The following is a 57,671-nucleotide window of genomic DNA, read 5'->3' on the forward strand; positions in this document are numbered from 1 at the left end:
TAGGTAATTTATGAGGAACATTTCTAACTAAATTTTTATCTAAATATTTAGCTGTATAATCAAAAAGAGCTCTTTCTGTATAATAAGAACCTGGAAGAGATGCTTTTGGTGAATCATTTCCAATTACAGAAATCTCTAATTCAATACCGATTTTTTCTTCTTCAACAAGGACTTTATTATCATATTTAAATGCTTCTTCTATTGCTTCTATAATGTTATCTCTATTTGCTTTTGAAACCCCAATTGAAGAGCCGTTGCTTGCAGGTTTTACATATACATTTTCTCCACATGTATCAAAAATATTTGATATTAGGGAAGACTTGTCTTCATCTCTTTGATATCTATTTTTTGTAACTAAATAGTATTTTGCTTGAGGAATATTATTTAATTCAAAGATATCATTTGTAATAGATTTATCGAAACAAATAGCTGATGATGCAATTCCGTTTCCTACATAATTTAGTCCTAAAGTTTGTAAAAATCCTTGAATTTGACCGTCTTCACCAGTTGTGCCGTGAATACAAGGAATAATCATAGGATTATCCAATTTATTTATAAAGTTCAAAAACTCTATAATTGATTCTTTTTTGTTTAATGTTGTATTAGTTTTTATATCTTCTGAATCTATAATATCTTCAGTATATGCACCAATAGGTACAAATTTTCCTTCTTTAGTAATATAAGTATAACTTACGTTATATTTTTCTTTATCTAGATGGTTAATAATAGATCTTGCAGATCTAAGAGAAATGTCGTGTTCGCTACTTTCGCCACCGCATAGAATATGAATATCCACTTTTCCCCCCTAAAAATTTTCATAATATATAAATATACTATAAAAGAGGTAATTAGGCAACTATGCCCAATTTCCATCTTTAAATACTTGTACTTCTGTACCGTCTTTTTTCTTTCCTATTATATTTAAATCTTTTGTTCCTACCATGAAATCAACGTGAATGATTGATTGGTTTACGCTATTTTTTTCTAATTCTTCAGCAGTCATATCATTTCCGCCTTTAATAGTTGTAGGATATGCAGCACCTAAGGCTAAGTGACATGAAGCATTTTCGTCAAATAAGGTATTAAAGAATAATATATTTGAATTTGAGATAGGGCTATCAAAAGGAACTAAAGCAACTTCACCTAATCTTCTAGATCTATCTTCATCTTGGTTTAATAATTCTTCTAAAGCTTGTTTTCCAACTTTAGCATCAAAATCAACAACTACACCATCTTTGAATTCTACCCAGAATTCATCAATAATATTTCCATTATTTGCTAATGGTTTTGATGAAAATATTTTACCATCAACTTTATCTCTCATTGGCATAGTATAAACTTCTTCGGTTGGCATGTTTGGTAAAAATGCTTCGCCTTTTGCATTTTGAGTTGAGGCAGCTCTCCAAATATGACCATTTGGTAATCCAATTGTTAAGTTAGTTCCATTAGATGATGTATAATGTAGTGATTTAAAATCCATTTCATTTAGCCAATTTGCTTTTTCTGTCAAAGTAGCAATGTTGTCTTTCCATGATTGCACAGGATTTTCTTTATTAACTCTTGTTGTTTCAAATATTGCTTCCCATAAATCATCAATCGGGTTTTCGCTATTTGGGAAAACTTTTTTTGCCCATCCTTCTGTTGGAGCTGAAATAATAGTCCAAGATGTGATGTCATTCATTCTATATTTTTTTAAATTACTCATTTTTTTACTTAATGAATTTGCTACAGCATGAATTTTTTTAGGATCTATATCTTTTAATAATTCAGGATTTACTCCACTAATAAATAATTGTTTTACACCATTTTTTAATAAAGTTTCAGCTTTTTTATAATCATAATCGGCGACTTCTTGTAGATCCTCAGTTGTTTTGTATGTATAATCCATTAATTTTTTAGCATCATCTTCCCATTCAACAATAACATTTTTAGCACCTGCCATATAGGCTTCTTTTACAACTTCTCTAGCTAGATCTGCTCTATCAACAGGTACATAAATTTGTACTGTATCTCCGGGTAAAACATTTAATCCAACTTTTATGGATAATTCTGCTAATTTCGCTATTTTTTTTTGTAAAGTCATAATCCCTCCAACTTTGTAATATTAGTCCTATTATATCACTATTTCAAACATTTTTCGAATATTGATAATATAAATACTGTGTGATAAAATTATAGATAATAATGCCTAAAAAGGTAGATTTTTACAGCTAATAAATATGTGGTTTGCTGATTAAAAATGATTGGAGATAATATGAATAAAATAAAAAATAAAATTCAACATTGGCAATTTATCAATTTAGGATTGCTTTTATTTGATATAGCAGCGATTCAAATAGGTTTTTTATTTGCCTTATTGTTGAGATTTGATTTTAGCTATACTACTATACCAAGCATATATATAAAAAATTACATGCAAATAACACCTTTTTATACAGTGATTACTATAATAGTTTTTTATTTTTTAAAAATGTATAAAAGTTTATGGAGATTTGCTAGTGTACCTGAGTTATTTAATGGAATTTATTCCTTTTTTATAACAACGGCAATTCACTATATAATTGCAATGATTTTTAAGATAAAAATGCCGGCATCGTATTTTATTGTAGGTGGATTGGTTCAATTTTTAATGGTAACAGGAGTAAGATTTGCCTATAAAATATATTTGATATTTATTACAAATAGAGTTGATTCATACTCAAATAAATTAATAAATAATGTTTTAATAGTAGGAGCAGGAGAAGCAGGTAGACTGATAGCTCATGATATAAGAAATTATGAGAAAGAAAAGTATATTGTAAAGGGATTTATTGATGATAATCCAAATAAATGGGGAAGATATATTTCCAGCATTCCAATTTTGGGAAATAGAGATACAATTTTATCTAATTCAGTTAAATATAAAATAGATACAATTATTATTGCTATCCCTTCAGCTAGTGTTGAAAGAAGACAAAATATAATTAATATTGCAAAGGAAACAGGAGCAAAACTAAAAATTATACCCTCTATTCCTGATTTGTTAGATAGTAATAATGTGACAATGAAACAACTTAAAGATGTTCAAATAGAGGATTTATTAGAAAGGGATTCTATAAATATTAATACTGCATCTACTATGAAAAATATTTCAGGTAAGGTTGTTTTAGTAACCGGTGGTGGTGGAACTATAGGTAGTGAACTTTCAAGACAAATTGCTAAAAATAATCCTAAACAATTAATATTATTTGATATTTATGAAAATAATCTTTATGAAATCGAACAAGAATTAAGAAGAAAGTATAAAAATTTAGATTTAGTAGCTGTTATAGGGTCAGTTAGAGAACAAAGAAGATTAGATGATGTATTTAATAAATATAGACCAAATATTGTATATCATGCGGCTGCACATAAACATGTTCCATTGATGGAAGTAAGTCCAAATGAAGCTATAAAAAATAATATTTATGGGACATATAATACTGCTTTTGCGGCTTTAAGATACAATGTAGAGAAATTTATTTTGATAAGTACAGATAAAGCTGTAAATCCTACAAGTGTAATGGGTACTACAAAAAGAGTATGCGAAATGATAATTCAAAGTATGGACTATGTAGTTAGAAATAGAGATTTATCAAAACTTCCAAAGCTTGATGTGATTAATCATGGAAATGTAAGAAATTTTGATTGTAAGTTTGTGACAAATTTTGTAGCGGTAAGATTTGGTAATGTTTTAGGAAGTAATGGTTCTGTAATACCTTTATTTAAAAAGCAAATAGCGGAAGGTGGACCTGTTACTGTAACGCACAAAGATATAATTAGATATTTTATGACAATTTCTGAAGCAGTGGGGTTAGTTATTGAAGCTGGATTTTATGCTGCTGGAGGAGAAATATTTGTTTTAGATATGGGTGAACCTGTAAAGATTGATACTTTAGCAAGAAACTTAATAAAACTTTCAGGTTATATACCAGATCAAGATATTAGAATAGAATATACAGGATTACGTCCGGGAGAAAAATTATATGAAGAAAAATTAATGTCAGAAGAAGGATTGAGAAAAACAGATAATCAATTAATTCATATAGCTCAACCTATTGATTTTAACAATGAGGAATTTTTTAATAATTTATCTGCTATGCAAAATCCATCTGAAAAAAATGATGTTGATTCAGTTTTGATTTATTTAGGTAAAATTGTGCCAACATATCATTCATCAGAATCAGATTTAATAAAAAATAAAGATAAATTTGAAGAATTATATAAAACATCTAAATAATTAGAAAGGTAAAAAATATGGCGGTATTATTAACTGGGGGAGCCGGATATATCGGCTCTCATATTGTGGTAGAGTTATTATCACAAGGTGAGGAAGTAGTTATCTTTGATAACTTTTCAAATTCATCAAAAAATGTTGTTGGAAGAATTAAAGACATCACAAATAAAGATGTAAAATTATATGAAGGGGATATTAGATCTAAAGAAGATTTAGAAGAAGTGTTTGAAAAAGAAAAAATAGAATCAGTTATTCATTTAGCTGGTCTGAAAGCTGTAGGAGAATCAGTAGCAAAACCTTTAGAATATTATGATAATAATATTTCCGGTACATTAGTCCTTTTAGAAGTGATGAAAAAATTTGATGTTAAAAATATAATATTTTCATCTTCAGCAACAGTATATGCTTCAAATAATGGTAAACCGTTTAGTGAAGATGATGAAAAGGGAAAACCTACAAATCCATACGGGTGGTCAAAATGGTTTATCGAACAAATTTTAGAAGATTTATATACTTGCGATAATTCATGGAATGTAGTAATATTTAGATACTTTAATCCAATAGGAGCACATATCTCTGGAATGATAGGAGAAGATCCTAAAGGCATTCCAAATAATTTACTTCCATATGTAAATAAAGTTGCAGTAGGATTGCTTCCTAAATTGATGGTTTTTGGAGATGATTATAATACTAAAGATGGTACAGGCGTAAGAGATTATATCCACGTTGTTGATTTAGCTAAAGGTCATGTTTTAGGACTAGATGTATTAAAACAAAAGCAAGGTATTAAAATATATAATCTTGGTACTGGGAATGGTAATTCTGTTTTAGATATTATAAATACCTTTGAAAAAGTTACAGGTGTAAAGATAAATTATGAAGTTGGACCTAGAAGAGATGGTGATATTGATACATCAGTTTGTGATGCAAGTAGAGCTAATAAAGAACTTGGTTGGACAGCACAGTTTGATTTAGCTAAGGCAATAGAAGATGGCTGGAATTGGCAATCAAATAATCCTAATGGATATGATCAAAATTAATTAAGATAAGAGGAAAAATGAAAAAGTTAAATGTACAGTTTTCGCCGCCGGATATTTCTGAAAAAGAAATAGAACAAGTGGTAGAAGCTTTAAAATCAGGATGGATTACAACAGGTCCAAAGACAAAAGAATTTGAAAGAAAAATAGCATCATATTGCGGTACAAGTAAATCTGTTGCATTAAATTCTCAAACTGCTGCAGCGGAACTTACACTAAGAGTTTTAGGAGTTGGGCCGGGAGACGAAGTAATTACATCAGCGTATACTTATACTGCAACTGCTTCCGTAATTGATCATGTTGGTGCAAAAATTGTTATGATTGATACACAAAAAGACTCTTTAGAAATGGATTATGATGCATTAGAAAAAGCGATTACAGAAAAAACTAAAGTTGTTATACCAATTGATATAGCAGGAATACCATGTGATTATGATAAGATTTTTGAAGTTTTAGAACGTAAGAAAGATTTATATAGTCCATCAAATGATATTCAATCAAAATTTGATAGAGTTATTGTTGTAGCGGATTCAGCCCATGGATTTGGAGCAGAATATAAAGGTAAAAAATCTGGTGCGGTTGCTGATTTTACAACATTTTCTTTTCATGCAGTAAAAAATTTAACTACCGCAGAGGGTGGAGCAGTTACATGGAAAGATGTTAAAGGTTTAGATAATGAGTTGTTATATAAACAATATCAATTATATTCATTACATGGGCAATCAAAAGATGCTCTTGCTAAAACTCAACTTGGTGCATGGGAATATGATGTAATGGGACCATGGTATAAATGTAATCTTACAGATTTAGCAGCTGGTATTGGTTTGGCTCAATTAGACAGATATGAAGATATGATTTCAAGAAGACATTTTATCATGTCAAAATATAAAGAAGTTTGTGATAAATTGGGTGTTAAGGTACTAAATCATAAAGATGATTTAAAAAAATCATCAGGACATTTGTATATAACAATCGTGCCAAATATTTCTCTAGAACAAAGAAGTGAAATAATTATAAAGATGGCTAAAGAAGGAGTTTCATGTAATGTGCACTATAAACCTCTTCCACTTCTAACAGCATATAAAAACTTAGGATTTGACATTAAAAAATATCCTAATGCATATAATCAGTTTGTTGGTGAAATAACATTACCTCTTCATACAAAACTTACAGATGAAGAAGTAGAGTATGTAGTCCGAAAGTATGCAGAAATTCTAAAAGAATATCTATAGTTAGAGGTAAACATGAAATTAAAAAAGTGGGATGATTTACCGGAATCTTATAAAAATGATAAAGTGAAATTTTATTATGATATATTGAAAAAAAGGAAATTAAGCTTGATATTTAAAAGAATATTTGATATAGTCCTTTCTTCGATATTATTGTTGTTATTATCTCCTGTCATACTAATTTTATCTATATGGATAAAATTAGATTCAAAGGGCGAAATATTTTTTAGACAGGAAAGAGTAACACAATACGGTAAAATATTTAGAATTTTTAAATTTAGAACGATGGTAAAAGATGCGAATAAATTAGGAAGTCAGGTTACGGTATCCAATGATTCGAGAATAACAAAAGTAGGAAAATTTATAAGAAAAGTTAGATTAGATGAAATACCTCAACTTATAAATGTTCTTTTAGGAGATATGACCTTTGTAGGGACAAGACCGGAAGTTAAAAAATATGTTGATAATTACACACCGGAAATGCTTGCTACATTATTGTTGCCGGCAGGAATTACATCTGAAGCAAGCATTAACTATAAAGATGAAGAAAAGATATTGACAAAAAATAAAAACGTTGATGAAACTTATATAAAAATTATATTACCTGAAAAGATGAAATATAATTTGGAAAGTATAAAAAAGCAATCTTTTTTGTATGATATATCGATAATGTTTAAGACGTTTATTGAGGTGTTGAGATAGAAAATTTAAAAATTATTGAAAAAAAATATATATGTTATAATATATATTAGGTTGAAATAATTTAATTTTATTAGGTGATTTATGAATAAAAATGTAACAAGAGAGTTATTACTTAAAATTTTATTTATAATAGTATCTATACTTAGTATGAGTTCTTTTTTGTACCAAAAAGTAGACGTTTTTTATAAAGTATTAACTGTTCTTAATATAATAAATTTAATTATAATTTTGGGAGTGAAGATAAAAAGTAATTATTGGGATAAATACTTTATTTATCTTGTTTCTGTTCTTTTAATAACAAATATAATAACCACGATTATTAATAGTTCATCCAATTTTATAGAAAATATTACTCATATATCTTTCATGACGGTATATTGTTTTATAATGGGAGTATACTCTCCAAAGACACAAGAATATTTATTTAAATTGATAACTTATGTTGTACAAATTATTGCCTTCTTATCTTCGATTTTTACTTTTATATTATTAACATTTAAGACTTCTTTTATGTTTTCAATGGGTAAAACCTTATCATTTTATGGGGTCATAAATCATAGAATTTGGGGGGCAATAAATCCAAATATAAGTGCTATTTTTTGTTACGTAAGTATTTTAACAGCTTTATTATTTATTTCAAAATATAAAGATAGTAAAGTAAATAGATATTTTAAGATTAATATTGTTTTTCAGCTTATACATTTTTCGTTGCAACAAAGCAGAGGGGCTATTTTAAGTGTTATTTTTATGATAGTTCTTTATTGTATATTTTTGATGAAAACAAAAGAAATATTAAAAAAATTTTTTAAATCTATTTTTATTATTTTGGGATTTATAGTTTTTGTATTTGGAATAAACTCATTAGCAAGTTTATATATAAATTCATCTGTTATAAAAAAAGTTTATGTTAATAAAAAATCTGTGCCTTTTATAGATAAAAAAATGAAAGAATTGGAAAAAGAAAATGATAATATCAGTTTAGATGTTAGATTAACTGATCCATCTTCAAATGGTAGAATAGATATATGGAAAAAAGCTATAGAAATGTGGAAAGAGAAACCGATTTTTGGTTATGGAATTAATAATATAAAATATAGCTATTTTAAATATTTTAGTGAAAATGTTATTTACAATTCGTTAAAAGGAGGAAGTTTCCATAATATTTTCTTAACCGTTTTGGTAGTAGGGGGTATTATAAATTTGATATCTTTTACTATTTTAATCATGTATATAAGTTATAGATTTTTAAAATATTTAATATGTGGTAAAAGTGAATATATAAAACTTTTATGTATTTTATTCTTCGGAATGATATTTGGAGAATTGTTTGAAAGTTTAATATTGTATTCAATAAATTTTATAAGTATATTTTTCTGGACTGTAGTAGGATATGGATTGTTTTTAATAAATAAAGAAAATATAAAAAATGATTAGGTATAGAGACTATAATAAATAGTCTCTTTAATGTTTTATTAATAATTGTATACATAAATAGGTAGGGAGGTAATATTTACGCTTTTATTAAATTATTATTCATTGATTATTCAAATACATTTGGAAATTTATGGTATATTCCTGTAATATTAGCGATTTATACTATTTTACTTATAATTTCAGTAGCTATAAAAACTTTCGTTAAATGTAGTTATTTTACCAACTTTAATTGTAATTCTGGTAGGATTTATTATACCGAATATTAATGAAATTTTTATGATTATCGGTGTTGATATTGATATTAATACTTCAATATATGAAACTAATATATTTTCAATATATATTCCATATTTTATTATTGGTTATTTTATTTTTGAAAGAAATTATGAAGTAAATAAATCTTATAAGGATGTTATAATTTTTATTTTAATTTTTATGATATCAATTTTTTATATAGCATTTTATTCAAAAAAAGAAAACCATTATGATATTATTTATTATCATTTTATTACTTTAATGAAATCTTATTATTTATTATCAAAAAATAAATTTTTTAAAAAATATCTGCTAATGATTAAGGATTAAACATAAATGACTAAAACCTAGAGGAAGTTATGAATTTTATAGAAATATTTATAAAAACAATAGAAACACAAAAAGTAAATACAGTTATTTTTTCCAGTTTATTTATTATTATGATTGGATATTATTGTAGAAAGAAGAAAATTTTTGGAGATAACTTAGCTAAAGTATTGACTAATATAATTTTATCTGTATCCTTGCCTGCTTTAGCATTTAAGTCTTTTATGGTGGATATAAATCATGAAATATTACATAAGGGAATAGGTATTTTAATTTGGAGTATTTTAGTATATGTAATTTTAATTTTATTATCTAAACTTATTTATATAAAATATGATGACAATGATTCCTTAAGAGTTTTAACTATTTTTGGAGCAACAACCACATTTGGTATTCCGATAGTAATAGCAATTTATGGCGAACAAGGAGCTTTGTATTCTTCTATTTTTAATATAGGATATAGAATTTTTTTATATTCCTATGCTTATGTAAAAATGAGTGATGTAAAAATGACGAAAAATAATTTTAAATCAATGCTCTTAAATCCTATAATTATAGCAACCTTTTTAGGGCTTTTTTTATGGGTATTTCAGGAGTATTTGCCACAAGTTAATATTTCATCAATTAATAGTATGGGAAAATCTGTAATAAAATCATTTTCTATATTAAGAGTAGATAATACTTTTCCTCAATTTTATAAAGTATTATCATATCTGTCAGGTTTAGCTTCTCCTATTGCATGGTTGGCTATAGGTGCTACCTTAGGTTCAGTAAATTTTAAGGAGGCAATATCAGATAAAAAAGTATGGTATTATACTTTTGTTAAGTTAATAATTGTTCCATTTACAAATATTATTTGTTTAATATTATTGAGATTAATAGGTATGCCTATTGACTTAGTTGGATTAGGAACTATAATAATAATGATGACTACTCCCCCGGGGACGGTTACTGTTGCATATGCAATTAGTAATGATAAGGATCCGATATTGGCTTCAAATACTGCTTTACTATCAACACTGTGGGCGGTATTAATGGTGCCGATTTGGATAATAATTGTTGAAATTCTATGGAGCACGGGAATTTTTATTTAATAAAAACTATTTTGGGGCTGTTGCAGAATAATCTATTCTGCAACAGCCCCTTTTTAATATTTTTTTAGAATTATTAAATATAAACATCAATATGGTTTCTGTATGTGCCACAGTCATATACTTTTCCTTTATATCTGAAAGGCATATCTATTATGGTGTCTTTTTACAGGTAAAAAACTTTTTTAAAAGTCATGTAAATTAAGAGTTTTGAATATTTACATGTAAAAAGCTTTTGGAAGTCATGTGTAAATGTCAATCGAAAAATGGTCCATTTAAATATAAATAATAGTAATATAATCAACTCATTCGGGGCTGTTGCAAAATAACTAAAACAGTACCTTTTTTATTTGCGTTTTTTGTAAAAATACTATACAATATATTCATTAAATAATAAAAAGGAGTATTCATGAATAATGTAAAGTTTGATATTTTGAAAATGTTATTCTTAAATGAAAAATTAAATCAAAAAGAATTGTCAGAAAAAGTTGGAATATCTGTAGGACTAGTAAATAAAAATTTACAAGAATTAAAGCAAGATAGGTATATTGACAAAGATAATATTTTATATCACAGGGCGGAAATGCTATTAGAGGATAACAAATCTGAAAATGCGATAATATTAGCGGCTGGATTTGGAATAAGAATGGTTCCAATTAATATGGAACAACCTAAAGGACTAATTGAAATTAATGGTGAAAAAATAATTGAAAGAATAATTAAGCAACTTCAAGAAGTTGGTATAAAGGATATTACAGTTGTAGTTGGATTTCAAAAAGAAAAATATGAATATTTGATAGATAAATTTGGAATAAGCTTAAAAGTAAATATGACTTATCATGAAAAGAACAATATGCATTCATTAAATTGTGTTAAAAATAAAATATCAAATACTTATATTGTTCCTTCTGATGTATATTTTTATGAAAATCCATTTTCAAAATATGAAGGATACTCTTGGTATATGATATCTGATGAAAAAAGTAGCTCTAGTTATATAAAAGAAAATAGAAAAAGAGAAATAGTAATAACTAAAGATAAAAAATCAGCAAATCAAATGGTAGGAGTAAGTTTTATATCTAAAAATGATTCAACAGAAGTAAAAAAATTATTAGATAAATATTCAAAAAAATCTGAATATGATAATTGTTTTTGGGAAGATGCTTTGATAAAATCTGGATTTAAGTTTTATTCTAAAAAAGTAAAATATAATGAATATATAGAGATAAACACTTATGAAAAACTTAGAGAAGTTGATGAGAATTCTAAAGATTTAGAATCGGATAAAATTGATGTTATATCTGAAGTTTTTAATGTTGATAAAAATGACATTGTTAATATTAAGACACTAAAAAAAGGGATGACTAACAGATCTTTCTTATTTACTGTAAAAAATCAGAAGTATATTATGAGAATACCTGGTGAAGGTACTGATAAATTTATAAATAGGAATGAAGAAGCAGAGGTGTATAATTTAATAAAAGAATATAATTTATGCGATGATATTATATATATAAATCCTGATAATGGATATAAAATTACTAAATATATTGAAAATTCAAGAGTTTGTAATTATGAAAATAATGAAGATTTAAATAAGGCTATGAAATTTTTAAGAGAATTTCATAATAAAAAATTGAAAGTAAACCATGAGTTTAATCTTTATGAAAAATTAGAATATTATCAAAGTTTATGGATTGTAGATAAGTCAATTTATATTGATTATGAAGAAACAAAAGAAAAGATATATAAATTAAAAAATTTTATTGATGAAAATAAAAATGAATTCATATTATGCCATATAGATGCAAATGTTGATAATTATTTGTTCTTTAAAAACTCGGATTCTAAAGAAGAAATAAGATTGATAGATTGGGAATATGCTTCAATGCAAGATCCGTTGCTTGATATTGCGATGTTTTGTATATATTCTTTACTAAATCAAAAGGATGTTGATAAAGTTATAGACACATATTTTAAAGGTGAAACTGTTGAAAAAGATAGAAATTTAATTTATGCATATATTGCTGTATCCGGATTAGTATGGAGTAATTGGTGTGAAATAAAAAGTCAACTTGGAATTGAATATGGAGAATACTCAATTGCACAATATAGATATGCTAAAGATTACTATAAAATATTAAAAAATAAAGGAATTGTAGACTAATGTACAAAGTAGATAATGCAATAATATTAGCGGCAGGAGCATCGAGCAGATTTGCACCACTTTCCTATGAAATGCCTAAGGGATTAGTTGTTGTTAGGGGAGAAGTACTAATTGAAAGACAAATAAAGCAAATAAAAGAGAAAGGTATTGATGAAATAATAGTTGTTACGGGATATCAATCTGAAAAATTTAATTATTTATCAGAAAAATTTGGAGTTAAAATAATTCAAAATACTCAATATGATAGACGTAACAATAATTCAAGTATTTATGTTGTTAGGGATTATTTGAAAAATTCATATATTTGTTCAGTAGATAACTATTTTAATGAAAATCCATTTGAAAAATATGTAGAGGATAGCTATTATTCAGTTTTATACAGCAAAGAATTTATTGATGAGTGGTGTGTAACGTATGATGATGAAGAATATATTACAGGAGTTAAAATAGGAGCGGAGGATTCATGGTATATGCTGGGACATACCTTTTGGAATGAAAATTTTTCAAAAAGATTTAAGGAAATTTTAGAATTAGTTTATGATGACGAAAATACTTATGATTTACTATGGGAAAGCATATATTTAAATCATCTTGACACATTGAAAATGAAGATAAGAAAATATCCTGATAATTTTATATTTGAGTTCGATTCATTAAATGAATTAAGAGAATTTGATATAAGTTATATTGGTGATACCAGATCTAAAATTATAAAATCAATAGCCTTAAAATTAAATTGTTTAGAATCTGAACTTAATAATTTTGTGGCTACAAAAGATTTTATAAAAGCAAATGGATTTGATTTTAATTTTAATAATAAAATTTTCCATTATGATTATGAAACAAAAAAATTAGTGCAAAAAGGAGAAAACAATGATTAGCGGTTTATTATCAGGTATATTATGGGCATTAGACACAGTTATTTTAAGTATAGTTTTGGCAAGTACAAATTATGTTTCTACACCGGAAGCTCTAATGTTCGCTCCATTTGTTAGTACTTTTTTACATGATTTGTTTTCATCTATATGGATGATAATAATCACTATCGTAAAAAAACAAACAAATGAGATAAAAAGAGCCTTAAGTACTAAAAGTGGTAAATTTATAATTTTGGGTGCGTTATTAGGTGGACCGATAGGAATGTCGGGATATGTAATAGCCATTAATAATATTGGTCCGGGATTGACATCTATTATATCCTCAATTTATCCGGCGGTTGGAGTAATATTTTCTATAATTTTTTTAAAAGAAAAAGTTAAACCGATTCAGATATTTGGATTAATATTGAGTATTTTAGGTGTAATATTTTTAAGTTATCAAGCTAATAAAGATTTTGCAGGGGGAAATTTAATTTTAGGATTTGTAGCGGGTATAGTTTGCTGTTTAGGTTGGGCTTCAGAAGCTGTAATAGTGGGATATGGGATGAAAGATGAAGGAATAAGTGATGAAAATGCATTATTCATTAGACAAATGTCATCAAGCATATTTTATGGAGTTGTTATTTTAACATTTTTAGGAGCATGGAAGTTCACATTTTCAAATATATATACAAGTTCAACATTATATGTATTAATAGCGGGCGTATTTGGAACAATGTCCTATTTAATGTATTATAGAGCAATTAATAAAATAGGAGCATCTAAAGCTATGCCTTTAAATATAACATATACTGCATGGTCTGTATTTTTTTCGTTTATAATATTAAAACAAAGTATAACATTATACAGCATAATACTAGGATTAATTATAATTTTAGGTTCTATAATTTCCAGTGTAGATTTGAAAGAATTGAAAAATTGAATAAATTTCTTACTGTCATAATATTAGGAGAAAAAATGCTTAAAAGAATTATTAAATTATTAGTTGTTTTGATGGTTATAATAATTTATCCGTCAAATGTATTTGCACAGGTAAAATATTATCAATCTGATTTTCAAAAAAAAGAATTAGAGGAAATTAAAAAGAAATTTGATAAACTTAAAACTAATTTTATAGGTTTAAGTGATGATGTCGAAGAAATAGAAGATTTAAATTTAGAAGATAATGGATTATTTATTTATTATCAACCATATTTTCTTCAAAAAGACAAAATTAATAAGGAATAAGTTAGAAAAGCTTTAGATGAATCTGAAGTATTTTTAGATATTGCATATGATATAAGTGTAGAAAAGAAAAATAAAATAAAAGACAAGTTAGAAAAAGAGTTATCTGATGTACCAAATATTAATACATTGATATATGGAATATATAGGAATGATAATGGAATAAATATTTTAGATTATACAAAAGGATATGAAGTAAAAAAAGCAAGGATGAAAAATGTTTATAATCGTGACTTGTGTTCATTTACAGATGGTATTAGAGGAAATTTTGGGTCAAATAATAGATTGATAGATAAATTTTTTAAAAAATATAATAAAAATCCAGAAGAAGTTTATGTTTTTTCCAGTCTAAATGGAACAAGGAGATTAATGTTTGCTTTTTTTGACAAAGATAACAAAATTAAGTTTGTTGACCTTCACGAGATAAGAAAAAGATTTGAAGAAAATAATTTTAATGAAACTGAAGAAAATAAGATATTTTACACAGTTGAAGATATGAGAAAGGAAATACCTGTAGATAAAGGAAATAATGAAATAATTTTATATGGTGATAAATCTTATAAAAATAAGGTAAAACAAAGTGTAGATACAGTAGTAGCAAAAAAGAATTCTGATTACAAAAATGATAATAAAAAAGAAAAAAATAGTTCATCTATAAATACAATAATTTACGCATCTTTAGGAATAATAGTAATTTCAGGAATTTTCTTTACAATATTTAAGATAAAAAAAGATAAAAAAAGATAAAAGATAGTTTCCACAAAAATCATTATAAAAATGAAAATTTGTCGGAAACTATTTAATTTTCTCAAAATATTGACAATTATCGTGCATATGATAAACTAAAAAAGCAAAATAATATTTAGGAGGAAATTATGAATTTTATAGATGTTTTAGTGAAGACACTTCAAACACAAAAAATTAATACAGCAATTTTTGCAAGTTTAGCAATCATTTTATTTGGTTACTATTTAAGAAAAAAAGAAGTTTTTAATGAAAATACAGGTAAAATACTTACAAAAGTAGTATTATCAGTATCTTTACCTGCATTGGCATTGAAATCATTTATGGCAGATATTAACCCGGAAACATTAAACAAAGGTATGGGTATTTTAATTTGGGGTATCGCAGTTTATATTGTACTTATTATATTAACAATACCAATGTATGCTCAATATAAGGGTGATGAAAATGATACTTTAAGAATTTTATCTATTTTCGGCTCAACAACATTCTTTGGTATTCCAATTGTTACAGCTATTTATGGGCCTCAAGGTGCGTTATATGCATCAATATTTAATATTGGATATAGAATTTTCTTATACTCATATGCGTATATAAAGATGAGTAACTTAAAGATGACATCTGATAATTTGAAGAAAATGTTTTTAAATCCAATCGTAATTGCAACATTTTTAGGACTATTTATTTGGATATTCCAAGCCTACTTACCACAAGTTGATGTAACATTTGCAGATAAAACAGGTAAAATGGTAGAAAAATCATTTGCATTCTTAAGATTGGACAAAACATTCCCACAATTTTTCCAAGTATTGACATATTTAGCAAGTTTAGCCTCACCATTAGCATGGTTGGCAATTGGTTCAACATTAGGTTCAGTAAGCTTCAAAACTGCTATTTCAGACAAGAAAACTTGGTATTATACAGTTATGAAATTAATAGCTGTGCCTGCAATTAACGTAATAGCTTTAATTGGTTTAAGATTAGTTGGATTCCCAATTGATTTAGTTGGATTAGGAACAGTTGTAATCATGATGGCTACACCACCAGCAACAGTTGCAGTAGCATATGCTATTAGTAATGATAAAGATGCCTTATTAGCTTCAAACGCATCATTATTAGCAACATTAGGAGCAGTTTTAATGGCTCCAATTTGGATAGTTGTTGTTCAAGTTTTAGGACATACAGGATTATTTTAATATAATTAGTTAAAAAGTTATTTAAATATAAAAGGGGAAATATATGACACTTAAAATTGCATGTTATGGAGTAAGACCAAATGAAGTGGAATCATTTAAGAAATATAATAAATATGGATATGATTTGGTGCTTATAGAAGAGTTATTATCACATGATAATATTGAAACAGCTAAGGGTTGTAATGCGGTTATGTTAAGGGGAAACTGTGTTGCAGATAGACAAAATTTAGAAAAATTAAAAGAATATGGAATAGATTTAGTTTTTACAAGAACGGTAGGATTTAATCATATTGATTTGAATGTTACTAAAGAATTAGGACAAAGAGTAGCTAGAGTACCAGCATATTCACCAAATTCAGTAGCAGAATTGTCGGTAACATTGGCAATGATGCTTTTAAGACATACAGCACATACTGTAAATAAAACAAGCAATTATGATTTTCGTGTAGATCCTGTTATGTTTAGTAAAGAAATTAGAAATTGTAAAGTTGGTATAATAGGAACTGGTAAAATCGGTCTTACTGAAGCTAAATTATTTAAGGGGCTAGGAGCTGACATTTTGGGATATGATATTTATCAAAGTGAAGATGCTAAAAAGGTATTAAAATTTGTTGAATTAGAAGAATTATTAAATGAATCAGATATCGTAAGTATTCATGTTCCATATATTAAAGGTCAAAATGACAAGATGATAAATGATGAGTTTATTTCAAAAATGAAAGATGGAGCAATACTTATAAATACAGCTCGTGGAGAAGTACAAGATAATGAGGCGATTTTAAGAGCGTTGAAGTCAAATAAATTAGATGGATTTGGTACTGATGTATTTGCAAATGAAACTGCATTTTTCTTCAAAAAATTTAATAGTGGAGATGAAATATCAGACAAGGTTGTTAGAGAATTAGTTGATATGTATCCAAAAGTGCTTGTTACACCCCATGTAGGCTCAAATACAGATGAAGCATTGAAAAACATGATTGAAATTACATTAGATAATTTCAATGACATATTAACAACTGGTAAAACTGTAAATGAAGTAGGAATTATATAATATATAAGTAGTTGTATTAAGTAATTAATTGTGTTATAATTACATGGTTAAGAACTAAATAAAAGTGAAAGAGGTGATATTATGAAAAAGAATTTACATCCTGAATACCATCCAGTAATATTTTTAGATACATCTACAGGATACAAGTTCCTATCCGGATCTACTAAAACATCAAATGAAACGATGAAATGGGAAGACGGAAATGAATATCAAGTTATTCGTGTTGAAGTATCTTCGGATTCACATCCATTTTATACTGGAGCACAAAGAGTTGTTGAACGTGGTGGTAGAGTAGAAAGATTTAAGAAAAAATACAATATTGGTTAATTTTAAATTAAATTTTATACATTATAGCAGATTAGCTGATGAGAAGTAATTTTTTAGTTATTTTTCATCAGCTTTTTTATATATATTTTTTTGATATAATAAAATATTTTGTAATTAATTTGTAACTTTTTTAATTTAGTGATAAAATAAATAATGTTAAATATAAACAATAGGAGTTATAATGAAGTATTTTAAAAATATAAAAAAAATTATATTATTAGCATATGTGTTAGTAATATTTCTTTTAAATAATACGGTTTATGCTACTGAGAGTATTGATGGTGAAAATTATGAGTGGCAGATTATTGATAATAAAAAATATTATATTGATAATATGAGTGGATCTATAAAAACAGGCTGGGAATATATAGACGGTAAATGGTATTATCTGGATGAAGAAAATGGAGCTATGAAAACAGGTTGGAAATATGTAGATAGTAAATGGTATTATCTGGATGAAGAAAATGGAGCTATGAGAACAGGTTGGGAATATGTAGACGGTAAATGGTATTATTTGGATGAAGAAAATGGAGCTATGAGAACAGGTTGGAAATATATAAATAGCAAATGGTATTACTTAAGTAAAAGTGGAGCTATGAAAACAGGCTGGGAATATATAAATAGCAAATGGTATTATTTAAGTAAAAGCGGAGCTATGAAAACAGGCTGGGAATATATAAATGGTAAATGGTATTATTTGGATAAACAAAGTGGACAGATGAGGGTTGGCTGGCTTAATATTGATGATAACTATTATTTTTTAAATAAAAATAATGGACATTTAGTTTATGGAAATTTTGAAATTGATAATAAACAATATTTTACAGATAAATTAGGACGAGCATTTTTAAAAAATGATGTTAAGGTTAATGACTCCAAAACTATTTATGCTAAAACATTATCAATAACTAATAGTGTAGAAGACTTACCTGCTATAAAGAGTTCTTCTCCTCAAAAATATAAAATTGATAGATTTGAGTGGTTGGGAGTTATATATTGGAATCGTAATAAGTTTACTTATTATTCTGAAAGAGTATTACCCGGAGGAGGTTTGGATATCCCTGGAAGAATTACAAGAAATGGATTTGTAACAGATAAAGACGGGTACATAGTTTTGGCCTCAAATATTTTGGTAAAAAAAGGAACAATAATAGATACTCCTTTTGGTGCTCAGGGCAAGGTTTATGATAGATGTGAAGCATGTTCTTTAGATTGGTTTGATGTTTATACTAGATAAAAAAGAACTATTTAATGTAGAAATATTAATCATAATATTTTAACTTTTTTGTAATTTAAAAATTGTATTTTAATATTATGTTTAGGTTAAGAATATGAAAAAATATAAAAGAAATATAGATGATTCATTTTTTTGGATTGAATTTTATAAAAATAATAATATACAATTTAAAAATTTAATAATTGAAGAGATTAAAGGAAGTAAGTTTACTGATAGTATATTTAATTCAAAAAATAATCAAGATATTATAAGCCTAAGATATGATATTGTTGATAGAGATGGTAAAACAATTTCTCATATTGAAACGAAAATATTAAAAAGGAGTTTTGATTGTTCGATATCAAATACTAAGAGCTTAATAAAAATTTTGAAATATGAAAAGTCTAAAATAGAAATTTCCAATTTATTTGAAAGAACACTTATGAGTGTTTATACAAGTGAACGTGAAATTGGAAGTTTTAATAATAATTTAGGTGATAAAATTTTATTAATCAGGACAAAATATTTATCAAATGCGGATGTTGTTATGTATAAAGAAGAATTTACGGATTTGTACACATTTATATTTGAGGATAAGTATGATGAAAGAGTTTCTATATAAAAAAGTACAGGACTATTTAATAAATAAAATCTCATCATTAGAATTTAAGCCTGGCTCAAAAATACCATCTGAGCGTAAAATAGCTGAAGAGCTTAATATAAGTAGAATGACTGTGAAAAATGCAATTTCTAAACTTGTAGATGATAGAATACTATATAGGCTTAAGGGGAGCGGTACATATGTAGCTAATATTAAAGATTCTAGAGGAAAGATGATTGTATCTAGCTTTACCCCGGATTCATTTAATATGAATATGTCTGTTTTAGGAAAATACACTCACAGTGTGGTAATTTCTTTTAAAGTGTTATATGATGATAAAAATTTAAGTCAAATATTTGAAGCTACTAAGGATTTTTATGAACTATGTAGATTAAGATATGTTGATGATAAACCATTAAGTTTGGAATATACTTATTTTCCTTTTTATAGATTTATAGATGCTATAAAATATGATTTTTCTAAGTTATCGCTTTATGAATATATGGATCATAAAAGTAATAGACCAATAAAATTTGATAAACAAACAGAAGTTGTAATTGATGAAAAGGTAAATAAAATTTTAGAGATAAAAAAATCTACACCAATATTTAAAACTACTTATATAGGTCGTACAAGAGAAAATATCATTGTAGAATACACAAATTCATATGTTAATCTACAAGATATTGAGTTTAAATATATTAGAACTATTTAAGTGGTTTATAAAGTGGTTTATAAAATAAGGCAAATGTTATGAATACATTTGCCTTATTTTTTTATGCGTGCTAATCTTTGATTACAAGAGAGGTGGTTATATGGAAATGAAAATAAGTGCTATGAATTGTCATTATAGGTATTTTACTCTTGAAAGTTTTTTTAAATATATTAGCAAAATTGGATTTAAATATGCTGAAATTTGGACATCACCGCAACATTTTTTTGTCGATTATATTCAAAATGATGATATAAATGTATTAAAAAATTTAAGTGAAAGATATGAAGTGAAAATTCATTGTATTTGTCCTGAACAGACTAATCCTAAGCCGCATAATATTGCTTCAAGAGATAAAAATATTATTGATAGAACGATAAAGTATTATAAAAGAATTATTGATATTGCAGAGAAAATAGGAGCTGAAAAGATAGTCACTACTTCTGGATGGGGATTTTTAGATGAAGATAAAGAAGAGGCATTAATAAGAAGTGTAGCAATGCAAAAGAAAATTTGTGATTATGCAGATAAAAAAAATATTAAAGTCTGTGTTGAAGCACTTCAACCAATAGAGTCAAATTTAGTAAATAACATTGAAGATTTATCATGTTATTTAGAAAAGGTTAATAGAGATAATTTGTTTATATGTTTGGATTTTGGAGCTATGGCAAAAGCTGGAGAAGATATAGAAGATTATTTTGAAAAATTTAAGGATAAAATATATCATATTCATTTTGTAGATGGAAAACCAACGGGGCATTTAGCGATAGGAGATGGCGAAAGAAATTATAAAGTAGATCTAGAAAAATTACAGAATTATGGCTATAAAAATTATTTATCTTTAGAAATTGCATCAGATAAATACTATGCTTGTCCATTTATGGCGGATAAAAAATCATTTGAAAATATAGGGGGGTTTTATGATAGTTTTAACAAGGGTAGATCATAGATTGTTACATGGTCAGGTAGCATTTTCGTGGACAAATTCACTAGGAGCTGATGCTATTTTAATTGCAAATGATGATGTGGTAAAAGATGAAATGTGGAAAACTACATTAAAATTAGCTAAACCAGTAGGTGTAAAATTAGTTATAAAGAATATAGAAGAAGCTATAAAATCAATAAATAGCGGAGTCACAGACAAATATAAATTACTTATAGTTGTAAGCTCTATAAAAGATGCAAAAAATTTAATTGATAATGTAGAAGAAATTAAATCATTAAACCTAGGGGGATCTAAACATTCTGAAAATTCAAGGGCTTTAGGAAAATCATTCTATATAACAGAAGATGAAGAAAAAATGTTGAGAGAATTGATTGATAAAGGCATTGAAGTTGAATTGAGACAAGTAGCAAATGAAAGCAAAAAAGATGTTAAAACTTTAATATAAAAAGGAGGAAAATATGAGTTTAACAGTACAAGCTTTAATTCTTGGTTTAATAGCTGCATTTGGAACATTTGATTATCAAATGGGAACTTTGTATATATTTAGACCGATAACATTGGGTCCACTTGTAGGATTATTATTTAATGATTTACATACGGGCCTTGTAGTAGGGGCGAATTTAGAATTGTTTTTTATGGGTGCAGTTTCTATTGGGGGATATTTACCGCCTGATGTAATTGTTGGAGGCGTATTAGGTACAGCTTTTGCAATTTCTACAAAGCAAGGAGCTGAAGTAGCATTAGCATTAGCAATGCCAATAGCGTTGTTATCATTAGCTATTGGAAATTTATTTGATATTATAGGTATATTTTCTTTAAGATGGGCTGATAAAGGAGCTAAAGAAGCAAATATTTCAAAGATAAAATGGACACATAGATTTATAGGATTTTTAACTATATTTAGAAGATTTATATTAGTATTTCTAGCATATAGACTGGGCGTTGACTCTATGAAAGTTGTACTCGAATCTGTACCGCAATTTGTAATAACAGGCTTAGGAGCAGCAGCAGGATTACTTCCGGCATTAGGTTTTGCGATGTTGATGAAAATGGTAATAAAAAAGGAATTAATTCCATTTTTCTTTATAGGATTTGTATTTAGTGCGTTTTTAAAAATGTCAACATTAGGAATTGCAATATTAGGGGTGTGTTATGTTTTAGTTACTTTTGGATTTTTAAGAAACAATACTAAACATGCAACTTCTCCAGATTTATTATCAAATGAAGTGTTAGAGGAGGTAGAGGATGATGATTTCTAATAAAGTTTTAACCAATAAGGATATTATAAAAATGTCAGTTAATGAGGGTTCTTTAGGTATGGAATTTTCATGGAATTATGAAAGACAAATGAATGTTGCATTTTGTATGATGATGGAACCGGCATTAAAGAAAATTTATCATGATGATCCTAAAGGGTATCAGGAAGCATTAGAAAGACATTTAGAATTTTTCAATATTACTCCACAATTTGCACCATTTGTTGGCGGGGTAGTTGCTTCAATGGAAGAGGCAGCTAAAGCCGGAGAGGTTGATTCTTCAGCAATCTCATCAATAAAAGCATCTTTAATGGGTCCGCTTTCGGGAATAGGTGATTCAGTATTTATTGGAGCAATAAGAATTATTGCTGTTAGTGTTGGATTGTCATTTGCGTTGCAGGGAAACCTTTTGGGACCGATATTATATTTCTTAATATATAACATTCCTGCATTCTTATTAAGAATAAAGGGTGCTCAAAAGGGATATAATTTAGGATTTTCATATTTGACAGAATTACAAAAATCTGGAGCGATGGATAAGTTAATGATGGCAGCTGGTATATTAGCTATGCTTTTAATAGGAGGTATGTCATCAGGGATGGTATATACTGAATTCGCAATAAAATTAGGACAAGGGGAAAGTGCAAAATCTCTTCAAGAGATATTGAATTCTATTATGCCGGGAATAGTCGGACTTTCAGTTACGTGGTTGTATTACTGGATGTTAAAAAAGAAAGTTAGTGTAATTTTGATGATAATTGTGACAGTTTTAGTTGGGATTGCAGGAGCTTATTTTGGAGTGTTTGCATAAAGTTATGGGGGTTAAAAAATGATAAAATTTGATGAAAAAAAACTATTTGAAAGCACAGTCGGAGCCTTGAAGTTAAGAAGTAAAATAAATGAAGTTGTTGATGAAGTTTGGAAAAAAGGATTTAAAAACATTTGTTGGCTTGGCGTTGGTGGCACATATGCATCATCTCTTCAAGTAGAGATTCATATGAGAGAGAAATCAAGCCTAGATTTCTTTGTTGAAAATGCTTGTGAATATTATGTAACAGGAAATAAAAAAATTGTAGATGATACATTAGTTATTTTATCATCAGTTTCAGGAACAACTGACGATATGATTAAGGCTTTAGAAATTTTAAGAAAAAAAACAAAAGCTACAGTATTAGCATTTATTGATAAAGAAAATACACCAATTGAAAAATACGCTGATTATGTAATCTCATATCCTGAAAATGAACAACTTAAATTTTTTATGGTAGCTGATAGATTTATGAATTTAGAAGGTGTTTTTGAAGACTATGAAGAATACTACAAAGAACTAGAGGTAAATTTACCAAATGCTTTAGTAAAAACTGCGTATGAAGCAGAAGAATTTGGTAAAAATTTTGCTGAGCTTCATCACGAAGATTCAATTCATTATTTTGTAGGAGCAGGAAATATGTATGGAGCTACATATTCATATGCTATGTGTTATTGGGAAGAACAACATTGGCTAAGAACGAAATCTATTCATAGTGGTGAATTTTTCCATGGAATGTTAGAAATTATCGAAAAAGATACAAACGTTACAGTATATGTTGGAGAAGATTCACAAAGGCCTTTAAGTGATAGAGTTGCAAAATTCCTACCTAGAGTGACTTCGAGATATACTATAATAGATACTAAAGATTATTCACTACCGGGAATAAGTGAAAAATATAGAGGGGCAATTTCTCATTTAGTAATGAAAGTAATAAATTCTAGAATTGATGCCTATATAGAAAAAATTAACTGTCATCCAACTGAAATTAGAAGGTATTACAGACAATTAAATTATTAGTGGGGTATTAAAAATATCTGCTCTGGGTTATTTCCGGCAGATATTTTTTATGAAATATATAATATTAACTTTTTTGTAATAATTTAACTTATTTTTTTACCTTTTTGTAATTTTTGTAATCTTTTTGTGATATAATTAATTTTAAAGAGTCGTATATTATGGAGAGAAAATTATGTCAGGTAGAAATAAATATATAAGATTAGCAGCGTATGTATTATCTGCGATTTTATTATTTGGTAATACAGCTATTAAATACGCATCTGAATTAAATCAAAAACTTGAAAGAGCAAAAAGTTCATTAAATAGTATTGATTCAGATATGAATAGTAGAGATGATAAAATAAATATCTATAGAAATGATATAAGCATTAATAAAAATAAAAAAAATTTGATTAACCAAGATTTAAATAAATTAAAAATTGAAAAAGAATCTTTGGAAAGTCAAGTTAATAATATAAATAGTAATATACGTAAAATATTGAATAAAATTTACGAAAATGAAATTCAGCTTATGGAAATAAAGCAACAAAAAGCTGAAAATGAAAAAGAGTTAAATAAAGTTAGATTTAAAATTGAGAAAAATACACAATTACTAAAAAAGAGATTAGAAATTATGTATAAAATGGGTGATGCTCAAAAAGTTGAAGTTTTACTTTCATCTGAAAATTTTAATGATTTTTTGTCAAGAAATAAGATGATGGCTGCTATTACTAAAAATGATAAGGAATTGATAGAATCGCTAAAAGGTGCTAAATTAAAATTGGATAAATTGACTACGGAATTAAATGGTCAAAAAAAGGTTTTAGAGATAACTAAAAAAAATTTAGAAAAAGAAAAAACTGAATTACATAAACAAAAAACTGAAAAAGGTAAATTATTAGATAAAATCAAGAAACAAGAAGGGCAGCATTTAGAAAAGATAAGTCAATTAGATTATTTTATAAATGATTATGAATCAAAAATAAACGAAAGGATATCTGAAAAGAAAACTCTTCAAAATAAAAAAGCTTCATTAGAATTAGAAATTTCAAATATTGAAAAACAAATTACTTTAGAAACAGAAGCTGCAAAACTTGCTGAATTAAGAGATAAAAAAGAAGAATTAGAAAATATTGAAACAAAATCAGACTCCAATAAAGTTGTAAAGAATGAAGTTAAATCATCTTTTATAAGTAGTTCTCCACTGGAATATACAATAAATGAATTTAAATGGCGTGGAGTAATTTATTGGGGTGGACATAAGTTTACTTATTACTCTGAAAGTGTTTTGCCGGGATATGGACTAAGTATACCTGGAAGACATATAAGTAAGTTGGGATATGTAACTGATAAAGATGGGTATATAGTTTTAGCATCAAATCCTAGTATAGCAATAGGTACAGTTATTGATACGCCTTTTGGAGCTAAAGGTAAAGTTTATGATAGATGTGAATCATGCACATTAGATTTGTTTGATGTATATATAAAATAATTTAGATTACTAAGTTATTTTCAAATATCCTTTAAGACGAAGTTAGTGCTTGTAAAGAATTAAAGTAATATATAGAGATTCTTTGTTAAGTACCCTAGGGGCACAAGTAGAGTTGGTGGAAATTAAAGTAATAAAATGAGAGAATTAGAGACTAAAATTTCTAATTCTTTTTTATTGTGTATTATTCTTTTAAATTTTTTGGTAACAATACTTATTGCATATATTTTTAATATCTTTCTAAGAAATAAAACTAAAATACTGAAAAAATAAAAAATAGTTTTATATTTTTCATTGTATTTTGGTAGAATAGAACCAAAAAATTGAAAAATGAATAAATAGTTTGAAATTTCGGAAAGATTTAGAGGTAATTTTGAGAAGATATAGAACCAAAAAATTGAAAAATGAATAAATGGTTTGAAATTTCGGAAAGATTTAGAGGTAATTTTGAGAAGATATAAAACCAAAAAATTGAAAAATGAATAAATGGTTTGAAATTTCGGGAAGATTTAGAGGTAATTTTGAGAAGATATAGAACCAAAAAATTGAAAAATAAATAAATGGTTTGATTCCGTTATCACCTCACCTTTATCAATTCACCTTTATCACCTCACCTTAAACATAAGCGGTAAGGGAAATACTTTATCATCAACACTACTTAGTGTAAAATATTTTAAGATTAAATAGATATATAGTAATTGGTATTTCCTAATTATACCTATTATAATATTAAATTTTTGAGTATATCTCATACTAAATTTTTATACTTCAAGATTATGTAAAATGAATGTTTTATGATATAATTAATTGTCATAGAATATGTATATCAGGGGTGTATATGAAAGATGTAACAATAAATGATTTATTAAATGGAAATTATAGATTTACAAAAACGGTTTTGCAATATATTTTAGATTATACATTAGCTGATATTTTTCAAAATAGATTTAACATTATAAGCGAAGAAAAATATCTGGAATTTATGAAAATACAGGAAAAATTGAATGATAAAATTCCGTTACAATATGCGATAGGAAAATGGAATTTTTACAGTAGAGATTTTATTGTAGATGAAAATGTTTTAATTCCTAGACCGGAGACAGAATTGTTGGTTGATGAAGTTTTAAAGGAAAATTTAGAAGGAAAATCAATTTTAGATATTGGTACGGGTAGTGGGGCGATAGCTATTTCAATTGATTTAGAGTCATCAAATTGTAATGTTTATGCATCTGATATTTCAGTTGATGCATTGGATGTTGCTAAGAAAAATGCGGCTAAGTTTAATTCAAATGTAAAATTTATAGAATCAGATTTATTTCAAAATATTGATGGTAAATTTGATATAATAGTTTCAAATCCACCATATTTGAGTGAAGAAGAATATGATAAAGTTGATGAAATAATATACTATGAGCCTAAAAATGCTTTTGTGGGCGGTGAAAAGGGATTTGAAATTTATGAAAAAATAATAAAGGATGCCTCAAAATATTTGAATGAAAATGGTAAAATATTTTTTGAAATTGGATATATGCAGGCTGAAATTGTAAGAGATTTGCTTTTGAATCATGGATATAATAATATTAAAATTAAGAAGGATTATGGGAATTTAGATAGGATAGTAATAGGTGAGTTATGTTTGAAAAATTAGAATTAACAAAAGAAAAATATTATCAGTTAGAGAAGAAATTGGCTACTCCGGAGCTATTAGCTAATATGGATGTATGGCAGAAAGTTAATAGAGAGTATGTTGACATCAAGCCTTTAGTTGAAGCATATGAAGAATATAGAAAAAATGAAAATCTTATTGAAGAAAATAAGGAAATGTTAAAAATGGCTGATGAGCAGGAAATGAAAGATTTACTAAATGAGGAAATTGTTGAAGCTAAAGAAAATTTAGTGAATTTAGAAGAAAAAATAACATTTTTACTTGTTCCAAAAGATCCAAATGACTATAAAAATGTATATGTAGAAATAAGATCTGGTGCAGGGGGAGATGAGGCTGGATTATTTGCTGGTGAATTGTATAGAATGTACCAAATGTATTCAAATAAACAAGGATATAAAATTGAAGTAGTTTCACTTTCAGAACAGGGAATTGGTGGAATTAAAGAAGTTATATTTATGGTTAAAGGAGAAGGAGCATATTCTAAATTAAAATATGAATCAGGAGTTCATAGAGTTCAAAGAGTACCTCAAACAGAAACGTCAGGACGTATTCATACTTCAACTGCGACAGTTGCTGTTTTACCTGAAGCTGAAAAAGTCGATGTTGAAATCAACGAAGCTACAGAATTAAGAATTGATTACTTTAGATCATCTGGTGCAGGCGGACAACATGTTAATACAACTGACTCTGCAGTACGTATAACTCACATTCCTTCAGGAATAGTAGTGTCTATGCAAGATGAAAAATCTCAACATAAAAATAGAGATAAAGCTATGAAGATTCTTTACCAAAAATTATACGAACACAAATTAGAGGAACAACAAAAAGAGCTTTCAGAAGATAGGAAATCTCAAGTAGGTACAGGAGATAGATCTGAAAAAATTAGAACATATAATTTCCCTCAAGGAAGAGTAACAGATCATAGAATAAATAAGACTATTTATCAACTTGATGCATTTTTAGATGGGAATATTGAAGAAATGATAGATGCTTTAATTTTAGAGGATCAAACAAAAAAATTAGCACTTTCTCAACAATAGGTAAAAATTAGATATGAAAAAAATATTTATTATATGCTTGTTAGTTTTTGTTCTTTTTGGGTGTTCTAGAAATTCAATTGTAAGTAAAAACGGAGATAGGTCAGCTGCCGAATATTTTAAGAAGTTTTATGTTCAAGATATCAATGGTGTAAAAGTTGACTTTATAAACTATGAAACATTTAATAAATTAAAAACTCAAACAAATAAATTTGTAATTGTATATTCTAGTTTGAAGTGTGAATATTGCAAAAAATTTGTGCAGGAATTATTTAAGCTTTTGAATGAACATAAGTTAGATCATATATATTTTATGAAATTTGACGAAATGTCGTATGATAATCAAAAAAAAGTTTCTAGTACATTTTCAGATAGTATAATTCCAACAGTTCAATTTTTTAATAGTGGAAATGTAACTGAATTTCAAGGTGAGTTCGATTTATTAAAACTTTCAAATATGGTTGATGAATTTAAGAAGGAGATTAAATAAAATGGATAATTCAAAAGATTTGTATCTTGATAATTCGTTAATTAGTTCATTTGTTGGTAATCCATTATTTAATGATATTTATTTAGAACATAATTCTTTACCGGAAATTGATTTTAACGAAATTAATACAGAGTCTGAAATATTTGGGAAAAAAATAGCATTTCCTTTAATAATTAATGCTATGGTAGGTGGATCCGAAAGAGGATTTGATGTAAATCAAACTTTATTTTCAATAGCTAAAGAATTTAATTTACCATTTTCTGTTGGTGCACAAGATGGCAATATTTATAATGAACAGTCAAAGCTATACATTGATGAAGTTGAACATGGACAAAGTTATCATGGAGTTGTTTTATCTAATTTAAGTGTAAAGTCTGATTTAGAAACTGTAAAAAAAGCAATGGAAGTAATTAATAGTGATGGCATATCATTATATTTAAATTCTGCTCAAGAAATAATAAGTTCTGAAGGTAAACCGGATTTTAAAAATATTTTAGATAATATTAGAAATCTTACTAAAGAGTATTCTTCAAAAATTATTATTAAAGAAAAGTGTCTGGGAATGTCAAAACAAACTGTTCAAAGTTTAGTTGATGCAGGAGTTAAATACATTGACATATCAGGCTATGGAGGTACTAATTTCATAGAAATGGAAAATCTTAGAAATTATCATGAGGATTTTTCTGATTTGTATGACTGGGGTATCCCTACTGCGAAATCAATTATAAATGCTAGAAGTTCAAGTGATACAGTAAAAATCATAGCTAGTGGTGGTATAAAAACAGGATTAGATGTAGTGAAATCATTGGTGATTGGTGCTGATTATGTTGGAATAAGTGGGGAATTATTAAAATATTTACTTCATGGCGGATATAATCAAGCTAAAAAATATTTAGAAGATTTAATATACAAGACAAAAGTTGTTATGTTTCTTTTAGGTGTCAAAAACATCAACGAATTAAAAAATGTAGAATATAAGATAACGGGAAGATTAAGAGAAATATTATGAAAGAATATAAACAAAAAATTGCTACTAAAGGACAATTAAAATTAATAATATTTACGGATTTATTGATCTTTATAGCTATAGGGGTTATTATCTATGAATCATATAAAAAAATAAATCATTTTACATCATATCTCTTATTGGGAAGTGTTTTTATTTTGATGGGAGTAAACCAGTACATTTATTATAAAAATAATGGTGGAATTAGATATGTAATTTTGACATCATTATATTCATTAATTGGATTAGCTATGATATTATTTAGACTTTTTATGTAGTGGTTTTAATTTTGGAATATAATAAATTTTATAATTTTTTGCTTGAAAAGTTAGAAATTTTTTTGTTGAAATATTAAATATATCTTTAAAAACATAAAAATTTTTGTAATTACCGTAAATATTAATAGCCAAATAAAAAAAGATTTAACTATTTTTATTAAATACAATTTTTAATAAAAATGTTAAATCTTTTAATGTTTGTTATTTACAAATTACATTAACACCTTTGACATTTAAGCCTAGCATTGTGTTAATTTGTTCTTTTAGTGCTTTTTGAACATTTTCTGATGTTTCATATATGTTTTTATTTTCTTTTACATGAATAGTTAATGCAATTTCAATGTTGTTATCACTTATAACTGCAACTATTCCTTCTTTTTTATTTTTTTCTAACTTTTTGTTTTTGTAGCCAGTTACATATTCTACATTTTCAACCTGTAATGCTGTTTCTGCAATAAGTTGATCAATAATGTCATTTGAAATCTTAACTGAGCCGTGTTTAAAATCGGTCATATTATCCTCCGTTTCTCTATAGGTATATTATAAATAATAAAAATGATTAATGCAAATATGTTTAATTGATTATTTTATGATATAATTTTTTATTATAGGTAGGAGTTAAAAAGATGAAAAGAAGATATATTTCAGGAATAGATTTCTTAAAAGCTATAGCGATAATATCAGTAGTTTTGTATCATATTAATAGTAAAATGTTTCCTGGTGGATTTATAGGAGTTGATCTGTTTTTTGTTATATCCGGATATTTACTTGCTAATTCATTAGTTAATAAAAATAAAGAAAAAAATGGAGTTCCATTTTTCTCAACTATTGCTTCAAGAGTTAGACAGCTTTGGCCTGGACTATTTATTATGGTATTTATAATTACCATTTTGATAACTATATTTAATAAGCCTGTTTTAAATGTATCTCATTTTGATCCGATAGCCGGCATGACTTTTACTAGTAATTGGTGGTTAATTATAAATAAAGTAGGATATTTCGATAATTTTGTTGCAAATCCATTTAAGCATCTATGGTATATAGGAGTTATGTTTCAATCGTTTTTACTTATCCTATTTTTATTTAAGGGATTTTATAATTTTAGAATGACAAAAAATATCAATTTATTTATAATTTTAATTTCTGTCATAGGGGTTTTGAGTTATTTTTTACAAAATTATTTATATACATTTAATAATATGAGTAGAGTATATTATGGCACGGATACTAGGATTTATGAAATTATAATTGGAGTTGTTGGATATTTCTTTTATCCTATTGAAAAATTAAATTCTAAAAATGGCTTAAATAGATTTGGAGTTTCAAATATAGTATCTATAGTTTCAACTGCTTTATATGTATATTTAATTTTTAATGTTTCAGAAGTATATCCATGGGTTTATAGAATTGGATTTTTGATTTTTGCATTAAATTCTTTTGTAATGGTAATTTCATTCGGCTCGATTACAAATATTATAAGTAAAATATTTTCATATATTCCACCTGTTATTGGTATAGGTAAAATGTCATATGGTATATATTTATGGCATTTTCCAATCATAATATTGACTCAAATGCATAATGAATTAGGTAATCCAAATCCTTGGTTTACAGCATTTAGGATTATAGTTACGTTATTAATCGCTTATGTAATTAATTTGAAAATAGAAAAGCCGATTTCAAGATATGGATTTATAAATTCATTTGAAAAAAAGGGATGGATTATGTTATCTAAAAGCATAGTATTTTATGTTTTTTTAGGAATGTTTGTTATAGGAGTTTCGGGAGTATCAGTTCCATATATTTCTACGATATTTATTGATGAAAGTAAAAATATAAAACTTGCTGATGAAATTAAGATGAATAATAACGTAGAAAAAAATAGAACAAAAAATAAGGAAGATAATAAAAATAAAGAAAATATAGATAAAAAGGAAAAATCAGAAATTCAAAAAAATAATAAGAATATAAAAATTAATTATAAAATTGTTTTAGTAGGAGATTCATTAGGAGTAAATGTAGGTTCGAGAATTAGTGATTTATACCCGGATTCAATAATTGACGCTAAAATTAGTAGACAATTATATAATTCATTACCGGTTTTTGAACAATATAAAAAATATGATTCAGAAAATACAGCATTAGTTGTAATACTTGGAACAAATGGTTTTTTCTCAGAATCTGATTTAGATAATATAGTAAAATTGTATCCAAAGAGTAGAAAAGTATTTATTAATGTAAAAATGCCCTATAGTTGGGAAAAACAAGTTAATGAAACATATGCAAATTATGTAAAAAAACATCCGGATATAAAACTTGTAGATTGGTATTCTGTAGCATCTAAAAATCCGGATTATCTAGCATCAGATCAAACTCATTTAATGTATAATGGTGTTGATAAAATGGTGGAGTTAATTATTAAAGAGTTACAAAATTAGACTATACCTTGCTATAATAAAAAAATATGGTTTAAATTGAAAGAGGAGAAGATGTCAAATAGACAAATTTATATTGAAGCATATTCAAAATTTATATTTTATAAATATATTTATAAAATATTTTTAGAACAAAAATATATAGAGTATTTTTCTAAATATGATATAGAAAAAATGGAATTGATTTATCAAGCGATGATTTTAGATAAGGAGTTAGAAAATAAATTTATTTATGGGATTAATTCGGAATTTAATCATTTAAAATTTATGGGATTTTTAGCGAAAAATGAATATCTAAATTTAGAAAATAAAATTTTAAATATGAAAAATAAAAGCTTAAATTATAAAACAAATTTAAGATATGTTGAAAGAATATTGAATGATAAATTTATGGAAAATACTAAAATTTTAATTGATAAGTTTGATCCTTTTTTGAATGAAGGTGATAATATTGAAGTCGTTTGGAATACAATAATGTATTCATTAGATACTGGACAGATAGAAGTTATTTTTGATTCTTTACTAAAATTTAGTGAAATAGAAAATGTAAAACAAAAAAGAATTACTTCTGAAAAATTAAATGAAAAATTAGAAGAAATAGATAAAAAAATAGAAGCATTAAATGATATGTTTCCATTTAATGTTGAAAATAACATATTAAGTAAAAATGAAATTAATAAAAAGATTGAAGAAATAAAAACTGAAATAAAAAAATCAGATAAAGCATTAAAAAATATTACAAATATGTATTTATATGTTAATGAATATAACGGATTAGAAAACTAATCTGTTATATATTTTATCTTAAATCATACTAAAATAGTATACATTTATTTGAAGGGAGAAATGATGTTACAGATTAGAAATTTACATGCTAAAGTAAAGGATAAAGAAATATTAAATGGTATAAATTTAGAAATCAATGATGGGGAAGTACATGTTATCATGGGACCAAATGGATCCGGGAAGTCTACATTGACGAAAGTGATTATGGATCATCCTGATTATAAAATGACTGATGGACAAATAATATTTTGTGGAGAAGATATTTCGGATCTATCTACTGATAAAAGAGCAAAATTAGGTATGTTTTTAAGCTTTCAAAATCCAGAAGAAGTAGAAGGTATAAGCGTTGAAAATTTTATTAGAACTGCACAGATTAATCTAACAGGAGAAAAATCTAAACTGTTAATGTTTAGAAGAGAACTAAAAAAACAATTACAAGAATTGGGGTTTGATAAAAGTTATGCTGAAAGATATTTAAATGTAGGTTTTTCCGGTGGGGAAAAGAAGAAAAATGAAATTTTACAAATGAAAATATTAAAACCTAAGTTTATAATGCTTGATGAAACTGATTCTGGGCTTGATATTGATGCTACTAAAATAGTATCAAAGGAAGTAAATTCATTTTTAACTGAGGAAAAATCTGCACTTATAATTACACATCATAGTTCAATTTTGGAAAATATCAAACCTGATAAAGTTCATGTAATGATTAACGGTAAAATTGTAAAAACTGGAGATGCTTCATTAATAAATGAAATTGAATTAAATGGATATCAACAATTTAGAGATGAGGTAAATAATGACTAAAAAATCAAAAATTGACGATATCGATAGAGGAAAATTTGATAAAAAAAATGAATTTGAATACTCTAAAATTTCAGAAAAAGGTTTGAATGAAGATATTGTAAAGTTGATTTCAGCTGAAAAAAATGAGCCGGATTGGATGCTTGAAAAAAGGTTAGAAGGAATGAGACTTTTTTTTGAGCAAGAAAATCCTATATGGGGTCCTGATTTATCAGAAGTTGATATAAATGAAATAACATTATATGTTAAGCCAAAATCTGGTGAAACAAATGTGTGGGATAATTTACCGGATGATATTAAACAAACATTTTATGATTTAGGGATACCCCAAGCTGAGATAAATTCCCTTGCCGGGGTAAGCGCACAATATGATTCGGAAATGGTTTATCATAATGTTAAAAATTATTTGACTGATTTGGGTGTTATTTATATAAATATGGAAGAAGCTGTACAAAAATATGCACCACTTTTGAAAAAATGGTTTGGGAAGGCAGTTGAACCTGATTTACACAAATATGCAGCACTACACTATGCTGTGTGGTCCGGAGGATCATTTGTTTATGTGCCTAAAGGACAATATGTAGATATCCCTATTCAATCATATTTTAGATTAAATGCTCCCGGAGCAGGACAATTTGAACATACATTTATTTATGTGGATGAAGGATCATATGTTCATTATATAGAAGGATGTTCCGCACCAAAATACAATGTAATAAACGTACATGCAGGAGCGGTTGAACTATTTGTAAGAGAAGGTGCTAAGTTAAGATATTCAACTATAGAAAATTGGTCCAGAAATATGTACAACTTAAATACTAAAAGAGGAATAGTTTGGGAAAATGCTCATTTAGAATGGGTTTCAGGATCTTTTGGGTCAAGAGTTTCAATGCTTTATCCTGCATCAATTTTAATTGGGAAAAATGCAAAATCAGACTATACTGGAATTTCATTTGCAAATTCAGGTCAAATTCTTGATACTGGAGCTAAAGTAGTTCATGCTGCACCAAATACATATTCTACAGTTAATTCAAGATCTATTTCAAAAAGTGGAGGACAAGCTATATATAGAGGACTTGTTCATTTTAATGAAAATGCCAAAGGCTCAAAATCCAATGTGAATTGTGAATCTTTGATGATTGATAATAAATCTGTATCAGATACAATTCCTGTAATGATTATTGAAAATGATGATGTTGATTTAGGGCATGAAGCAAAAATTGGTAGAATAGATGATTCTAAGATTTTTTATTTAATGAGTAGGGGTTTAAGTGAGGAAGATGCAAAAGCAATGCTTGTAAGGGGATTTGCTGAGCCTATAGCAAAAGAATTGCCAATGGAATATGCTGTAGAAATGAATAATTTAATTAATTTAGAATTAATAGGATCAATAGGTTAGGAGGAATTAATGAGAACAGAAGTTAATATAATTCCGGAAATTACCTGGAGATTTACAGAAGCAAATAGTAGAATTATAGATTTAAATGAAGTTGAATATAAACAATATTCTGATTCTGCAAATGAAAAAATTTCTGATGAATTTAACAAAATATTTGTAAATAAAAAATATGGTGTTTCAAGAGAAGTTTTAGAATTAAATCAAAAGTTAAAAAATTATGAAAAATTTTATGTTTTAGATGAAAATACTTGTTTAGAAGAAAATTTTTATTTTGACGAAAATAATAATTTTTTGTCTGATCAACATGGAATTTTTGCTAAAGAAAATACTGACTCAACATTAATTTTTGATTATAAATCGAGTGAAGATGTCGAAACATTTAAAAATTCCGTATTTAAGATAAAAGCTGAAAAAAATTCAAACTTAAAGATAGTTATAATTCAAAGATTATCAAATTTTTCAAAGAGTTTTTTATCAATTGTTTCAGATATTGATGAGGGGGCAAATGTTCATTTGGTTCATATTGAATTAGGGGCAAAAGAATCATATGCAAATTATAGAGCAATATTAGGAAGTGAGAAGGCGCATGCTGATATAAAAACAGCATATTTTGTAAATGAAGATAGATATTTGGATTTAGGCTATGAAATTACACATTTGGGTAGAAAAACTACATCGGATATGGTTATAAATGGGGTATTGAAGGACTTTGCAAAGAAAAGATTTGCTGGAACTTTGGATTTCAAAAAAGGTTGTACATTAGCACAAGGTAATGAAGAAGAATTTGTAACATTACTGGATCCAACAGTAAAAAATTGGGCTATACCATTATTACTTGCAAGAGAAGATGATATAGTAGGTAATCATGCTGCTTCAGCAGGCAGAATTGACAAGGATATGTTATTTTATATCACATCCAGAGGATTTGATTCCGAAGCAGCAAAGAGGATAATAATTGAATCAAAATTGAAACCTATTTTTGATTTAATTGGCAATGAAAAAATTTCTGAAGAATTATTGGAAGAATTAAGAAAAGGGATAAACTAATGAAAACTTCAAAAGTAAAAAATTTATTTCCATTTTTTACAAATGAATATAACAAACCGCTTGTATATTTAGATAGTGCCGCCACTACGCAAAAGCCCAAAATTGTAATAGATTCATTAAAAGAATATTATGAAATTTATAATGCAAATGCAAATCGTGGGGGATACAAATCTGCCATTAAATCATCTCAAATTTTGGAGTACACTAGAGAAATAGTACAAAAATACATCAATGCTTCAAAATCAGAAGAAGTAATATTTACTAAAAGTGCTACAGAAGGATTAAACCTAATTTCTAAATCTTATGGGTTAAATAATTTAAAACCGGGAGATGAAATCTTAATTTCAATTGCAGAACATCATGCAAATTTAATAACATGGCAAAAAGTTGCGAAAAAAACAGGTGCAAAGCTAGTTTATTTTTATCTAACAGATAATTATGAACTTGATATTGAAGATTTTAAGATGAAAATAAATGAAAATACAAAAATTGTTTCAGTAACTGCTGCATCAAATGTAATTCCTTTTAAGGTTCCAATCAAAGAAATCATTGACATTGCACATGAAAAAGGTGCAATAGTTGTGATCGATGCTGCACAAATAGTTTCGCATTCAAAAATTGATGTACAAGCATTAAATTGCGATTTTTTAGTTTTTTCAGGTCATAAAATGTATTCTGCTCAAGGAGTTGGAGTTGTATATGGTAAATATGATTTGTTAAAATCAATGGAACCATTTTTATTAGGTGGAGATATGATTGAGTATGTTTATGAACAAGATGTATTATATGCAGATTTACCGACTAAATTTGAAGCTGGTACACTTGATGTTGCAGCTATTTATTCATTGAATAAAGCTATTGATTTTATTGATTTAGTAGGAATGGAAACTATAAATGCAATTGAAAATGAAATTTTCAATTATGCACTTGAAGAGCTTAAAAAATTAGATTTTATTGAGTTGTATTTACCTGAAAAAACTAAAAATGGAAATTTAATAGCCTTTAATGTTAAAAATATTCATCCTCATGATGTGTCTCAAATTTTAGATTTTTATAATATTGCTATAAGGGTGGGGCATCACTGTGCACAACCACTTCATAGATATTTAGGTATAAATTCATCCTGTAGAATATCTTTTGCGTGTTATAATAGTACTGAGGATATTGATAAATTTATTCAAGGATTATATAGAGTTAAGGAAATATTTTATGGAAATTAATCAAATATATACAGAGTTGATAAGAGAACATAGTGTTGAGAGTGAGCATAAAAAAGCTCTTGAAGATAAAACGGATTCCAAACTTGGGGTAAATCCATCTTGTGGTGATGAGATAACATTAAATTTAAAAATAAAAGATAGAATAATAGAGGATGCTTCTTATGAAGGTATAGGTTGTGCTATTTCTCAGGCTTCTACTTCTATGATGATTGATGCAATCAAGGGGAAAACTATAGACGAAGCTAGAGATATTGTAAATACATTTTTAAATATGATAAAATCTTCTGTAGAAATAAGTGATTCAGATTTTAAAAAATTAGGAGATGCTGTAGCTTTACAAGGAATAAATAAATTGCCGGCAAGAGTTAAATGTGCTGTTTTAGCATGGAGAACTTTAGAACAAATAATTGAAAATCAATAAAAATAAAAGTTTGCTACGCTAGCTTTGCAGCTCCATTTCATGGGGCGTGGAGCAGTGTTGTTAGCAAACTTTTATTTTTATTTTTTTTGCAAAACGAAGTGATTATTAATTAATTTTAATAATTGCTTTTTTATTGCTTAAATTTTAACAAATAAACCGCTTTCAATCATTTTTTTTATAAAAAATACAATCGTGTAAAATGCTAACATTTTCATATGCTTTATTTTATTAAAATTAAAAAAGATTATGTTTTTGTTGATAAATTAAAATAAACAAGTTATTCTAAAAAAGAAAAATATATTAGGAGGCAGGAATGAAAAAGTTTACAAGAAGAATAGTGAGTTTGTTGCTAGTATTAACATTTATATTAGGAATTATACCTTTTAATATTTCTAAAGCAGCAACAGATGAGAATAAAAGTGAGCCGTTACTATTTGGATATTATAGAGTATGGCATGATATAAAGAATGGTAAGACTTTAGAAGGGCGTGGACCAGAAAATGGAGATCCTAAAGGTATCCAAAGAATGAGTGATTTACCTGAGGAATTGGATGTAGTATTTTTATTTATAGACCATATTGATTCCAATCTTCAGTATAGAACAAATCCTTTTTATAAGGAGTTACCAAATTATGTAAAAAAATTACATAATAATGGAACTAAAGTGGTTAGAACTATCGATATTTCTTTAGTTACAAACAAAGCTTTAGTACCTAAGGATGATTATAATGAAAAAGTTGAAAATAAGAGGCACTTTAGTAATGATAAAGAAGGATATAAACAACTTGCTAATTTAATTGTTGAAGAATATGTAAAAAGAGACAATTTAGATGGATTAGATATTGATATGGAAAAACAGTGGTTACCATCAGAGGAATTAAGTATGGCAATTGGTGTAATAAATGAAGTATCTAAATTATTGAAAGCGGAAGGTAAATTATTTATATTTGATACGGATAAAAAAGGTGATACTAAAATATTTCAAGATACTGCTGATAAATATGATTATGTATTATATCAATCATATAGACAAGAAGATTTAGATTATGTATTCGATACATTCAAATCAAAAATACCAGCATCGAAATTTGTGCCAGGGTTTTCATTCTATGAAGAGGGGGGAAATAAATGGTTTAATTTATCTGATGGATATTATGGAGCGTATTATAGAAATTATGATGCACCTTTAGAAAAAACTTTCGCATATAAGTGTGCAATGTGGCAACCTAGAAATAAAGCTGATGGTTTGAAAGGCGGAGTATTTGCATTCGCTGTAGAAAGATCTGGGATTAAAGATGGAGATAATACCTATAAATTAGCGAATTATGATGTTTTAAAGAAAATTGATGGTTACTTACATCAAAGTTATAAGTAAAATTGAAATAAACAATTAAAAATTCATTTTATATTTGAAATATATTTAAGGAGGTAAATATGAAAAAAATTACAAAAAATTTAGTTTGCTTGTCTCTAGCAACAATTTTAGCTTTGGGGATTAATCAAATCCAAAATGTTGTTAGGGCTGAGGGCAGAGAAACATTATCTGTAAAAAAAGATATCATTGATAGAAAAAATTTAATACCATTTGCAAGATGGTCAAGTGGAGATCCAATAAATAAGATTAATGATGGAGTAGTATCCTATCAGAATCAACCTGCAAATAGATGGACAGATTGGAAGCCATCAGATAGGTTAAAAGAAAATTGGGTAGGATTTGTATTTGGTTCATCAGTAGATATAAGAGAGGCAGATGTTTCAGGATTAGAAATTGATTTTTATTTTGATAATGGAGTAAGATTACCAAAATCTTATAAAGTTCAGTATTTTACAGGAGAATTGAATAATACTAATTTACCAAAAAAATATGGATTTGCAGAAAGTTCTATTTTAGATGAAAATAATAATTGGAAAGATGTTGAAATTGATAAGTATTCAAAACCTAATGAAAAATCAACAACTTATTTAAAATTTAAACCGGTAAAAACAAAAGCTATTAGAATTTTAATGGAAGCATATGAAAATAAATCCTTAGGTTTAACAGAATTAAAAGTTAATGGAGTTTTAACTAATACTAAACCGGTGAAATATGATTTAACTGATGAAAAAGTAAGAGATGAAATTAATAAGCTGGATAAACTTGGAGATAGTGCTAAGGATTTTACAGATAAAATTGGTTCTCAAACAAATAATTCTTTATTGGAAGCAGCGAAAAAAGCAAATGAATACATGAAAGAATTAGAAAATTTACCACTTCCTAAAAAACCAGTATTTTCAAAATTAAAAGCACCTATTTATGGTGGTTGGTTTAGAACATGGCATGATCAAAATTCTGAACCATTAGAAGATAGACCAAATTACTTTGGAGATATTCCAAAAGAAGTAGATTTAGCATTTGTATTTCATGATTGGACAAAACCATATAGTGAATTTTGGAAAAAACTTGCTTTAGAATATGTTCCAAAAATGAATGCTAGAGGACAAAGAGTAATCCGTACGATTGGTATTAAGACTATATATAGTGATATGAAAGATGAAAAAGGAAATTCTTTCCCAAATACAAGCGAGGGGAATAAAGCTAAAGCTAAATATATAGTAGATACCATAGTTAATAGATATGGATTAGATGGTATAGATATTGATATTGAATACCATGATAGTAGATATTATAGTGGTAAAGAAAATCAGGGTATAGAAATCATGAAAGAAATATCAAGGATACTAAAAGAGCAGGGTAAAATCTTTATGATTGACACAAATATGTCTGGTGAAGAAGAAATCTTAAAAGGGACTTATGATTTTAGTGATTATGTGCTATTACAGGCATATGGAAGATATTCTGATAGTCGTTTGAATAGAAGATGGGAAGGATTCAAGCCGTATATTAAGCCTGAAAAGTTTATTTTAGGATTCTCATTTTATGAAGAAAGAGATAGAAATGGCTGGAATGATATTTCTGATAGAGTAGAAGGTTCAGCAGCGGAAAGATACGCTAAATGGCAACCAGATAATGGTAAAAATGGTAAAAAAGCTGGTATAATAGGCTATGCTATTGACAGAGACGGTGTTGCATTTAGAGATGATAATATTTATACAACAAAATATGAATTATCAAAACAACTAAAGAGAGTTATGGAATATTCTGATGTTGAAGATGAAATAAAAGAAATCCAATCTTTAAAAAATTTGTCAAAAGAAGAAATTAATAAGTATGTTGATAGATTAAATAATGGTTTGAAAAATGGTGAAAAATTATTACCATATGAAATAGTTAATTTAGCTAAAAAAGCAGCGTTAAATAAAGAAAAAAACACAAAAAAGATAAATCCTAAATATGAAGTTGAAGTTTCTAATAAGAAAAAAAATGATAAATTGGATAAAAAGGTTATTAAATTAGAAAACAACATTAATAAAAATGGTGGTAATCCAAAAACATCTGATTCTGGTATTTTATTGTATGTAGCAGTGACAGCAATTTCAATAATTGGATTATCAGTTGTAAGAAAAAAGAATGATTAGACGTTTATTTTCTGATGAAATTTATTATTTTAAGATTATAATGTGATGTTACAAAATAGATAATAGATTTTAATAAAAATTTAAATAAATATATAAACAAGCCCCGGATTTTAATATCTGGGGCTTGTTTATTGTTAAAGTATTTAATGTTCATGATTATCAAAATAATCTTGAAGATAAGTATGAGGATCTTTTATATAAATATAATCTCCAACTCTTTTATTCGGATCTACTTTCATATGGACAAAGTGTGTATGATCATCGTGTTCTATAATATATCCATCCTCTTTTATTTCTATAATTTTTACGTAAATATCCGGTTTATTTGATTTGTATTGATGAATTTTTGGTGGATATTGGGAAAAGTCTGTTAAAATATATTGATCCCCAACAACCATAATCATATAATTGTCATTTTTCGTAAGTATAAGTGCTTGATTTTTAACTTTTTCAATATTTTTATCATTGAAAATTTTTTCGATTTTTCTTTTAGCTTCCTCATCTGAAATTAACAATTTTGACTTTTTTCTTCTATCATTTACAAATAAAATTACGACTATTACCACTAAAAATACAAAAATTATTTTTAGTTTATTTTGTAAGTTTCTATTTAATTTCATATTTTACTCTAAAATTCCAAATTCATAGCCTTGATCTTTTAAATGTTCGATTAATGAAGGAAGAGCTTTTAATGTTAAATCCTTATCTGCGGCATCATGCATTAATATTACTGCAATATCAGAGTTTGCAGTAAAAGTTTTTGATTTATCAAAATTTTTTATTACTTCGTCTACTGTGGTAGGTCTTGCTAAATCTGGATCATTTATAGGTTGAGCATCACCGTTCATAGTATTCCAATCAATCCAGTGAATGTTTAAATCAGCTAAAGCTTTATCTGACTTCTTTAATCCTTCTTTATTCCAAGACATATGTCCACCCGGATATCTAAAAACTCTTGATTCAAAATTATTTCCTAAATATTTCTTCAATAGTTTTATAGCCTGTTTTTCCTCCTTGACTACGACGTCCGGATCCGGTACTCTTCCGGGATATAAAGTTTCGTAATCATGAGTTAATGAGTGTGTACCAATAGCATGGCCTTCATTGTATGCTCTTTTTAATACTTCTTTACTATTTTCACTAATAGCATGCCCGACCATAAAAAATGTTGCTGGTACATTTTTTTCTTTTAATACATCAAGCACATGTGGTGTGATTACATTGTTTGGGCCATCATCAAAAGTTAAAAAAGCAATCTTCTTTCCTTTATAGGTTCCATTATTTGATAATTCTCTTATTTCTTTGACATCATACGCAACATTTTTAAATTTTTGATTATGATTTTTTCCTTTTATTTTATTCGCAATAGGAGAAGAGCCTTCGTTATTTTTATTTTTTGTTTCATTGTGTTTTTTAGATTCTGTTTCTTTATTTGTTTCTTTATTTGTTTCTTTATTTGTTTCTTTATTTGTTTCTTTATTTGTTTCATTTTTTGTAATAATATTTTTAATATCTTTACTTTCATCTGAAGAATTTGCCTTATGTGAACAAGCTGTTAGGCTTGCTAATATAATAACTGAAGCTAATAAAGATAATTTAACTTTTTTTATTCTTTTCATACCTCACCTAATTTCTTTTTTTTGTTTATTAAAAAAATTATATCATAAAAAACAAATGTATAAAATAACAAATGTGTAATGATTTTGTGGTAAAATGAATATAAATAAAAATATAGGAGAAAATAAGATGACAAATTCAGTTGTTTTAGTTAAAGATTTATCTATAAATTTATCAAAATTAAATAGACATGGATTTTTTACTGTAGCTACAGGTTCGGGTAAAACGGTAACTTAAAAGTTATTGCTGAACAATTCGTAAAAAAGATATACCTGTATTTGTATCTGATATAAAGGTAGGTATATCTAGTTTTATTGAATCAGGAGAAATTAATTAAAAATTTAAAGAACGAAAAAAATTTGAATTAGAGAAATTTTTGGAAGTATGAAAAAAAGATAGGGGTAATATGAAAAAAATTAAAATTGTAGTTGCTGCATTGCTAATATGTTTATCTTTAGCAGCATGTTCAATACAAAAAAATAATACAAATACAAATGTTGTAGAAAATAATTCTAAAGAATTAAAATATATTGATAATGGAGCGTTTTATGTTAATAACAAAGGAATTGTGATTCCTAAGGAAGATTCAAAAAAATATTCAAAAATTGTTGAATGGTATTTTGACCCACTTTGTCCGTATTGTGTTGTATTAGAAACAGAAGTTAATTCATATATTACAGATATTATGGGGAAAAACACTTTAATTAAGTATGTGCCAATGTCATTTTTGGGGCGTCCAAAAGGATCGGATGAAACTTTTATTTCATATTCTGATACAATTTCATCAAATATTTTATCTATAGCAGAAAATGATCCGGAAAATGGATTTAAATATTTAAAAGAAGTTATGAGTCAAACGTTTTTGGATAAAATTTCTAAATTAGAAAAAAAAGAAGAACAAGATAAAGTTATTGAAGAAGCTTATACAAAAAAATTATCCGGTAAAAAACCAGACTTAATTAAAAGTTTATTTAAGGATTCGTTAAAGATTGTAAGAAATAGTACAAAATCAATTTCTAAAAATGAAGAGTTAAAATCAAAAACTACATCAGGTAAGATATCAGTTCCTCTTGTATATATAGTTGGGGAGGAAAAAGCTTTAGTATTTGAAGAAGGTAAAAATCCAAGACCAATTTTAGAAGAAAAATTAAAATAAATAATTTAGACTATCAAAATTAAGATTCCCTCAAAAAGATTTATTTTTTGAAAGGGGTAATTGATGGTCTATTTTTTTGTGTTTCTTAATATAATCAATTATAAAATCATGAAAAGGAATTCATAACAGAAAACAAAAAATAGGTTTAAATGAAAATTCAATCTAAATCAAGAAAAAGTTTGCATATGATTATTAAAAAAGTTATTATTGGTAATGTAAAAATTTTATTGTAATAGGAGTTGATATTATGTAGATTTATTTAGTAAATAATAATTTTAACCTATATTGATATTTTTAATTTATATTCATTGATAATGTTTTCTATTTTAATATTATTTGGAATGATTTATATGTAAATTGATGAATATGTTAAACAATCAATAAAATAAGGCGTATACGTAAAAGATAATTAATTTAATTTTAAGGAGTGAAAATTGAAAAATATATTAAGAAAGTTCTCAAGTTTTTTATTAGCGGTTACATTTATTATGAATATTTTATCATTTAATAGTATTGTAAAGGCTGATTCTTCAATAAAGAATTTGGAAAAAATAAAAAAACCATTATTATTCGGATACTATAGAGCATGGCATGATAAAATGAATGGAAAAGAAGTTAGAGGTCAAGAAAAAGGAGACAGAAAGGGGATTCAAAATTTTGATGGATTGCCTAAAGAGGTAGATGTTGCTTTTCTATTTGTAAACTGGATTGATAATGACTATGGACATAGAGGTAGTCCATTTTGGAAAAAATTACCAGAATATGTAAATAATTTACACAAAAATGGGACAAAAGTTGTTAGGACTATAGATATAGGATTGGTTTTAAATACTTCATATGTTCCATGTGATGGAGAAAAAAAAGCAGGGGAAAAATGTGAATTAAGAAAATTTGAAAATACCCCTCAAGGACATAAAGATTTAGCGAAATTATTAGTAAAAGAATATGTTGAAAGAGATAATTTGGATGGATTAGATGTTGACTATGAAAAACATTCTCTTCCTGAAGAACAATTAAAAATGGCGGTAGGAGTAATAAATGAGATAGGTAAGCTAATTGGACCAAATAGTAAAAATAAAGATAAATTATTTATATTTGACACCGATAAGCTTGGAAGTCAAGAATTGTTTAAGAGAACAGCTAAAAATTATGATTATGTTTTATATCAATCATACAGACAAGAGAATTTAGACGATATATTTAAGACATTTAAGGAATTTATACCTGCAAGTAAATTCGTTCCAGGATTTTCATTTTATGAAGAAGGAGATTGGAATAAATGGTTTAATTTATCCTCTGGAAAAAAATATGATTGGAATAGAAATAAAAATGCTAAACTAGAAGAAACATATGCTTATAGAAGTGCTGATTGGCAACCGAAAAACAAAGAAGATGGAACAAAAGGTGGGGTATTTGCATTTGCGATTGAGAGATCAGGTATTGTTGACGGAGATGATACTATCAAACCTGCAAATTATGATGTTGTAAAGAAATTACATTCTGTATTAAATGAAAGTCACAATAAAAGACTTAAAGAATTAGGATATACTGAAGAAAAAAATAAATGGATACAAAAGGGAGATGATTACTATTATTTAGATAGTGAAGGAAAAATTGCAAAAAATAAATGGCAAGGAAGTTATTATTTAAAGAATGACGGCAAGATGGCAAAATCAGAATGGATATTTGATAATAGCTATAATTCATGGTATTACTTAAATAAAGACGGTTCATATGCAAAAAATAAATGGCAAGGAATCTATTATTTAAAGAATGACGGTAAGATGGCAAAATCAGAATGGATATTTGATAATAGCTATAATTCATGGTATTACTTAAATAAAGACGGTTCATATGCAAAAAATAAATGGCAAGGAATCTATTATTTAAAGAATGACGGTAAGATGGCAAAATCAGAATGGATATTTGATAATAGCTATAATTCATGGTATTACTTAAATAAAGACGGTTCATATGCAAAAAATAAATGGCAAGGGAACTATTATTTAAAAAATAACGGCAAGATGGCAAAATCAGAATGGATAGGAAAATATCATGTGGATAATTCCGGAAAATGGGATAAAACTAAATAATAATTTATTTAAAATTTAATTTGTTTATTATTAATGGGGCATTGCAAAATAACTTTTTTAGTTATTTTACAATAGCCCCTTTATTAAATTTGAATATATTCTATATTATTTTTTTCTAATAGTTCTATTGCATATTCATCCATTCTATATCCATGTCTGTAGTATATTTTAATTATACCAGCTTGAATTAGTGATTTTGTACAATTTAAGCATGGAAAATGCGTCACGTAACAAGTTGTGTTTTTTACTGAAATCCCCTCTTTTGCACAATATAATAATGCATTCATTTCGGCGTGTATTGTTGCGATACAATGACCTTCTCTCATAACATGCCCGACCTCATCGCATTGAGGATTACCCGAAATTGATCCGTTATATCCCGTTGAAACAATTCTGTTATCCTTATTTACTAAAACACATCCAACGTATGCTCTATCACAAGTTCCTCTTTCAGATATACTTTCAGCTATATGCATAAAATATTCTTCCCAAGATGTTCTCATATTTCCTCCAAGTTTAATGAAAGTTTTCAAATATTAATTATTTCATATATTTTATCACATTTTTAGCGTTCTTAGTACAGGATATTACATTTTTAAATATATTATGTTATAATGTACGTATTAAATATTTATAAAAAAATATTTGGGGGTAAAATGAAGAAATTGAATAGGAAACAATTTATTGAAAATTTTAAATCAAATTTAGAACATAAATATGTAAAGAGTTTTGAAGATTCAACTAAATTTGAAAAATACCATGCTCTATCAGAAACAATTATGGATATGATTAGTAAAGATTGGTTGGAGACAAATAAAAAAAATAGAACTGAAAGAAATGCATTTTATTTTTCGGCTGAGTTTTTAATTGGTCGTTCATTAGGTAATAATTTATTAAATCTAGGTATTATTGATGAAGTAAAAGAAATATTGAAAGATTTAGATATTGATTTTGATGAAATTGAAGATGAAGAGGATGATGCAGCTTTAGGTAATGGAGGTTTAGGTAGACTTGCAGCTTGTTTCATGGAGTCAGGAGCAACAGAAGGGCTAAATTTACATGGATATGGAGTAAGATACTCTCAAGGTATTTTCAAACAAAGATTTGAAAATGGATTCCAATTAGAAGAGGGAGATTCTTGGGTAGCTAGAGGTGATTTTTGGTCGTTAAGAAAAGAAAGTGAATCACAAATTGTAAACTTTAGAAATTTTAAAGTGAAAGCGGTTCCATATGATGTTCCGGTTGTTGGATATAAAAATGGAGTAGTTAATACATTAAGATTGTGGCAATCAGAAGCTATCAAAAATGATGGATTTGATTTTCAGGATTTTAACGATTTTAGATATGATGAATCAGTTAGTGAAAAAAATAGAGCTGAAGATATAACAAGGGTATTGTATCCAAATGATAATATTAGACAAGGTAAATTATTGAGATTGTTACAACAATATTTCTTTGTATCGGCTTCATTACAAGAAATTGTACAAAAATATAAGAGATTGCACCCTGAAGATAAAAACTTTAGTCAGTTCCATAAATATCATATATTTCAATTAAATGATACTCATCCGGTTATTGCAATACCTGAATTAATCAGAATTTTATTGGATGAAGAAAACCTATCATGGGATGATGCATTTGGATTAGCGACAAAAGTATTTGCTTTTACAAATCATACTGTATTACAAGAAGCTTTAGAAAAATGGAATTTAGATTTAATTCATGAAGTTTCTCCAAGAGTGGTTGATATTATTAAAGAAATTGATAAGAGATTATTAGAATCATTGCAAGAAAAAGGTTATAGTTTAGAAGAAATGGAACCATATAGAATTGTGAAAAATGAAATGGTTGAAATGGCATTTTTAGCAACATATGTTTCTACAAGTATAAATGGTGTAGCAGAATTACATACAATTATTTTGAAAAAAGAAACATTAAATCAATGGTTTAAACTATATCCTGAAAAATTCAATAATAAGACAAATGGTGTAACTCCAAGAAGATGGTTGCAATATTCAAATCCACAATTAACAGCATATATTGATAAATTATTGAAGTCAGAAGATTGGAAACATGATATGACTAAATTAAAAGGATTAGAAAAATTTGCTGATGATGTGAAAGTTTTAGATAAATTAAATGAAATTAAATTTGAAAAGAAAGTTCAATTAGCAAAATATATTAAAAAATATGAAGGTATTGAAATTGATCCTAATTCAATTTTTGATATTCAAATTAAGAGATTACATGAGTATAAAAGACAATTATTAAATGCTTTGCACATTTTGCATTTATATTATGAATTGAAAGCAAATCCTTCATTAGATATGCACCCAGTTACATTTATATTTGGTGCTAAAGCAGCTCCAGGATATTTTAGGGCTAAAGGTATTATCAAGTTCATTAATGAAATTAGTAAATTAATCAACAATGATCCAGAAATCAATGGCAAGATAAAAGTTGTATTTATTCAAAACTATAGAGTGTCCTATGCTGAAAAATTATTCCCGGCAGCTGATGTTTCAGAACAAATTTCAACAGCCGGTAAAGAAGCAAGTGGTACGGGAAATATGAAATTTATGATGAATGGTACACCTACATTGGGAACAATGGATGGAGCTAATGTTGAGATTTTCAGAGAAGCTGGATTAGAAAACAACTTCCTATTTGGTAGAACGGAAGAAGAAATTAATGAATTAGCTTACACATATAACCCTATAAATATCTATAATTCAGATGAGAGAGTAAAGAAAGTTGTTGATGCTTTAATAAAAGAAGAAAGAATATCTGACGAGGGGACAAATCATTTCTTAGATATTTACAATAGTTTAATAGATCCTAAAGACGGAAATAGAGCTGATGTTTATTATTTATTAGAAGATTTTGCATCATATGTTGAAGCACATAAGATAGTAGATGAAGCTTACAGAGATAGAAGAGGATATGCTAGAAAAGGATTGATAAATATAGCTAACAGCGGATTATTCTCATCTGACAGAACAATCAAACAATATGCTCAAGAAATCTGGAAAATATAATTGTTAAATATTATTTTTAGTTGTATAATTAATAAGTAAGATTATATTAAATAAATATTTAGGAGGAAATTATGCCTTTAGTAGAAGCAAGTGGTATGCTTAAAAAAGCTTTAGAAGGAAAATATGCAGTAGGACAATTTAACATTAATAACTTAGAATGGACAAAATCAATTTTATTGGCATGTGAAGAAGTTCAATCACCTGTAATCTTAGGTGTTTCAGAAGGTGCTGGTAAATACATGGGTGGTTATAATACTGTAGTAGGTATGGTAAAAGGATTAATAAAAGATTTAAATATTACAGTTCCTGTAGCAATTCATTTGGATCATGGTTCATATGAAGGAGCTCAAAAAGCTATAGCTGCCGGATTTACATCAGTAATGTTTGATGGCTCACATTATGATATTGAAGAAAATTTACAAAAAACAAGAGAAATTGTTAAATTAGCTCATGAAAAAGGAATATCCGTTGAAGCAGAAGTTGGTTCAATTGGTGGTGAAGAAGATGGAGTTGTTGGTAAAGGGGAAGTAGCAGATCCTAAAGAATGTTTACAATTAGTGGAATGTGGAATTGACTTTTTAGCAGCAGGTATCGGTAATATTCACGGTGCTTATCCGGAAAACTGGGAAGGATTAGATTTAGAAGTTTTAGCAGAAATTCAAAAAACAGTTGGATCAGTTCCGATGGTATTACATGGTGGTACAGGAATTCCAGCAAAAATGGTTCAAGATGCTATTAAATTAGGTATTTCAAAAGTTAATGTAAACACAGAATTACAATGGGCATTTGCTGCGGAAGTTAGAAATTATATTGAAGCAGGAAAAGATAAAGAAGGAAAAGGCTTTGATCCAAGAAAAATTTTGGCTAAACCTGCTCAAGCAATAATTGACGGTGTTAAAGAAAAAATAGAAATTTTTGGTTCAGCTCACAAGGCTTAATAATTAATTTTTTGCAGCTATGTTCTTAGAACATGGCTGCAATTAATATAGACATATAGAGGTAATATGGCAGAAAATTTAAAAAGTATGAAACTTAATGATCTTCGAGAACTTGCGAAGTCGTTAAATATAAAATCTATAACAAAATATAGTAAAGATGAGTTAATAAGTTTAATAGAAACAGTAAAAGAAGATTCAAATTCAAAAAATTTAAATAATTTAAGTCAAGAAAATCAAAATCTAAAAAATAATTCTCAACAAGCAAATTATCAAGAAAATACAAATAAAGATACAATTGAAATAAAAGGTTTATTGGAAGTGTTACCTGATGGATATGGATTTATTAGAACTAATAAATTTGAATCCGGAGACAATGATGTTTTTGTATCTCCAACACAAATAAGAAGATTTAAGTTAAAAACAGGTGATTATATTAAAGGCTTGATTAGACCGAGTGGAGATGAAAAAGAAAAGTTTCCTCCTTTAATTTATGTGCTTGGACTAAACGGACATAGCCCTGAAAATGCATATAAGAGAAATGATTTTGAAACATTAAAGCCAATATATCCAACTCATTTAATTGATTTAGAAGATGAAAAAGAACATATTTCAAATAGGATGATAAATATGATTGCCCCAATTGGAAAAGGGCAAAGAGGGTTGATCGTTTCTCCACCTAAAACAGGGAAGACAACTATTATAAAAAATATAGCAAATGCAATTGAAAAAAATCATCCTGAGATTAAAATATTTATTTTATTAATTGATGAAAGGCCGGAAGAAGTTACAGATATTGAAAGATCTGTAAATAAATTTACTGAAGGAAGAGATCAACTCTATAAAACTGAAATAATCGCATCAACATTTGATGAACAATTAGAAAATCATGCAAGATTATCTGAAATGACACTTGAAAGGGCGAAAAGGCTTGTAGAAGAAGGAAAAGATGTTGTAATTTTACTTGATTCAATTACGAGGATGGCTAGAGCATACAATATTCTTACTCCATCATCAGGAAAAACACTTTCTGGTGGTTTGGATCCTATTGCACTTCATAAACCTAAAAGATTTTTTGGTGCTGCAAGAAATATCGAAGAAGGAGGTTCATTGACAATTCTTGCTACATGTCTTGTGGATACCGGATCGAGAATGGATGATATGATTTATGAAGAGTTTAAGGGAACTGGAAATATGGAATTACATCTTGATAGATCTCTTTCTGAGATGAGAATTTTTCCTGCTATTAATATTCTAAAGAGTGGAACGAGAAGAGATGACCTGCTTTTAGATGAAGAAACACGAGAAGCTTTTGTTAAAGTGAGACGTATGAATAAAGATACTAAAGAGGAAGATTCTTTACCTCAACTAATTAAATTATTTGAAAATAGTAAAAATAATGAAGAACTCTTAAAAATTATTAAAAAAATTTAATATTTCCATGAAAATATTTTCCTGTAAAAACCATTGATATTACATTATTTTGATAATATTAATGGTTTTATTTATGAAAATAATAGATATTCTTAGCGTTTTTCATTCTTAAAAGTTTGACAATGTTTTCAAAATTTGTTATTATAAAAATGTAAAAGATAGATAAATGATGACTGGCACAAATTGTTTATTCTTTTTCATCATAATTAACTCCAAAAAGGCAGAGAAATCTGCTTTTTTATTTTAAATAAAAATTAATGAATTATATTATTAATGTATTTACATTGTTAATTTTTTTTTTTTTGATATAATTGTATTGTAGAGAATAAGAGATTGTTTACATTGGTAAACGTTACTGTTAGAGGTTACGTAGATTTTAAATAAAGTTTATGGCGACCATATACTCTTGATATGGTCGCCGTATTTAATTAGAGGTAAATATGCAATTTAGGTATTTTAGGTTAAGAACGTGCAATATAGTTAAATCAACAATTTTTCAATTTGCTATTTTATTTATATTTGTATTTGCATTAATAGATTATTTTTACAGTATATCATACAATTTAAATAAATTTGCAAATTTTACTTTATCTTCATTTAAATTATTTATGGGATTTCCGGATGATTATGAGATTATTTTAACATCATATTTTTACCATGTTTTTGCTGTTTTAATTGCTGTTATTCCTACTTCGGTAATTTACTTAGAGGATAAATTTACTGGTAAAAAAAACTATTTTTTAATTAATTTAGGAAGAAAAAATTATTATTTTATTAACTGTTTTGTTGTTTTTATTACTACATTTATTATGTTTTTATTACCATTAGGGATAAATTTTTTAATTTCAATAATTGGAAATTTTAAAAATGGACCTAATTTGTTAGATGAAAGAGGTTTTTTTATAAATATAATGGATAGCAAACTTTTATTTAAAAGTATGTTTATTTATAGTCCTTACATAGTTAATATCATTCATTTTATATTTTGTTTAATATTTTATTCTATTTGGGCTACATTTGTTTATTCATTATCATTGATTTATAATAAATTTAATAAAATTAATTTAGTTATATTTTCTATTATTATTTTTATTTTAATTAATTTTATTTTAAGTTTTTCAGGACATACAAATATATTTCCTATTCATTACTTATTTGTAGAGTATAATCTTGTTTTAAGATTAAACTTGTTATACTTTATATTGGATTTAATCATTTTAATAATTTTGAGTTTTATTTTTATAAACATAAAAGTGTTGTACTTAAAGGATGAACTATAATGAAAATAAAGAAACAAAATTTTATTGAATATTATTTACTTTTAACAATATTAATTTCATTAGTTGTATTTAGATATTTTTTTTATTCTAGAAACCTAATTATAAATGATTTAGATAATATATTTACTATGATGAATTTAAGTTTTACCCATGATAATTTATTGATTATATATATTCCGTTATCTATAATGTTTGTTTTTAGAAATATAAATATATACAGAAATGAAAAAATTATTTTAAGATTTAATTCACTACGTAAATATATAATTTTTTTGCTAAGAAAAATAATATTTAGATTGATTATTTTTGTTGTCTCACTATTTCTTATTTCTTTTATAGAAATAAGTTTAATATTAAAAAGTTATATAGATATTTATTTTATATTAAATTATATCTTATATTTTCTGTTATTTTTAGTGGGTATTTGTACATTTAATTTAATGTTTTTTATTTTATATTTTTTATTTAGTGATTTTATAGCATATATTTGTATATTTTTTATTATTGGTTTGGAATATTCTTTACCAAGATTATTTGATAATGTATTTGTATTATCTATTAAAATGTTACCGATAAATATATTTAAAAATAATTTGTTTATATATATTTTTAATTGTATTTTTTACGTATTAACGATAATTTTTATATTACATATATTTTATTATGTTATCTGTAATAAGGATATATTAAGGGGGAATAATGAAAAATCTTAAAAAATATGTATATTTTTTATTACAGTTATATATATCTAACATCTATGTGGGATATTTATTTAATGTTAAAGGGAATAAAAGTTTATTGTTAGAATTTAATTCAATAAAAGATAATAATGTTTTTGGAATATATATTTTATTTATATATATATTAATATTTTTTATAATATCAGAAAAAATATTTTATTTAATAAGTAAGGATAGATATTTTGAAATGATAAGATACGGACATTTATATTTATATATAAAAAAATCAATAATCAAAATATTTTATGAATGTCTATTTTTTTCGTTTTTAAAATTACTTATATCTTTGTTTTTGGCTTATATGCATGATAAAATTTATTCTATTAATTATTATCAAATATTATTAGATTTATTATTGTTTACTTTTATGTTATTTTTGTTTGCATTATTTATTTTAATTTTATCATTTTTTGTGGTTAAATTTATTGCTACTATTTCAGCAACACTTTTGTTTGTGGTTAATATATTTCTATATAATTTGATATTTTCATATTATTTATTAATTTGTATATCATTAGTGATTATTGAATTATTTTTAATTTTTTATATTATCACAAAAAGAGATATTTTTAGAATTAGGAGGGAAAATGAATGATCTTGTAATTAAAAATTTGAATAAAAATATTAAAGGTGTAAATATATTAAATGATATAAATTTATCATTAGATGCAGGAAATATTTATGGATTTGTTGGAGTTAATGGTTCGGGAAAAACAATGCTTTTTAGAGCTATTTCCGGATTGATTAAAGTAGATAGTGGAAGTATAGAAATTTTTGGAGAGAAAATAGGAAAAGATGTATCCTTTCCTAGTAGTATTGGGATTGTAATAGATTCAAATGGATTTTGGGAAGATTTAACAGGTTTTGAAAATTTGAAAAAATTGTCATATATAAAAAAAATTTCTACAGAACAAGATATTATAAATTCGTTAGAAAAAGTAGGTCTTAGTTATAAAGATAATAGAATATATAAAAAGTATTCTCTAGGAATGAAACAAAGACTTTCAATAGCTCAGGCTATTTTTGAAAATCCGAGACTTTTAATTTTTGATGAACCTACAAATGCCTTAGATGAAGACGGCATACAACTATTTTATAAAATATTACAAGATTTTAAGAAAAATGGTGCTATAATATTGATTGCTTCTCATAATAAAAGTGATATAGAAATATTTTCAGATAGGATATTTAGATTAAATGATGGGAAGATTTCAGAGGTAAAATAATGAAAAAATATTTTGGGTTTATAGGTATATTTATTCTATCAACATTTTTAATTTTATATACATTTTATGTTAATAGTACTATAAAAAATAATGATGAATTATTGAGCAATTCTAAAGTTAGTGACTTTAATATTTCAAAAATAAATGATACTAAGAAAAAAGAATATTATGATAATATAATTTCCATGCATGATAAAAATAAGGGGGTTGCATTAGAAGTTAAATTGTCAAAAGTTGAAGGATTTTATCCTTCAGGAAGATTACTAAAAGTTGATGTATTAAAAAATTTTTCAAAGGAAAAGATTTCAAAACAAATATTTATAAATGAACCTGTAGAATATCATTCTAATGTAAATAAATTTATTGTTCCAGTTGAGGGATACATTCCAATAAAAGAAAATAAACAATATTTAGTTATTTTGGATAAAAACAAGTACGATAATACTAAATGGATAAATAATTATGAAATTTATAATTTGTATGGCAAGAAAAAATCAATTTTAAGTAAATTTCTACTTTCAGATTCTGAAGATGACGTCTATACAGATAGTCATGATGTAAAGAAATTATTTAATTATTATAAAAATGAAATATTTAATATTTATGGGTTAAAATAATAAAAAATGGTGCGATAAAATTATGGATGTTACGCACCATTTTGTTTTATTTTAAAATTTTGTCATCTATTTGATTAAAATTTTCGATATAAAAATTTGATATTTTAATATTTTCTTCCATAAAATTTGTATGTTTATCAAATACAGCAACGGATGTAAAGCCTATTTTATTTGCAAATTCATTTGCATACATCGAATCATCAAAGAACACAATATTTTCAGGCTGAGTTTCAAGTTTATTTAAAATTTTTTCATAATAACTTATATGATGTTTGCTAGAATGTATTGTATCAGGCGTAAAAATATCTTTGAAGTAATGCTTTAAGCCATTACTTGTAATTCCTGTGTTTGCATATTCAAAATCGGTAGCAGTTGCAAGATATATTTCATATCCCATATTATGAAGTTCTGCTAGCTTTTCTTTAACATTTTCTTTGCATAAATCATTTTTGCTGTAAGCATTTATAAAATAATTATGAAGAAGTCTTAAAACCTTATTTTTATCATATTCTCTTAATTTTTCTTTTATAAAACCATATGCAAAATCTATCATTGAATCTTGACGAGTTTCCATTGGGTCTAAATCATTTATTAATTCTTTATGATTTAAAATTTCTTCTATTATATTCATCCACATTCCCATAGTGTTGAATAATGTACCATCCATATCAAAAACTAATTTCTTTTTCATTATGCCTCCATATTAGAATTATACAATAAAAAAATAAGTTATTCTATTGATAGTTTATGTTATAATATTTTAGAGGTGAAATATGAAATTAAATAATGAAGAAAGACGAGATATTTTTAAGAAGTTAATAGTTGTTTTTAGTGGAATTGGATTTTATTTTTTTATTTTTAAATTTACAACAGTTTCTAAAATATTTATAGATTTATTGATATATTCAAGACCTATAATTATTGGTTTTGTTATTGCTTTTATAGCTAATATGGTAATGAATCAATATGAAAAATTGTTTAAATATTTAGGGTTGAAAAATAAAAAAGTAAGAGATCTTGTATCTATGATTTTAGCCTTTTTGAGTATGTTATTATTAATTACATTTTTCTTATCTGTAGTTTTACCGAAATTTATTACATCGGTATTAAATCTTATGTATCAATTACCGGATTTAGTTAATAATTCCATAGATAAATTGAAAAATATGCCTATGAGTGCAGAATTAGGTAAAAATGTACAGAAATTTATTGAAGAGGTGCAGGTTCAAAATCTTATTAATAAAGTTATAGAGATTTTAAAAAATGATGGAGCTTTAATTGCATCAGGTACATTTAATGTTGTAAGTCGAATATTTAGTAGTTTTTTTGAAGGGTTTTTATCAATTTCTTTTTCTATATATATATTGAGTAGTAAAGATAGATTGAGAAAAAATGCAAAGCAAGTAACTTATGCACTCTTTAGTGAAAAGCTAGCGGATAAAATTGTTTATGTATCAAGATTATTATATAAAAATTTTTACAATTT

At 26.3% G+C, this 57,671-nt stretch carries 55 protein-coding genes (2 of these 55 only partly in view); 48 read left to right on the top strand and 7 right to left on the bottom strand.

Features of this window, described 5'->3' with window-relative positions:
• Both EQF90_RS01345 and EQF90_RS01350 read right to left on the bottom strand, forming a co-directional pair.
• On the bottom strand, positions 1-796 hold the 5' portion of the coding sequence (locus EQF90_RS01345) for a D-alanine--D-alanine ligase family protein (protein ID WP_134710191.1). The gene continues 251 nt to the left of window position 1, outside the view; the window shows 796 of its 1,047 coding nt (coding positions 1-796); the start codon lies at positions 794-796; its stop codon lies off the left edge, out of view.
• A gap of 60 nt (positions 797-856) precedes the next feature.
• Positions 857-2,083: an aminopeptidase gene (locus tag EQF90_RS01350; protein WP_134710193.1), complete on the bottom strand. Its 1,227-nt coding sequence runs from the start codon at positions 2,081-2,083 to the stop codon at positions 857-859.
• A gap of 171 nt (positions 2,084-2,254) precedes the next feature.
• On the opposite strand from EQF90_RS01350, the gene EQF90_RS01355 reads away from it, so the two are divergent.
• The 28 genes from EQF90_RS01355 (at position 2,255) to EQF90_RS01490 (ending at position 30,421) form a co-directional block, all read left to right on the top strand.
• Positions 2,255-4,258, top strand: coding sequence for a polysaccharide biosynthesis protein (locus EQF90_RS01355; protein WP_134710195.1), 2,004 nt, complete (start codon positions 2,255-2,257; stop codon positions 4,256-4,258).
• Between the two features lie 17 nt (positions 4,259-4,275).
• Positions 4,276-5,295, top strand: a complete 1,020-nt coding sequence (gene galE / locus EQF90_RS01360; RefSeq protein WP_134710197.1) for a UDP-glucose 4-epimerase GalE — start codon at positions 4,276-4,278, stop codon at positions 5,293-5,295.
• Positions 5,296-5,312: 17 nt separating this feature from the next.
• Positions 5,313-6,524, top strand: a complete 1,212-nt coding sequence (locus EQF90_RS01365; RefSeq protein WP_134710199.1) for a DegT/DnrJ/EryC1/StrS family aminotransferase — start codon at positions 5,313-5,315, stop codon at positions 6,522-6,524.
• A 12-nt stretch (positions 6,525-6,536) separates the two neighbouring features.
• Positions 6,537-7,223, top strand: coding sequence for a sugar transferase (locus EQF90_RS01370; RefSeq protein ID WP_134710201.1), 687 nt, complete (start codon positions 6,537-6,539; stop codon positions 7,221-7,223).
• An 81-nt stretch (positions 7,224-7,304) separates the two neighbouring features.
• A complete protein-coding gene (locus EQF90_RS01375; RefSeq protein WP_134710203.1) occupies positions 7,305-8,657 on the top strand; it encodes an O-antigen ligase family protein in 1,353 nt (450 codons plus the stop codon).
• Positions 8,658-9,271: 614 nt separating this feature from the next.
• Positions 9,272-10,333 (top strand): AEC family transporter, encoded by a 1,062-nt coding sequence (locus EQF90_RS01380; RefSeq protein ID WP_134710205.1) that lies wholly within the window; start codon positions 9,272-9,274, stop codon positions 10,331-10,333.
• 406 nt (positions 10,334-10,739) lie between these two features.
• Entirely contained in the window at positions 10,740-12,497 is a 1,758-nt protein-coding gene (locus EQF90_RS01385) for an NTP transferase domain-containing protein (protein WP_134710207.1), read from the top strand.
• Positions 12,497-13,378, top strand: coding sequence for an NTP transferase domain-containing protein (locus EQF90_RS01390; RefSeq protein ID WP_134710209.1), 882 nt, complete (start codon positions 12,497-12,499; stop codon positions 13,376-13,378). Before EQF90_RS01385 ends, EQF90_RS01390 begins: the two co-directional genes overlap by 1 nt.
• Positions 13,371-14,297, top strand: coding sequence for a DMT family transporter (locus tag EQF90_RS01395; protein ID WP_134710211.1), 927 nt, complete (start codon positions 13,371-13,373; stop codon positions 14,295-14,297). Before EQF90_RS01390 ends, EQF90_RS01395 begins: the two co-directional genes overlap by 8 nt.
• A 35-nt stretch (positions 14,298-14,332) precedes the next feature.
• Positions 14,333-14,602 (top strand): hypothetical protein, encoded by a 270-nt coding sequence (locus EQF90_RS01400; protein WP_134710212.1) that lies wholly within the window; start codon positions 14,333-14,335, stop codon positions 14,600-14,602.
• A 126-nt stretch (positions 14,603-14,728) separates the two neighbouring features.
• Positions 14,729-15,346: a hypothetical protein gene (locus EQF90_RS01405; protein ID WP_134744885.1), complete on the top strand. Its 618-nt coding sequence runs from the start codon at positions 14,729-14,731 to the stop codon at positions 15,344-15,346.
• A 128-nt stretch (positions 15,347-15,474) separates the two neighbouring features.
• A complete protein-coding gene (locus EQF90_RS01410; protein ID WP_134710216.1) occupies positions 15,475-16,539 on the top strand; it encodes an AEC family transporter in 1,065 nt (354 codons plus the stop codon).
• A gap of 43 nt (positions 16,540-16,582) precedes the next feature.
• Positions 16,583-17,590, top strand: a complete 1,008-nt coding sequence (locus EQF90_RS01415; RefSeq protein WP_134710218.1) for a 2-hydroxyacid dehydrogenase — start codon at positions 16,583-16,585, stop codon at positions 17,588-17,590.
• An 81-nt stretch (positions 17,591-17,671) separates the two neighbouring features.
• Positions 17,672-17,917, top strand: a complete 246-nt coding sequence (locus EQF90_RS01420) for a type B 50S ribosomal protein L31 (protein ID WP_134710220.1) — start codon at positions 17,672-17,674, stop codon at positions 17,915-17,917.
• Positions 17,918-18,098: 181 nt separating this feature from the next.
• On the top strand, positions 18,099-19,154 hold the full coding sequence (locus EQF90_RS01425) for an N-acetylmuramoyl-L-alanine amidase family protein (protein ID WP_134710222.1): 1,056 nt from the start codon (positions 18,099-18,101) through the stop codon (positions 19,152-19,154).
• A 94-nt stretch (positions 19,155-19,248) separates the two neighbouring features.
• Positions 19,249-19,755: a hypothetical protein gene (locus EQF90_RS01430; protein WP_134710224.1), complete on the top strand. Its 507-nt coding sequence runs from the start codon at positions 19,249-19,251 to the stop codon at positions 19,753-19,755.
• A complete protein-coding gene (locus EQF90_RS01435) occupies positions 19,733-20,449 on the top strand; it encodes a GntR family transcriptional regulator (RefSeq protein WP_167603966.1) in 717 nt (238 codons plus the stop codon). Before EQF90_RS01430 ends, EQF90_RS01435 begins: the two co-directional genes overlap by 23 nt.
• 100 nt (positions 20,450-20,549) lie before the next feature.
• A complete protein-coding gene (locus EQF90_RS01440; RefSeq protein ID WP_134710228.1) occupies positions 20,550-21,395 on the top strand; it encodes a sugar phosphate isomerase/epimerase family protein in 846 nt (281 codons plus the stop codon).
• The gene (locus EQF90_RS01445) at positions 21,367-21,837 is read left to right on the top strand and encodes a PTS sugar transporter subunit IIB (protein WP_134710229.1); all 471 of its coding nucleotides are present in this window, start codon (positions 21,367-21,369) and stop codon (positions 21,835-21,837) included. Before EQF90_RS01440 ends, EQF90_RS01445 begins: the two co-directional genes overlap by 29 nt.
• Positions 21,838-21,850: 13 nt before the next feature.
• Positions 21,851-22,651: a PTS mannose/fructose/sorbose/N-acetylgalactosamine transporter subunit IIC gene (locus EQF90_RS01450; RefSeq protein ID WP_134710231.1), complete on the top strand. Its 801-nt coding sequence runs from the start codon at positions 21,851-21,853 to the stop codon at positions 22,649-22,651.
• A complete protein-coding gene (locus tag EQF90_RS01455) occupies positions 22,638-23,459 on the top strand; it encodes a PTS system mannose/fructose/sorbose family transporter subunit IID (protein WP_134710233.1) in 822 nt (273 codons plus the stop codon). The genes EQF90_RS01450 and EQF90_RS01455 overlap by 14 nt, the downstream gene beginning before the upstream one ends.
• 18 nt (positions 23,460-23,477) lie before the next feature.
• On the top strand, positions 23,478-24,476 hold the full coding sequence (locus tag EQF90_RS01460; protein ID WP_134710235.1) for an SIS domain-containing protein: 999 nt from the start codon (positions 23,478-23,480) through the stop codon (positions 24,474-24,476).
• Between the two features lie 172 nt (positions 24,477-24,648).
• Positions 24,649-25,947: a coiled-coil domain-containing protein gene (locus tag EQF90_RS01465; protein ID WP_134710237.1), complete on the top strand. Its 1,299-nt coding sequence runs from the start codon at positions 24,649-24,651 to the stop codon at positions 25,945-25,947.
• 835 nt (positions 25,948-26,782) lie between these two features.
• Positions 26,783-27,592 carry a peptide chain release factor N(5)-glutamine methyltransferase gene (prmC, locus tag EQF90_RS01470; RefSeq protein WP_167554093.1) on the top strand — a complete coding sequence of 270 codons (810 nt, stop codon included), beginning with the start codon at positions 26,783-26,785 and terminating at the stop codon, positions 27,590-27,592.
• A complete protein-coding gene (gene prfA / locus EQF90_RS01475; RefSeq protein ID WP_134710241.1) occupies positions 27,577-28,650 on the top strand; it encodes a peptide chain release factor 1 in 1,074 nt (357 codons plus the stop codon). Before prmC ends, prfA begins: the two co-directional genes overlap by 16 nt.
• Before the next feature lie 13 nt (positions 28,651-28,663).
• On the top strand, positions 28,664-29,137 hold the full coding sequence (locus EQF90_RS01480; RefSeq protein WP_134710243.1) for a thioredoxin domain-containing protein: 474 nt from the start codon (positions 28,664-28,666) through the stop codon (positions 29,135-29,137).
• Position 29,138: 1 nt separating this feature from the next.
• A complete protein-coding gene (gene fni / locus EQF90_RS01485) occupies positions 29,139-30,146 on the top strand; it encodes a type 2 isopentenyl-diphosphate Delta-isomerase (RefSeq protein WP_134710245.1) in 1,008 nt (335 codons plus the stop codon).
• A complete protein-coding gene (locus tag EQF90_RS01490) occupies positions 30,143-30,421 on the top strand; it encodes a hypothetical protein (RefSeq protein WP_134710249.1) in 279 nt (92 codons plus the stop codon). Before fni ends, EQF90_RS01490 begins: the two co-directional genes overlap by 4 nt.
• Before the next feature lie 201 nt (positions 30,422-30,622).
• Here the strand turns inward: EQF90_RS01490 and EQF90_RS01495 are convergent, their stop codons facing one another.
• Positions 30,623-30,934, bottom strand: a complete 312-nt coding sequence (locus EQF90_RS01495) for an Asp23/Gls24 family envelope stress response protein (RefSeq protein WP_134710251.1) — start codon at positions 30,932-30,934, stop codon at positions 30,623-30,625.
• Between the two features lie 113 nt (positions 30,935-31,047).
• Between EQF90_RS01495 and EQF90_RS01500 the strand changes: the two genes are divergently transcribed.
• The 9 genes from EQF90_RS01500 to EQF90_RS01540 all read left to right on the top strand — a co-directional run bounded on the left by EQF90_RS01500 (position 31,048) and on the right by EQF90_RS01540 (position 42,049).
• Entirely contained in the window at positions 31,048-32,859 is a 1,812-nt protein-coding gene (locus EQF90_RS01500; protein WP_134710253.1) for an acyltransferase family protein, read from the top strand.
• Positions 32,860-32,910: 51 nt separating this feature from the next.
• Entirely contained in the window at positions 32,911-33,642 is a 732-nt protein-coding gene (locus tag EQF90_RS01505; RefSeq protein WP_134710255.1) for a hypothetical protein, read from the top strand.
• 63 nt (positions 33,643-33,705) lie between these two features.
• Complete coding sequence (gene sufC, locus EQF90_RS01510; protein ID WP_134710256.1) at positions 33,706-34,449, top strand: Fe-S cluster assembly ATPase SufC; 744 nt, start codon at positions 33,706-33,708, stop codon at positions 34,447-34,449.
• On the top strand, positions 34,442-35,845 hold the full coding sequence (gene sufB, locus EQF90_RS01515) for a Fe-S cluster assembly protein SufB (RefSeq protein ID WP_209021390.1): 1,404 nt from the start codon (positions 34,442-34,444) through the stop codon (positions 35,843-35,845). Before sufC ends, sufB begins: the two co-directional genes overlap by 8 nt.
• Positions 35,846-35,854: 9 nt before the next feature.
• Entirely contained in the window at positions 35,855-36,892 is a 1,038-nt protein-coding gene (locus EQF90_RS01520; protein WP_134710259.1) for a SufB/SufD family protein, read from the top strand.
• A complete protein-coding gene (locus EQF90_RS01525) occupies positions 36,892-38,112 on the top strand; it encodes an aminotransferase class V-fold PLP-dependent enzyme (RefSeq protein ID WP_134710261.1) in 1,221 nt (406 codons plus the stop codon). The genes EQF90_RS01520 and EQF90_RS01525 overlap by 1 nt, the downstream gene beginning before the upstream one ends.
• Positions 38,102-38,533 carry a Fe-S cluster assembly sulfur transfer protein SufU gene (gene sufU / locus EQF90_RS01530; protein WP_134710263.1) on the top strand — a complete coding sequence of 144 codons (432 nt, stop codon included), beginning with the start codon at positions 38,102-38,104 and terminating at the stop codon, positions 38,531-38,533. The genes EQF90_RS01525 and sufU overlap by 11 nt, the downstream gene beginning before the upstream one ends.
• 313 nt (positions 38,534-38,846) lie before the next feature.
• On the top strand, positions 38,847-39,908 hold the full coding sequence (locus EQF90_RS01535) for an EndoS/ChiA family endoglycosidase (protein ID WP_134710265.1): 1,062 nt from the start codon (positions 38,847-38,849) through the stop codon (positions 39,906-39,908).
• A gap of 59 nt (positions 39,909-39,967) precedes the next feature.
• A complete protein-coding gene (locus EQF90_RS01540) occupies positions 39,968-42,049 on the top strand; it encodes an EndoS/ChiA family endoglycosidase (protein ID WP_134710267.1) in 2,082 nt (693 codons plus the stop codon).
• A gap of 143 nt (positions 42,050-42,192) precedes the next feature.
• On the opposite strand, the gene EQF90_RS01545 is transcribed toward EQF90_RS01540, so the two are convergent.
• Both EQF90_RS01545 and EQF90_RS01550 read right to left on the bottom strand, forming a co-directional pair.
• Entirely contained in the window at positions 42,193-42,669 is a 477-nt protein-coding gene (locus EQF90_RS01545; RefSeq protein WP_134710269.1) for a hypothetical protein, read from the bottom strand.
• Positions 42,670-42,672: 3 nt separating this feature from the next.
• Complete coding sequence (locus tag EQF90_RS01550) at positions 42,673-43,668, bottom strand: polysaccharide deacetylase family protein (protein WP_134710271.1); 996 nt, start codon at positions 43,666-43,668, stop codon at positions 42,673-42,675.
• Between the two features lie 127 nt (positions 43,669-43,795).
• On the opposite strand from EQF90_RS01550, the gene EQF90_RS01555 reads away from it, so the two are divergent.
• The 3 genes from EQF90_RS01555 to EQF90_RS01565 all read left to right on the top strand — a co-directional run bounded on the left by EQF90_RS01555 (position 43,796) and on the right by EQF90_RS01565 (position 46,915).
• Positions 43,796-43,903 (top strand): DUF853 family protein, encoded by a 108-nt coding sequence (locus EQF90_RS01555; protein WP_167554159.1) that lies wholly within the window; start codon positions 43,796-43,798, stop codon positions 43,901-43,903.
• A 169-nt stretch (positions 43,904-44,072) separates the two neighbouring features.
• Complete coding sequence (locus EQF90_RS01560; RefSeq protein ID WP_134710275.1) at positions 44,073-44,822, top strand: DsbA family protein; 750 nt, start codon at positions 44,073-44,075, stop codon at positions 44,820-44,822.
• A 434-nt stretch (positions 44,823-45,256) separates the two neighbouring features.
• Entirely contained in the window at positions 45,257-46,915 is a 1,659-nt protein-coding gene (locus EQF90_RS01565) for an EndoS/ChiA family endoglycosidase (protein ID WP_209021391.1), read from the top strand.
• Between the two features lie 83 nt (positions 46,916-46,998).
• Here EQF90_RS01565 and EQF90_RS01570 read toward each other — a convergent pair whose 3' ends face one another.
• Positions 46,999-47,418, bottom strand: a complete 420-nt coding sequence (locus EQF90_RS01570; RefSeq protein WP_134710277.1) for a deoxycytidylate deaminase — start codon at positions 47,416-47,418, stop codon at positions 46,999-47,001.
• A 153-nt stretch (positions 47,419-47,571) separates the two neighbouring features.
• On the opposite strand from EQF90_RS01570, the gene EQF90_RS01575 reads away from it, so the two are divergent.
• The 7 genes from EQF90_RS01575 to EQF90_RS01605 all read left to right on the top strand — a co-directional run bounded on the left by EQF90_RS01575 (position 47,572) and on the right by EQF90_RS01605 (position 56,185).
• Entirely contained in the window at positions 47,572-49,953 is a 2,382-nt protein-coding gene (locus EQF90_RS01575) for a glycogen/starch/alpha-glucan phosphorylase (RefSeq protein ID WP_209021392.1), read from the top strand.
• Between the two features lie 71 nt (positions 49,954-50,024).
• Positions 50,025-50,891 carry a class II fructose-1,6-bisphosphate aldolase gene (fba, locus tag EQF90_RS01580; protein WP_134710279.1) on the top strand — a complete coding sequence of 289 codons (867 nt, stop codon included), beginning with the start codon at positions 50,025-50,027 and terminating at the stop codon, positions 50,889-50,891.
• Between the two features lie 66 nt (positions 50,892-50,957).
• Complete coding sequence (gene rho / locus EQF90_RS01585) at positions 50,958-52,322, top strand: transcription termination factor Rho (RefSeq protein WP_134710281.1); 1,365 nt, start codon at positions 50,958-50,960, stop codon at positions 52,320-52,322.
• Positions 52,323-52,762: 440 nt separating this feature from the next.
• Positions 52,763-53,602 carry a hypothetical protein gene (locus tag EQF90_RS01590; RefSeq protein WP_134710283.1) on the top strand — a complete coding sequence of 280 codons (840 nt, stop codon included), beginning with the start codon at positions 52,763-52,765 and terminating at the stop codon, positions 53,600-53,602.
• 699 nt (positions 53,603-54,301) lie between these two features.
• Entirely contained in the window at positions 54,302-54,937 is a 636-nt protein-coding gene (locus EQF90_RS01595) for a hypothetical protein (protein WP_134710285.1), read from the top strand.
• Entirely contained in the window at positions 54,930-55,568 is a 639-nt protein-coding gene (locus tag EQF90_RS01600; RefSeq protein ID WP_134710287.1) for an ABC transporter ATP-binding protein, read from the top strand. Before EQF90_RS01595 ends, EQF90_RS01600 begins: the two co-directional genes overlap by 8 nt.
• A complete protein-coding gene (locus tag EQF90_RS01605; protein ID WP_134710289.1) occupies positions 55,568-56,185 on the top strand; it encodes a hypothetical protein in 618 nt (205 codons plus the stop codon). Before EQF90_RS01600 ends, EQF90_RS01605 begins: the two co-directional genes overlap by 1 nt.
• A 46-nt stretch (positions 56,186-56,231) precedes the next feature.
• Here EQF90_RS01605 and EQF90_RS01610 read toward each other — a convergent pair whose 3' ends face one another.
• Positions 56,232-56,876: an HAD family hydrolase gene (locus EQF90_RS01610; RefSeq protein ID WP_134710291.1), complete on the bottom strand. Its 645-nt coding sequence runs from the start codon at positions 56,874-56,876 to the stop codon at positions 56,232-56,234.
• Positions 56,877-56,958: 82 nt separating this feature from the next.
• On the opposite strand from EQF90_RS01610, the gene EQF90_RS01615 reads away from it, so the two are divergent.
• Positions 56,959-57,671: the 5' portion of an AI-2E family transporter gene (locus EQF90_RS01615; protein WP_134710293.1), read on the top strand. The gene runs 442 nt beyond the window's last position; only the first 713 of its 1,155 coding nucleotides appear in the window; it begins with the start codon at positions 56,959-56,961; its stop codon lies off the right edge, out of view.

Origin of the sequence: Helcococcus ovis (genome assembly GCF_004524775.2) — a bacterium.
GTDB lineage: Bacteria > Bacillota > Clostridia > Tissierellales > Peptoniphilaceae > Helcococcus > Helcococcus ovis.

Coding starts and splice junctions, on each gene's coding strand:
- EQF90_RS01350 (WP_134710193.1), bottom strand. CDS start 2,083: ATGACTTTACAAAAAAAAATAGCGAAATTAGCAGAATTATCCATAAAA.
- EQF90_RS01355 (WP_134710195.1), top strand. CDS start 2,255: ATGAATAAAATAAAAAATAAAATTCAACATTGGCAATTTATCAATTTA.
- galE (WP_134710197.1), top strand. CDS start 4,276: ATGGCGGTATTATTAACTGGGGGAGCCGGATATATCGGCTCTCATATT.
- EQF90_RS01365 (WP_134710199.1), top strand. CDS start 5,313: ATGAAAAAGTTAAATGTACAGTTTTCGCCGCCGGATATTTCTGAAAAA.
- EQF90_RS01370 (WP_134710201.1), top strand. CDS start 6,537: ATGAAATTAAAAAAGTGGGATGATTTACCGGAATCTTATAAAAATGAT.
- EQF90_RS01375 (WP_134710203.1), top strand. CDS start 7,305: ATGAATAAAAATGTAACAAGAGAGTTATTACTTAAAATTTTATTTATA.
- EQF90_RS01380 (WP_134710205.1), top strand. CDS start 9,272: ATGAATTTTATAGAAATATTTATAAAAACAATAGAAACACAAAAAGTA.
- EQF90_RS01385 (WP_134710207.1), top strand. CDS start 10,740: ATGAATAATGTAAAGTTTGATATTTTGAAAATGTTATTCTTAAATGAA.
- EQF90_RS01390 (WP_134710209.1), top strand. CDS start 12,497: ATGTACAAAGTAGATAATGCAATAATATTAGCGGCAGGAGCATCGAGC.
- EQF90_RS01395 (WP_134710211.1), top strand. CDS start 13,371: ATGATTAGCGGTTTATTATCAGGTATATTATGGGCATTAGACACAGTT.
- EQF90_RS01400 (WP_134710212.1), top strand. CDS start 14,333: ATGCTTAAAAGAATTATTAAATTATTAGTTGTTTTGATGGTTATAATA.
- EQF90_RS01410 (WP_134710216.1), top strand. CDS start 15,475: ATGAATTTTATAGATGTTTTAGTGAAGACACTTCAAACACAAAAAATT.
- EQF90_RS01415 (WP_134710218.1), top strand. CDS start 16,583: ATGACACTTAAAATTGCATGTTATGGAGTAAGACCAAATGAAGTGGAA.
- EQF90_RS01420 (WP_134710220.1), top strand. CDS start 17,672: ATGAAAAAGAATTTACATCCTGAATACCATCCAGTAATATTTTTAGAT.
- EQF90_RS01425 (WP_134710222.1), top strand. CDS start 18,099: ATGAAGTATTTTAAAAATATAAAAAAAATTATATTATTAGCATATGTG.
- EQF90_RS01430 (WP_134710224.1), top strand. CDS start 19,249: ATGAAAAAATATAAAAGAAATATAGATGATTCATTTTTTTGGATTGAA.
- EQF90_RS01435 (WP_167603966.1), top strand. CDS start 19,733: ATGATGAAAGAGTTTCTATATAAAAAAGTACAGGACTATTTAATAAAT.
- EQF90_RS01440 (WP_134710228.1), top strand. CDS start 20,550: ATGGAAATGAAAATAAGTGCTATGAATTGTCATTATAGGTATTTTACT.
- EQF90_RS01445 (WP_134710229.1), top strand. CDS start 21,367: ATGATAGTTTTAACAAGGGTAGATCATAGATTGTTACATGGTCAGGTA.
- EQF90_RS01450 (WP_134710231.1), top strand. CDS start 21,851: ATGAGTTTAACAGTACAAGCTTTAATTCTTGGTTTAATAGCTGCATTT.
- EQF90_RS01455 (WP_134710233.1), top strand. CDS start 22,638: ATGATGATTTCTAATAAAGTTTTAACCAATAAGGATATTATAAAAATG.
- EQF90_RS01460 (WP_134710235.1), top strand. CDS start 23,478: ATGATAAAATTTGATGAAAAAAAACTATTTGAAAGCACAGTCGGAGCC.
- EQF90_RS01465 (WP_134710237.1), top strand. CDS start 24,649: ATGTCAGGTAGAAATAAATATATAAGATTAGCAGCGTATGTATTATCT.
- prmC (WP_167554093.1), top strand. CDS start 26,783: ATGAAAGATGTAACAATAAATGATTTATTAAATGGAAATTATAGATTT.
- prfA (WP_134710241.1), top strand. CDS start 27,577: ATGTTTGAAAAATTAGAATTAACAAAAGAAAAATATTATCAGTTAGAG.
- EQF90_RS01480 (WP_134710243.1), top strand. CDS start 28,664: ATGAAAAAAATATTTATTATATGCTTGTTAGTTTTTGTTCTTTTTGGG.
- fni (WP_134710245.1), top strand. CDS start 29,139: ATGGATAATTCAAAAGATTTGTATCTTGATAATTCGTTAATTAGTTCA.
- EQF90_RS01490 (WP_134710249.1), top strand. CDS start 30,143: ATGAAAGAATATAAACAAAAAATTGCTACTAAAGGACAATTAAAATTA.
- EQF90_RS01495 (WP_134710251.1), bottom strand. CDS start 30,934: ATGACCGATTTTAAACACGGCTCAGTTAAGATTTCAAATGACATTATT.
- EQF90_RS01500 (WP_134710253.1), top strand. CDS start 31,048: ATGAAAAGAAGATATATTTCAGGAATAGATTTCTTAAAAGCTATAGCG.
- EQF90_RS01505 (WP_134710255.1), top strand. CDS start 32,911: ATGTCAAATAGACAAATTTATATTGAAGCATATTCAAAATTTATATTT.
- sufC (WP_134710256.1), top strand. CDS start 33,706: ATGTTACAGATTAGAAATTTACATGCTAAAGTAAAGGATAAAGAAATA.
- sufB (WP_209021390.1), top strand. CDS start 34,442: ATGACTAAAAAATCAAAAATTGACGATATCGATAGAGGAAAATTTGAT.
- EQF90_RS01520 (WP_134710259.1), top strand. CDS start 35,855: ATGAGAACAGAAGTTAATATAATTCCGGAAATTACCTGGAGATTTACA.
- EQF90_RS01525 (WP_134710261.1), top strand. CDS start 36,892: ATGAAAACTTCAAAAGTAAAAAATTTATTTCCATTTTTTACAAATGAA.
- sufU (WP_134710263.1), top strand. CDS start 38,102: ATGGAAATTAATCAAATATATACAGAGTTGATAAGAGAACATAGTGTT.
- EQF90_RS01535 (WP_134710265.1), top strand. CDS start 38,847: ATGAAAAAGTTTACAAGAAGAATAGTGAGTTTGTTGCTAGTATTAACA.
- EQF90_RS01540 (WP_134710267.1), top strand. CDS start 39,968: ATGAAAAAAATTACAAAAAATTTAGTTTGCTTGTCTCTAGCAACAATT.
- EQF90_RS01545 (WP_134710269.1), bottom strand. CDS start 42,669: ATGAAATTAAATAGAAACTTACAAAATAAACTAAAAATAATTTTTGTA.
- EQF90_RS01550 (WP_134710271.1), bottom strand. CDS start 43,668: ATGAAAAGAATAAAAAAAGTTAAATTATCTTTATTAGCTTCAGTTATT.
- EQF90_RS01555 (WP_167554159.1), top strand. CDS start 43,796: ATGACAAATTCAGTTGTTTTAGTTAAAGATTTATCTATAAATTTATCA.
- EQF90_RS01560 (WP_134710275.1), top strand. CDS start 44,073: ATGAAAAAAATTAAAATTGTAGTTGCTGCATTGCTAATATGTTTATCT.
- EQF90_RS01570 (WP_134710277.1), bottom strand. CDS start 47,418: ATGAGAACATCTTGGGAAGAATATTTTATGCATATAGCTGAAAGTATA.
- EQF90_RS01575 (WP_209021392.1), top strand. CDS start 47,572: ATGAAGAAATTGAATAGGAAACAATTTATTGAAAATTTTAAATCAAAT.
- fba (WP_134710279.1), top strand. CDS start 50,025: ATGCCTTTAGTAGAAGCAAGTGGTATGCTTAAAAAAGCTTTAGAAGGA.
- rho (WP_134710281.1), top strand. CDS start 50,958: ATGGCAGAAAATTTAAAAAGTATGAAACTTAATGATCTTCGAGAACTT.
- EQF90_RS01590 (WP_134710283.1), top strand. CDS start 52,763: ATGCAATTTAGGTATTTTAGGTTAAGAACGTGCAATATAGTTAAATCA.
- EQF90_RS01595 (WP_134710285.1), top strand. CDS start 54,302: ATGAAAAATCTTAAAAAATATGTATATTTTTTATTACAGTTATATATA.
- EQF90_RS01600 (WP_134710287.1), top strand. CDS start 54,930: ATGAATGATCTTGTAATTAAAAATTTGAATAAAAATATTAAAGGTGTA.
- EQF90_RS01605 (WP_134710289.1), top strand. CDS start 55,568: ATGAAAAAATATTTTGGGTTTATAGGTATATTTATTCTATCAACATTT.
- EQF90_RS01610 (WP_134710291.1), bottom strand. CDS start 56,876: ATGAAAAAGAAATTAGTTTTTGATATGGATGGTACATTATTCAACACT.